Source organism: Burkholderia sp. BCC0322 (genome assembly GCF_902833045.1).
Taxonomy (GTDB): domain Bacteria; phylum Pseudomonadota; class Gammaproteobacteria; order Burkholderiales; family Burkholderiaceae; genus Burkholderia.
The window spans coordinates 112,570-168,801 of record NZ_CADFDU010000011.1 but is presented as its reverse complement, the minus strand read 5'-3'; the positions used below and the strand labels follow the sequence as shown (position 1 = coordinate 168,801).

Below are 56,232 nucleotides of genomic sequence, written 5' to 3'. Positions count from 1 at the left end.
AGGAAGTCGACGTACGCGGAAGGCACGCCCATGTCGACGAGGAAATACGAGTGCGAGAAGCCGAAGATGATCATCAGCTGGTCGCGGCGCAGCAGCACGGTGTCGAGCGAGAGCACGCCCGGGCGCACGTGGCGGATCGGCACCGCGAACGGCAGCACGCGGTCGGCGTTGATGATGCGGCCGACGATGTACGCGCTCTTGTTGCGGAAGAACAGCGACGACAGCACGTGGATCTGGAAATTCGGCGCTTCGTCGAAGTGGCCGAACTCGTCGTGGATCGCCTGCATCACGCATGCGATGTCGCGCGGAAGATCGTCGAACGCCGGCTCGAGCTGGAAGTTCGTGACGATCCGCTCGAGCGTGGTCGCGAGCCCGTCGGTGCCCGGATAGTACGCGCGGTAGGTCGGCTTCGCGGCCGGCTCGTCGTTCTCGAGATACTCGGTCGAGATCGCCGGGCGCACGAAGATGAAATCGTTGCTGAAGTACGAGCGGTGCAGGATCTTGCAGCACACCGAATTGAAGAAGGTCTCCGCGCACTCGGGCTGGCGGTGCGACGTGAGCAGGCCGATGTAGTGCAGCTTGATCTGCTGCCACACTTCGTCGTCGATGTTCTCCGCGTCGTATTCGTCTTCCAGCACCTCGACGCATTCCTTCACGCGATCGTCGTACGACGTGATCCGCTCGCGCGCGAGCCGCTGCAGCCCGTGCCAGTCGCCTTGCTCGTACAGCGTCTTCGCTGCGACGGCCGCTTCGCGGAAGATCCGGTAGTGGCGGTCGAAGTTTTCGAGCATCGTTTGCGCGACGTCGAAACCGATCTGCGAAGACAGCAGTTTGGGGAAGTGATTCATCGCGTGCAGGCTCGTTCGGAAGGGGCTGAAAGCACTCGCCATTTTAGCGCCCAAGCGGGCGGTTCAAGGGCTTTGCGGCGATGCGCGGCCGGCCGGCAGGCGGCGGGTTGTCCGCCGTTGGATGCCGTTCGGTGCATCTTCGCGTAAAGATACGGGTACGGAACCGATTCTGGCACGAACTTTTTTTGACGGGCGGCAAGCCGCCGGGCACGTGTTCCGCGCGACGGCGATAGAATCGACGCACCGCCCGCCGCGGCCTGCCGCCGGCGCGCATTCGCACCGATAACGACGAGACGCCCCACCGATGAACGCACTGGAACACCAACTCGACTATCCCTTCGCCGACACGCTGCCCGCCGCGGGCGACACGTTCGAGGTCGCGCCCGGCGTGCGCTGGCTGCGCATGCCGCTGCCGTTCTCGCTCGATCACATCAACCTCTGGCTGCTGCGTGACGAGATCGACGGGCAGGCCGGCTGGACGATCGTCGATTGCGGGATCTCGTCGGACGCGATCCGCACGCACTGGGAGCAGATCTTCGACACGCATCTCGACGGCCTGCCGGTGCTGCGCGTGCTCGTCACGCATTGCCACCCCGATCACTTCGGTCTCGCGAACTGGCTGTGCGAAGGCGGCGACAAGGGCCGCTGGAACGTGCGGCTGTGGATGACGCTCGGCGAGTACATGTTCGGCTGCCTGATGGCGGCCGGCAACGGCTCGAACGCGGGCGGCGCGGCCGCCGCCGATCACTTCGCGCGCCACGGGCTGACCGATCCGGCCGCGCTCGACAAGCTGCGCAACCGCCGCCACTACTACTCGGATCTCGTGCCGGCCGTGCCGCCGCGCTACCGGCGCCTGCGCGAAGGCGACGCGGTGACGATCGGCGCGCGCACCTGGCGCGTCGTGACCGGCTTCGGCCATTCGCCTGAACATTGCGCGCTGCACAGCGAAGCGGACGGCGTGCTGATCTCCGGCGACATGGTGCTGCCGCGCATCTCGACGAACGTGTCCGTGTTCGACCTCGAACCGGAAGCGAACCCGCTCGCGCTGTACCTGCAGTCGCTCGGCCGCTACGAGACGATGGCGCCCGATACGCTGGTGCTGCCGTCGCACGGCAAGCCGTTCCGCGGCGTGCGCACGCGCATCACGCAGCTGCGCGAACACCACGACGCGCGCCTGGCCGAAGTGCGCGTCGCATGCGCGGAGAAGCCGATGAGCGCGGCCGACATCGTGCCGATCATGTTCCGCCGCCGCGAGCTCGACATCCACCAGATGACGTTCGCGCTGGGCGAGGCGCTCGCGCACCTGAACCTGCTGTGGCTCGCGGGGGAACTCGTGCGCGAGCAGGGCGACGACGGCGTGCTGCGGTTCCGTACCGCCGGCTGACACCGCTGCGGTTTCCTCACGCGACGGGTTCGTAGCGCCACCCGTCGCGATGCCATTGCATCGTGTGCGTCGGGTCGAGCGCCGCGAGAAATGCGGTGTCGTGCGACGCGACCACGATCGCGCCGGGGAAGTCGGCCAGTGCGGCTTCGATCGCACGCACCGATTCGAGATCGAGGTGGTTGGTCGGCTCGTCGAGCAGCAGCAGTTGCGCGGGCGTGCCGCGCCACAACGCGCACGCGAGTGCGGCCTTCAGCCGTTCGCCGCCGCTCAGCTGCCGTGCCGGCTGCGTCGCGCGCACCGCGTCGAGCTGCAACAGCGCGAGACGGCTGCGCAGGTCGCCTTCGGCGAGCGGCGTATCGAGCAGCCCCAGTTGCTCGACGATCGAACGATCGGGGTCGAGCAGCGCGAGCCGCTGGTCGAGATACGCGGCGCCCACGTGCGTCGTGCAGGCGCCTGAACGCGGCGAAAGCTCGCCCGCGAGCATGCGCAGCAACGTCGATTTGCCGCAGCCGTTCGGGCCGGTCAGCGCGATGCGCACCGGGCCGCTTGCCGACCATGTGAGCGCGTCGGCATCGCTGGCGATGCGCCACGGCGGTTGCGCGCGGTCGAGCGTGAACAGCTGGCGGCGCGCGCTGACCTCGGTGCCCGGCAGCGACACGAGCACGGACGCATCGGCGTCGACGCGCGCGGCCGTCTCCTGCACGCGGTCGTCGAGTGTCGTCTTGAATTCATTCTGGTGGCGCCGGACCTGCCCCATGATGTTGCGCGCCGCGCCCTTGCGGCTCTGGCGGGCCCCCGACGACAGGTTGGCCGTCTTCGCCTCGCGCAGCGACGCGGCCGCGTGACGCTGGATCGTGTCGTGCTCCTGTTGGAGCCTGCGCCTGACGCGTCCGCGCTCGGCACGCGCGTTCTCGAGTGCAGACTGCGCGGCATCCTGTTCGGCGTCGCGCTGCGCACGGTAGAGCGCGTAGTTGCCACCATACGAGCGCACGCCTTGCGGCGTCAGCTCGACGATGCGCTGCACGTCGGCGAGCAGCGCACGGTCGTGGCTCACGATGACGAGGCCGCCGCGCCAGCCGTCGAGCGCCGCCCGCAGCCATGCGCGGCCCTGCGCGTCGAGATGGTTGGTCGGTTCGTCGAGCACCAGAAGGCCGGCGCCGGACAGCAGGGCGCCGATCAGTGCGACGCGCGCGAGTTGCCCGCCGCTCAGCGCTTGCGCCGGCGTGTCGGCGCGCACGTCATGCAGGCCGACCGCGTCGAGCGCGGTGCGCAATCGCTCCGCGAGATCCCAGCGATCGCCGATCAGGTCGAAGTCGTGCGGTTCCGCGCGGCCGTCGGCGAGACGCGCGAGCGCGTCGAGCGGTGCATCGAGCGCGGCAACCTGCGCGACGGTTCGCGGGCCGGCGGCGGCGTGCTGCTGCGCGACGTAGACGACTCGCGTGCGCCGGTCGATCGTCCCCGCACTCGGCGCGCAGCGGCCCGCGATCAGTTGCGCGAGCTGGCTCTTGCCGACGCCGTTGCGGCCGACGATGCCGGTCGGCGTGCGGTCGATCGAAAGGTCGAGCGAATCGAACAGCGTGACGCCGTCGTCGAAGCGGAAGGAAACGTGATGAAGCGCGACGAGCGCGCCGGTGGGCGTGGCGGCAGCCATAAGCACCTCCGAAAATGCGTGAAGACCTTCGCGCGCGGCGTGCGTGGCACGGCGGCGAAAACATTTTGGGAAGGCTTAGTTGTTCACTTGGGCTGGCATCCGGTATGAGGAATGAGCGCGCAGTGTAGCAAGCGCGGCGCGCGGGCCGCAAGCGACGGCCCGGCGCACCGTCGCTTGCGCGCTACGCGCGAGGGGCGCGTTACTGCACGGCGACGGTCGTGAAGTTCTGCCGTCCGAACGGACTCACGCGATAGCCGCTCACGTTCGTGCGCGTCAGCGCGGCCGCGGTGGGGTAGCCGAGCGGAATCCACAGCGCCTGGTCGTGGATGATCTTCTGCGCGGCTTCGTACAGCTTCGCGCGCTTGGCCTGGTCGGCGGTCGACTTGCCGTCGGCGATCAGCTTGTCGAGCTGTGCGTCGCAGAAGCGCGCGAAGTTGATGCCCGATTTCACCGCATTGCAGCTGAACAGCGGCGTCAGGTAGTTGTCCGGATCGCCGTTGTCGCCGGCCCAGCCCATGAACAGCATGTCATGCTGGCCGAGCTTCGCCTGCTTGATCAGCTCGCCCCATTCGATCACCTTGACCTCGGCCTTCACGCCGATCTTCGCGAGGTCGGCCTGCAGCAGCTCCGCGCCGACCTTCGGGTTCGGGTTCAGCACGCTGCCGGTCGGGCGCGTCCAGATCGTCGTCGAGAAGCCGTTCGGGAAGCCGGCCTGCGCGAGCAGCTGCTTTGCCTTGGCGGGATCGTACGCGTACGGCGCGACGTCCTTCGCGTAGCTCCACGTGTTCGGCGGATACGGGTTGTTCGCGGCCGTCGCGGTGTTGTCGAACACGACCTTCAGGTAGGTCGCGCGGTCGAACGCGAGGTTCAGCGCTTCGCGCACCTTGTCGTTGTCGAGCGGTTTCTTCTGCGTGTTCAGCGCGACGAACGCGGTCATGAACGCGGGCGTCTGCACGACCTTCAGCGCGCTTTCGCCCTTCGCGGCGAGCACGTCCTGCGGCTTCGGCGACAGCGCGATCTGGCATTCGCCGGCCTTCACCTTCTGCAGGCGCACCGACGGGTCGGGCGTGATCGCATAGATCAGCCGGTCGACCTTCGGCTTCGTGCCCCAGTAGGTCGGGTTCACGTCGTAGCGGATCAGTGCGTCCTTCGTGTAGCTCTTCAGCACGAACGGCCCGGTGCCGACCGGTTTCGCGTTCAGGTCGGCCTGCTTGCCGGCCTTCAGCAACTGGTCCGCGTATTCGGCCGAGTAGATCGACGCGAAGCCCATCGTCAGGATCGGCACGAACGTCGCGTTCGGTTCGTTCAGCACGAACTTCACGGTGCTGTCGTCGACCTTCGTGACCGACTTCACGAGCTTCACGAGGCCCATCGACTGCGCGTGCGGAAAGCCGCTCGCGCCGGCCACCTTGTGCCACGGGTTCGAGTCGTCGAGCATCCGCGAGAACGTGAACACGACGTCGTCCGCGTCGAGCGCGCGGCTCGGCTTGAAGTAGTCGGTGGTCTGGAACGCGACGTTCGGGCGCAGGTGGAACGTGTACGTGAGGCCGTCGGCGCTCGCCTCCCATTTGTCGGCGAGCGCGGGCACGACCTTCTTCGCGGCTTCGTCGTACGACACGAGCGTGTTGAAGATCACGTCGGCCGACGCGTTGGTCGTGACGAGCGAGTTGTACTGCACGACGTCGAAGCCGTCCGGGCTCGATTCCGTGCACACGGTGAGCGGCTTGGCGGCGGCGAGGCCGGGGGCGGCGAGGGCGGCGGCGAGCGTGGCCGCGGCGAACAGCTTGACCTGCATAGGATCTCCCACGTGGCTTGTGTTTTTTGCTGGGTGACGGGATGCGGGCGCGGCCCGGAAGCGGGCAGGGCCGGCGCGGCTGGCGAATAGCATACCGTCAAAGCGCGCGACGCGTGAAAAAAGGCGCCTGAACGCGGCGAATTGAACGAAAAACGGCTGCGTTCGCGACGGAACGGGTGTTCGGGCGGCGGGAGGGGGAGCGCTGGCGCTGGGGGCGCTGGACAGCGGTGCGGCGGGGGAGTGGTCTGCCAATCGAAGCGTCGAAGCGGCCAGGTGTCGACGTCGGTGCGGAAGGCGGAAGGCGGAAGGCGGAAGGCGGAAGGCGGAAGGCGGAAGGCGGAAGGCGGAAGGCGGAAGGCGGAAGGCGGAAGGCGGAGAGGCGGAAGGCGGAGAGGCGGAGAGGCGGAGAGGCAGGGAGGCGGAGAGACGGCCCGCGATGCGTCGCGCGGGCCGGCGCTCGCCGGTGTGTCAGTGCGCCCCAGCCTTCGGCTTGCGCGGCGCCTTCTCGAACAGGCGGTCGTACAGCCAGCGCGGCAGCACGTGCAGCACCTTCGCGACGACGCCCATCTGCCACGGAATCACGCGGAACGCGTGCTGCCGCGCGATCGCCTGGGCCGCCCGTGCGGCGAAGCGGTCGGCGTCCATCAGGAACGGCATCCGGTACGGGTTGTGCGCGGTCATCGGCGTGCGGATGTAGCCGGGCGCGATCGTCACGACGCCGACGCCGGCCGGCCGCAGTTCGACGCGCAGCGCTTCGAGGTACTTGATCGCGGCGGATTTCGACGCGCTGTACGCACCGGAACCGGGCAGGCCGCGCACGCCGGCGACGCTTGCGACCCCGACCAGCGTGCCGTGGCGCGTGGCCGTCATCGGGCCGACGAACGGCTCGAACGTCGCGACCATCCCGTAGTAGTTGATGTCCATCACGTCGCGGAACGTCGCGAGATCGCCCTGGCCCGTGACGGCGCCCTGGCTGATGCCCGCGTTCGCGATCACGACGTCGGGGCAGCCGTGCGTTGCGATGAACGACGCGGCGGCCGTCGCGAGTGCGTCGGCGTCGCGCACGTCGGCGGAATAGACGGAGATGGACAGCTTCGGGAAGCGCCGCGCGAACGCATCGAGGGCATCGGTGCGTCGCGCGACGAGTGCGAGCGTGGCGCCCTGGCGGGCGTATTCCTCGGCCATCGCGAGGCCGAGGCCGCTCGATGCGCCGGTGATGAAGACCTTCAGCGGAGTAGTCATGCCGGCGCGCGGGCGGGGATCAGAGCTTCTTGTCCTGAACCTGCTTCACGAGGAAGTCAAGCACCTGGGCCGTGCCCGGGATGCTGTTCGCATAAGCGGGGCCCGTCTTGTACTTGCCCTGGACGACGACCGTCGGCACGCCGTCGATCGCGTAGTCCTTCAGCAGCTTGGCCGACTGGTTCACTTCGCCCTGCACGCTGAACGAGTTGTACGCGTCCATGAACTTCTTCTTGTCGACGCCTTGCGTGGCCAGGAAGTCGGCCTGCGCCTGCGGCGTCAGCAGGTAGTTCTTCTGCTTGTGGATCGCGTTGAAGATCGCCGGCGTGACCTTCTCTGAGATACCGAGCGCGGACACCGCGTAGAACAGCTTCGAGTGCGGGACGAAATCGTCACGGAATGCGACCGGGACGCGCTTGAAGTCGATGTTGTTGCCTTGCTTCTTCACCCAGGCCTCGATCGTCGGCTCGAATTCGTAGCAGTGCGGGCAGCCGTACCAGAAGAACTCGATCACCTCGACCTTGCCGGCCGGCGCGGACACCGGCTGCGGCGACTTCATCACCTCGAAGTCCTTGCCGGCGACCGGCGCGGCGGGCGAAGCCTGCGCGAGGCCGGCGGCCAGGCCCAGGGACAGAAGGAGCGTGCTAAGCAGTTTTTTCATGTTGTGAACGTCGAATCAGTTGCTCGGGTTACGGGACGTAACGGGTTCTGAGTGGGCTCGGCCGGTTGCTTACTGCTTCGTGAAGCGGATCACCGCCGTGTCGACACCTGCATCGGACAGGCGCTGGCGGGCCGAGTTCATATCCTCGAACTTCGAGAACGGGCCGACCCGCACGCGGAAATACGTCACGCCGCTGACATCGCGCTTCGACACCTTCGACTCGAAGCCCTGGAAACCGAGGCGCGCGCGCTGCTGCTCGGCGTCGCCTTCCGTCTTGTACGCGCCAACCTGCAGGAAGTAGCCGGTATTCGCGTCGTTCGCGGTCGGCGGTTTCGCTGCCGCGGCGGCCGTGGCCGACGAGGTCGGCTTCGGCGTGTTCGCGGCCAGTTGCTGTTGTTGCTGCTTTTGCGCGGCGGCTTGCTGCGCCTGCTTCTGCGCGGCGAAGCGTGCGAGGTCGTCCTCGCCGCCTTGCTGCTGTTGCTGCTGCGCTTGCTGCGTCTTCTTCGGCGGCGGCGTGGTGTCGGCCGGCTTCGGCGCGACGGCGACGCCATTGCTCGACGACGTAGTGTTCGACGCGGTCGTGTTGTTCGCGCTGCCGGTGCTGTTCGAGCCGCTCGACCCGTTGGCCTGCGGCGGCACTTCGACGATCTGCGGTTCGGGCAGCAGGCCGCCCTGGGTCTGGTTCGCGGCCTGGCCGGGCGCGGTGTTCGGCGGCGCGGACTGCGCGGCCTGCGGCACCGGCTGGCCCGGCGTCTTGCCCTGCAGCGCGCGGTTCGGATCGAACTGCTGCGGCTGGCTCGCGCCGTTGTCGGCCGGCGGCGGCGCGACCTTCGACACGAACGGCGACGGCGAACGCGTGATGTAGAGCGCCACCACCACCGCGATCGCGAGGCCGACGATCAGGCCCAGCACGATTCCAAGAAATGTTCCTCCGGCTTGTTTCGATTGTTTCGAAGTGCGGCGTGGTTGTGCCATTGCTTGAGTCACCTGCAAAAAGAATCGTGAAAAGGCCACGGCGGGTAATCCGACGGCGGGCTGTCCGACGGCGGGTAATCCGACGGCGGGCGCTGCCGCGGCCATTCGCTGCCCGGTTCGGGCCGCTTGCTGCCTTACATCTTGGCGGGCGCGGACACGCCGAGCACCGCCAGACCGTTCTCGAGCACCTGCCGGGTCGCGGCGAGGAGCGCGGCGCGTGCATTGCGCGGCGCTTCGTCGTCGACCAGCACGCGCTCCGCATTGTAGAACGAGTGGAATTCGCCAGCGAGGTCGCGCAGGTAGAACGCGACCGCGTGCGGTGCCAGCTCGTTCGCCGCGTGCGTGAGCATGTCCGGGTATTCGGCCAGCTTCTGCATCAGCGACGCCGCTTGCGCGCTCGTCAGCTGTGACAGGTCGGCGCCCGGCAGCTGCGCAACGTCGACGTTGTAGCGCGATTTCAGCTCGTTGAGCACCGAGCAGATCCGCGCATGCGCGTACTGGACGTAATAGACCGGGTTTTCGTCGTTCTGTTTCAGCGCGAGGTCGATGTCGAACACGAACTCGGTATCGGCCTTGCGCGAGATCAGGAAGAAGCGCACCGCGTCACGGCCGCGCGTGATGGTCGCCTCGTCGATCAGGTCGGGCGCCGCTTCCTGGCCCGCCGCCGCGCCACCCGACCATTCGATCAGGTCGCGCACCGTCACGTAGCTGCCCGCGCGCTTCGAGATCTTCACTTCCTGGCCGTCGCGCATCACGGTGACCATCTTGTGCAGCACGTAGTCGGGATAGCCCTTCGGGATCCCGATGTGCAGGCCCTGCAGGCCGGCGCGCACGCGCGCGATCGTGCCGTGGTGGTCCGAACCCTGGATGTTGATCACCTTCGTGAAGCCGCGCTCCCACTTCGTCACGTGGTACGCGACGTCCGGCACGAAGTACGTGTACGTGCCGTCCGACTTGCGCATCACGCGATCCTTGTCGTCGCCTTCGTCGGTCGTGCGCAGCCACAGCGCGCCGTCCTGCTCGTAGGTCATGCCGGCCCTGACCAGCGCGTCGACCGTCTTCTCGACGCGGCCTTCGCTGTACAGCGACGACTCGAGGTAGTACTGGTCGAACCTCACGCCGAACGCCTGCAGGTCCATGTCCTGCTCGCGACGCAGGTACGTGACCGCGAACTTGCGGATCGCGTCGAGATCCTCGACGTCGCCCGTGCCCTTGACCGGCTCGCCGTCCGACGCGGCGACCGTTTCGCCGTTCAGGTAGTCGCGCGCGATGTCGGCGATGTATTCGCCGTTGTACGCGGCTTCCGGCCAGCCCGCGTCGCCCGGCTTCAGGCCGCGCGCGCGCGCCTGCGTCGAGATCGCGAGGTTGCCGATCTGCACGCCCGCGTCGTTGTAGTAGAACTCGCGGTGCACCGCGTAGCCCTGGCTCGCGATCACGTTCGCGAGCACGTCGCCGAGCGCGGCCTGGCGGCCGTGGCCGACGTGCAGCGGGCCGGTCGGGTTCGCCGACACGAATTCGAGCAGCACCTGCTTGCCTTTCTCGCGATCCGACGTGCCGAACGCGCGGCCCTGGTCGAACACGGCGGCGATCACCGCCTGCTTCGCGGCGGCCGACAGGCGCAGGTTGATGAAGCCGGGGCCGGCGATCTCGGCGGCTTCGACGAGGCCTTGCGCGCCCGGCTGGGCGGTGAGCGCGGCGACGATCTGCTCGGCGAGCTGGCGCGGGTTCGTGCCGAGCGGCTTGGCGAGCTGCATCGCGACGTTGCACGCGACGTCGCCGTGCGCGGCGACCTTCGGGCGCTCCAGCGTGATGGTCGGGGCGACGAACGCGGCGTCGGCGCCTTTCAGCGCGTGTGCGACCTGCTTGACGCTATCCGCGAGCAGGGCTTCGAGGGTCTGTTTGTGTGCTGGCAGCATGCTGGTAGAAGGCTTCGTTGGTGGCGGCCGGAAACGCCGGCCCGCCGGCGCGCTTTTTAAGCGCGCGTTTCAGGGATCGCAGAATTTTAACAGGTGCTAATATGCCGCTCAGGCGGCCCGCGTCCGCGAGGCCGGACGCCGGTCTGCCGGCGTTCCCCAACTTCGCCGCGCAGGCACAACAAGATGAAAAGGGTATTGTCATGATTACGTTCAAGAGCAAGGCGGCACAGGATCTCGACGTGCTGAAGGATTTCGCCGTGTATGTGCTGGGCCTCGTCGGCAAGCAACTGGGCGAGCGCGGTGTGATTACGCACGACGAACTGGACCACGCGATCGCGAAGCTGGAAGGCGCAGTCGCGCAGGCGAAGCAGGAGCGCGCCGAGCACGCCGGCCATTTCCACGAGGACGAGGCCGATCACGCGCACCACGAAGTGCCGCCGAGCCTGGCCCAGCGCGTCGCGCCGTTCCTCACGATGCTGCGCGAGGCGAAAGCCGGCGAAGCCGACGTGCACTGGGGCTTCTGAGCTCCCTTGCCCGGCAGTAAGAAAGGTCAAGAAAGGCAAGAAAAAGCCCGCTTCCGAGCGGGCTTTTTCGTTTTGTCTGACCAAACGGGCGGTCGGCCGCCCGTTCGCTTCGATCAGAGCTGCGGCGCGAGCGCGCGGCGCGCGTCGTCGAGCGACAGCGCCATGCGCCGCGCGTAATCCTCGAGCTGATCCTGCCCGATTTTGCCGACCGAGAAATAGCGGCTGTCCGGATGCGCGAGATAGAAGCCCGATACGCTCGCGGCCGGCAGCATTGCCAGCGAGTCGGTCACGCTCATGCCGATCTCGTCCGCGCGCAGCACGTCGAACATGTCGCGCTTCACGAGGTGATCCGGGCAAGCCGGGTAGCCGGGCGCCGGGCGAATGCCCGCGTACTTTTCCGCGATCAGCGCGTCGTTGTCGAGCGTTTCGCCGCTCGCGTAGCCCCACAGCTCGCGTCGTACGCGTGCATGCATTGCCTCGGCGAAGGCTTCCGCGAAGCGGTCGGCGAGCGCCTTCAGCATGATCGCGCTGTAGTCGTCGTGGTCGGCTTCGAACTGCTTTTCCTTCGCGTCGACGCCGAGGCCGGCCGTCACCGCGAACATCCCGATGTAGTCGGCGACGCCCGATTCCTTCGGCGCGATGAAGTCGGCGAGCGAGCGGTTCGGCCGCATCACGCCGTCGACCACCGGGCGCACGCTCTGCTGGCGCAGGTTGCGCCACGTGAGCAGCACTTCCGAGCGCGACTCGTCGCTGTAGATCTCGATGTCATCGTCGTTGACGGTATTCGCCGGCAGCAGCGAGATCACGCCGCTCGCGGTCAGCCAGCGGCCCTGGATCAGGCGCGCGAGCATCGACTTCGCGTCGGAGAACACGCGTCGCGCCGATTCGCCGACGATCTCGTCGTTCAGGATCGCCGGGTACGGGCCCGCGAGATCCCAGGTCTGGAAGAACGGGCCCCAGTCGATGTACTGCGCGAGCTCGTTCAGATCGTAGTTCTTGAACACGCGGCGGCCGATGAACTTCGGCTTGACCGGCTGGTAGCCCGCCCAGTCGATCCCGGTCTTGTTCGCGCGCGCTTCGGCGAGCGTGACCATCGGCTGCGCCTTGCGGTTCGCGTGCTGGTCGCGGATGCGTTCGTAGTCGGACTTCAGCTCGTCGAGGTATTTCGCCGCGCCTTCGTCGGACAGCAGGCTCGAGGCGACCGACACCGAGCGCGACGCGTCCGGCACGTAGACCACCGGGCCTTCGTAGTGCGGCGCGATCTTCACGGCCGTGTGCACGCGCGAGGTCGTCGCGCCGCCGATCAGCAGCGGGATCTTCTTCACGCGGAAGTAGTCGTCGCGCTGCATTTCGGACGCGACGTACGCCATTTCCTCGAGGCTCGGCGTGATGAGGCCCGACAGCCCGATGATGTCCGCGCCCTCGACCTTCGCCTTCGCGAGGATCTCGTTGCACGGGACCATCACGCCCATGTTGACGACTTCGAAGTTGTTGCACTGGAGCACGACCGACACGATGTTCTTGCCGATGTCGTGCACGTCGCCCTTCACGGTCGCGATGACGATCTTGCCCTTCGCGCGCACGTCGCCGCCCGCTTCCGCGAGCAGGCGCTTTTCTTCCTCGATGAACGGGATCAGGTGCGCGACGGCCTGCTTCATCACGCGCGCCGATTTCACGACCTGCGGCAGGAACATCTTGCCCTGGCCGAACAGGTCGCCGACGACGTTCATCCCGTCCATCAGCGGCCCTTCGATCACGTTGATCGGCCGGCCGCCGGCCGCGGCGATCTTCGCGCGCGCTTCTTCGGTATCTTCGACGATGAAGTTCGTGATGCCGTGCACGAGCGCGTGCGCGAGCCGCTTCTCGACCGGCTGGTTGCGCCACTCGAGGTTCTCTTCCTTCTTCGCGGCACCGGTCTTGAACTTGTCGGCGATCTCGAGCAGGCGGTCGGTCGAATCGTCACGGCGGTTCAGGATCACGTCCTCGACGCGCTCGCGCAGCTCCGGGTCGAGGTCGGCGTACACGCCGAGCTGGCCCGCGTTGACGATGCCCATGTCCATCCCCGCCTGGATCGCGTGGTACAGGAACACGGTGTGGATCGCCTCGCGCACCGGGTCGTTGCCGCGGAACGAGAACGACACGTTCGACACGCCGCCGCTCACCTTCGCGTACGGCAGGTTCTGCTTGATCCAGCGGGTCGCTTCGATGAAGTCGACCGCGTAGTTGTTGTGCTCCTCGATACCGGTCGCGACGGCGAAGATGTTCGGGTCGAAGATGATGTCTTCCGGCGGGAAGCCGACTTCGTTCACGAGGAAGTTGTACGAGCGTGTGCAGATCTCGATCTTGCGCGCGTAGGTGTCGGCCTGGCCGGTTTCGTCGAACGCCATCACGACGGCCGCCGCGCCGTAGCGGCGGATCAGGTGCGCGTGGTGGCGGAACGCGTCCTCGCCTTCCTTCAGCGAGATCGAGTTCACGATCGCCTTGCCCTGCACGCACTTCAGGCCCGCCTCGATCACCTCCCACTTCGACGAGTCGATCATGATCGGCACGCGCGCGATGTCCGGCTCCGATGCGATGAGATTCAGGAAGCGCACCATCGCCGCCTTCGAATCGAGCATCGCCTCGTCCATGTTGATGTCGATCACCTGCGCGCCGTTCTCGACCTGCTGGCGCGCGACCGCGAGCGCCTCGTCGAACTGGCCGTTGAGGATCATCCGTGCGAACGCCTTCGAGCCGGTGACGTTGGTGCGTTCACCGACGTTGATGAAGAGCGTTCCGGACGTGACGTTGAACGGCTCGAGGCCGGCGAGGCGCATCATGTGATCGGTCATGGCGGTGCGAATTCGTGTAATGAAGGGCGTGGGGCGGTCGGGTCAGGCGTTGTCGCCGTACTGGCTTGGCCAGCGGCGCGGCTTCACGTCGGCGAGCGCCTTCGCGATCTCGGCGATGTGTTCGGGCGTCGTGCCGCAGCAGCCGCCCGCGAGGTTCACGAGCCCGGCTTGCGCGAATTCCTTCAGGAGCCCCGACGTGACGTCCGGCGTTTCGTCGAAGCCGGTGTCGCTCATCGGGTTCGGCAGGCCCGCGTTCGGGTAGCACGACACGTACGTGTCGCACAGCTTCGCGAGCTCGGCGATGTACGGGCGCATCAGCGCCGCGCCGAGCGCGCAGTTCAGGCCGAATGTGAGCGGCTTCGCATGGCGCAGCGAATTCCAGAACGCCTCGACCGTCTGGCCCGACAGGATCCGGCCCGACGCATCGGTGACGGTGCCCGAGATCATGATCGGCAGGCGCTCGCCGGTGTCCTCGAACAGCTCGTCGAGCGCGAACAGCGCGGCCTTTGCGTTCAGCGTGTCGAAGATCGTCTCGACGAGGAACAGGTCGACGCCGCCGTCGAGCAGCGCCTTCGCCTGCTGGTAGTACGACGCGCGCAGCTCGTCGAACGTGACGTTGCGCGCGCCCGGATCGTTGACGTCCGGCGAGATGCTGGCCGTCTTCGGCGTCGGTCCGATCGCGCCCGCGACGAAGCGCGGCTTGTCCGGCGTCGCGTATTGCTCGGCCGCTTCGCGTGCGAGCTTTGCCGATTCGATGTTCATCTCGACGACGAGATCCTCCATCCCGTAGTCGGATTGCGCGACCGTCGTCGCGCCGAACGTGTTGGTCTCGACGATGTCGGCGCCGGCCGCGAAGTACTGGTCGTGGATCTCGCGGATGATCTGCGGCTGCGTGATCGACAGCAGCTCGTTGTTGCCCTTGATGTCGCGCGGGAAATCCTTGAAGCGCTCGCCGCGGTACGCGGCTTCGTCGAGCTTGTAGCGCTGGATCATCGTGCCCATCGCGCCGTCGAGGATCAGGATGCGCGATTTGAGCAGCGCAGGCAGTGCGGCGCCGCGCGTGTAGGGCGCGGCGAGCGGGACGGAAGCGGCGAGAGGAGTCGCAGACATGGGCGAAAGACCGGCGAAGACGGGAAAACCGTCATTGTAGCCGGTGCGCATGGGCGCCGCCCGGCCTCGCGCCGAGCCGGCCGGGCGGCCAAATGAAAACCCCCGCCGGCGAACCGGACGGGGGCATGATCGGAGTGCTCGCGGGCGCCGCGTCGGTGCGCGGCGAATGGCCCGGCCGCACGAGGCGCCGGGCCGCGGGTCGTCAGTGCAGCACGACGGGCATCATCATCAGGCTGTCGAATTGTCCGAGGAATTCGTCGACTTCGTCGAGCGACGGTTCATCCTCGATCAACTGCTTCACGTGCGCGCGGAATCGTTCGGCAAGTTCGCCGTCGATGAAGATTTCGCGCTGCGCGTTCTTGTCGACGATTTCATATCCGCCGGCGTTCATCAGGTGGTGGCCGGCCTGCGGCGCGAATTCGACGACGCAGTAGTTGGGGCTGTTGTAGATCATTTGCATGGCGGCACTCCTCTTCGCAGTGGCATCTGGCCTTGTTGTCCCCTAGGTGGGGCGAGCCTTGCCGGTTTCAAGGGGCTTGCGCTGCACACCCTGTTCCCGTTGTGTAGGGTGTATCGGTTAGAAGCCGATGTCTATGAAACGTTTCCTATTGTCGACCGGTGGACTGAAATAGTTGTTAAAGAGTGTCATCGGCGATTTCGCGGAAATCTGTAATCGGTCGAAATTGCCGAATTGCGCGCGTCCACGCGCGAGTTCACTGTGTGACAGGCGATGTGACAGGCGAGGGCGCAGCCGGTTGTGCCGGCGGTTGCGCGGCGGCCGGCGGTGCGGGTTGTGCCGGTTCCGCGGCGGGAGCAGCCGGTGCGTCGGGCGTCGGTGCACCGGCGGGCGCATGCATTGCAGCGCCTGCGGGTTCTTCGTCGGATGGCGCGCCCGGCGCCGCGAGCCGGCCATGCCACAACAGCTCGATCTGCGCGCCGTTCGGTTCGGTCTGCACGAGCCGCGCGGGCAGCCAGCCGAGCGACGGCGCGAGCCACATGTCGATGCGGCGCGTGTCGCCGTCGCGCCGCGGCAGGCGCATGAAGTGCCGCGCGCCGATGATACCGGTCTGCGTCTGCACCTGCTCGTCGCCGATCACGGTGATCGGCCAGGTCTCGCCGCTGTTGTTGTCGATCACGAAGAACTGTTGCGTGACGCCCGGCTTGTAGGCAGACGGATTGCCGCGCACGAGCCCCGACAACTGCATCAGCATGCTGAAGCGGTCCTGCACGCCGTCGGGCAGCGGCGCGTTGTTCGGCGTGCGCGTGAACACGACCTGCCGGATCTCGCGGTTGAAGATCGCGATGTCTTCCGGCCGCTTGCCGCGCTTCTCGACGTAGCGGTCGGGCGCGACGCCGAACGCGTCGATGCGGCCTTCGCTGCGGTAGGTGAACGGGCCGACGAACGGCACGGGCATCGACACCGACAGGTCGTAGGTGCGCCCGTCGGTGCGCCAGTGGATCGTGCCGATCATGTTCTGCATGCCGTTGTAGAACGTGTCGTACTGCAGGTCGCCGGACGGCGGCGCGGCGAACTTCACGCCGTTCGTCGCGGGGCCCGGCGTCGCGGCGCTGGCGGCGCCGGCAGCCGACGCGGCATCGGCGCCCGATGCGCCCGGCACGCCACTCGCTGCGGGCGCGGCGGCCGGCGGCTCGCCGTGCTCGGCCGTTTGCGTCGACGTGAGGACCGGCTCAGGCGCGGGTTTCGGTGCGGCGCCCTTCGGGGCAGCCGGTGCGGGCGCGGCCGGATGCTCGACCGGCTTCGGCTTTGGCGCGGGCGGCGCGGGCTGGCGCTCGATCGGTTGCGGTTTCAGCAGCTCGATCTGCACGGGGACTTCGGCGGGCGCGGGCGGCGTGAATGCGTCGCGGTTGCGCATCAGCCAGAACGCGGCGAGCGCGTGCAGCACCAGCACGACGACGAGCGCAATGCCCACGCGCAGCCAGTGGCGGGGCAAAGCGTGACTCGGGCGGGTGTCGGCAGGCTGCATGGGCATCGGAACAGGATCGGAGCGTTCGCGTGACGTCGGGCGCGCCGTGCGCGCCACAGGAATCGGACTGTCGAATGCGCCGCGCGTTCGCGCTGCGTGACGGGGCGGGTGCAGGAGGCGTCAGGCGTCGCGTGCGTCGGGACTATAGCCGAGTTCGTAAGACAGTTTCCGCGCGCAGGCGCGCAGCGCGGTGTCGATCTCGCCGCCCCATGCGATGTCGAACGAGCCTTCCTGGCCGAGCGCGACGATCGCGAGCGCGAGTTCGCCGACCGCATCGAACACGGGCATGCAGAACGCGTGGATCGTCGGCAGCAGCATCCCCTCGACGCGCGCGGCCTCGTGCCTGCGCACATCGGCGAGCACCGCGTCGACCTCGTCGAGCGTGCGCGGGCCGCCGTGGTGCGGCGAGCGGCGGGTATCGGCGAGTTCGCGCTCGAGCATCGCGGCAGTCTTGCTGCGCGGCAGGTACGCGGCGAACAGCAGTCCCGTCGCGGAGCCGAGCAGCGGCATCACGTCGCCGAGCTTCAGCGACGCCTTCGCCGGGTGGCTCGATTCCATCCAGTGGACGATCGTCGGCCCCTGGTTGCCCCACACGGCGATGCCGACCGTCTGGTCGAGCCGGTCGCGGAATTCGGTCAGCGCGATCCGCGCGAGCTTCACGCCGTCGACGCGCGCGAGCCGCGCGAGCCCCATCTGCAGCGCGAAGCCGCCGAGCTCGTAGCGGCCCGAGACGGGATCCTGCGACACCACGCCGAGCCGCGCGAAGCTGACCAAGTAGCGGTGTGCCTTCGCAGGACTCATGCCCGCGCGCTGAGCGAGGTCGCGCAGCATCATCGCGCGCGGCTCGCTCGTCAGCACGTCGAGCAGGCGGAAGCCGACCTCGATCGACTGGATGCCGGAACGGACCTTCTCGCCGTGCTCGCCGGAAGCGGCGTCGTCGGTGTCGGAGTCGGCGAGATCGTCGTCGGGAAGCGGGCTGGCGGGCATGGGCGGCAGGTGCGCGAAAATGCGGCAGGAGTCGGGCTGGAAAATCGGGCCGAAAAACCGGGACGAAAACGGCGCGCGCAATCGCGGCGCGCCGCAGGGATTCACCATCGTAAAATAGATTCCCTCCATCGTCACTACAACGGCTGAGTCCCCCTTATGAAACTTGCTTCGCTGAAGGACGGCACGCGCGACGGCCAGCTGATCGTCGTGTCGCGCGACCTGCACACCGCGGCGATCGCCGATGCGATCGCGCCGACGCTGCAGCGCGTTCTCGACGACTGGGCGTTCTACGCGCCGCAGCTGCGCGACCTGTACGACGCGCTGAACCACGGCCGCGCGCGCAATGCGTTCGCGTTCGATCCGGCCAACTGCATGGCGCCGCTGCCGCGCGCGTTCCAGTGGGCCGACGGCTCCGCCTATGTGAACCATGTCGAGCTCGTGCGCCGCGCGCGCGGCGCGGAGATGCCGCCCGAATTCTGGACCGACCCGCTGATGTACCAGGGCGGCAGCGACGATTTTCTGGGGCCGCGCGACGACGTCGTGTGCCCGTCCGAGGAATGGGGTATCGATTTCGAGGCGGAAGTCGCGGTGATCACCGGCGACGTGCGGATGAGCGCGACGCCCGACGAAGCGCTGAAGGCCGTGCGGCTCGTCACGCTCGTGAACGACGTGTCGCTGCGCAACCTGATTCCGGCCGAGCTCGCGAAGGGCTTCGGCTTCTTCCAGAGCAAGCCGGCCACCGCATTTGCACCGGTCGCCGTGACGCCCGACGAGCTCGGCGACGAATGGCGCGAAGGCCGCGTGCACCGGCCGATGATCGTCCACTGGAACGGCAAGAAGGTCGGTCAGCCCGATGCGGGCACCGACATGGTGTTCCACTTCGGCCAGCTGATCGCGCACGCGGCGAAGACGCGCAACCTGCGCGCCGGCTCGATCGTCGGCTCGGGCACGGTGTCGAACAAGGACGCGAAGCGCGGCTACTGCTGCATCGCCGAGAAACGCTGCCTCGAGACGATCGAGCACGGCGCGCCGCAGACCGGGTTCATGCGCTACGGCGATACCGTGCGCATCGAGATGTTCGACACGGCCGGCAAGTCGATCTTCGGCGCGATCGAGCAGTCGGTCGCCCCGCCCGACGGCGCGGCGTAAGTCACGCGGAGCACGCAGCTCCGCCGTCGCGAAACCCGGGCCCGGCCCGCGCGCCGGGTTTCGCCTGATGTTTGCCCGCGCGGGCTTGGCTACACTCGATTCAGGGGCTCGAGAGCCTCGAGCAAGGAGCTGGCATGGCCAATCTCGCCGCTTACAGCGGTTACGAAGCACTGAAGGTGACGCGCCGCGACCATGGCGTGCTCGACATCGTGATGAGCGGCGAGGGCGCGAACCGCAGCGGCCTCGCGACCGCGAACGCACGCATGCATCGCGAGCTCGCCGACATCTGGCGCGACGTCGACCGTGATCCCGACACGCGCGTCGCGGTGATCCGCGGCGAAGGCAAGGGCTTCTCGGCAGGCGGCGATCTCGCGCTCGTCGAGGACATGGCGAACGACTTCGACGTGCGCGCCCGCGTGTGGCGCGAGGCGCGCGACCTCGTCTACAACGTGATCAACTGCAGCAAGCCGATCGTGTCGGCGATGCACGGCCCGGCCGTCGGCGCCGGGCTCGTTGCGGGGCTGCTCGCGGACATCTCGATTGCCGCGAAGGATGCGCGCATCATCGACGGCCACACGCGGCTCGGCGTCGCGGCGGGCGACCACGCGGCGATCGTGTGGCCGCTGCTGTGCGGGATGGCGAAGGCGAAGTACTACCTGATGCTGTGCGAGCCCGTGAGTGGCGCGGAGGCCGAGCGGATCGGGCTGGTCTCGCTCGCGGTCGAGCCGGCCGACCTGCTGCCGAAGGCGTACGAAGTGGCCGAGCGGCTCGCGCACGGTTCGCAGTCGGCGATCCGCTGGACCAAGTACGCGTTGAACAACTGGCTGCGCACGGCCGGGCCGACCTTCGATACGTCGCTTGCGCTCGAATTCATGGGTTTTGCGGGGCCCGACGTGCAGGAAGGCATCCGCTCGCTGCGCGAGCGGCGGCCGCCCGAGTTCCCCGGCGACGCGCCGTTCTGACGCGCGCCGGCGCTATGATCGACCCAGGCGCGGCTCGCGCGATACACGGCGGCCGCCTTGCTCTCACCCAGTCAACCAGGATGCCCGTATGACGACCGATGCCCCCGGCTCCAACCCTTTCGCCGGCTTTGCCGGCTTCAAGCCCGCCGACATGATGGACCGCATGTGGGACATGATGCGGATGTCGCCGTTCGGCGGGATGACGTCGTTTCCGGGCGCCACGCACGGGCTGCCGCCGTCGCTGTCGAGCATGTCCGACATGATGGCGCCGCTCACGAGCGTCGAGGAGCTCGACAAGCGGATCACCGATCTGCGCGCGGTCGAGCAGTGGCTGAAGCTCAATCTCGGGATGCTGCAGTCCGCGATCCAGGCGCTCGAGGTGCAGCGCGCGACGCTCGCGACGCTGCGTGCGTTCGGCGCATTTGCGCAGAGCTCGATGTCGGCGGCCGAGGAAGCGGCCGTGGCGGCCGCGCATGCGGCGAAACAGGCATCGGGCGACGCACCGCCGGCCGCGGATGCCGACGCGTCGGATGCGGCGGCGGGCGACGCCGCGCAGCAGGCCTTCGACCCATCGGGCTGGTGGAACCTGCTGCAGTCGCAGTTCAACCAGCTCGCGAGCCTCGCGATGGCGCAGCCGGGCGTGCAGCCCGCCGCGCCGGGCGAGGCGCCGGCGGACGCGGCTGCGCCGCCGGAACCGGCCGCGCAGCCGGCGCCGGCCGCCGCCGCGCCGCGCAAGCCTGCCGCGAAGCGCACGAAGTCGACCGGTGCGAGCGGTGCGGCCGGTTCGGCCGCGGCGCGCGCGGCGGCCGCTTCGTCGCCCGAAACCCGTCCGCCGAAGCGCTCGACGTGACGCGGCGCAGGTAGCAGGCAGGTCGACCATGCGGCTCGCGCTCGTTCTGATGGGAGGCGGCGCACGTGCCGCCTATCAGGTCGGCGTGCTGAAGGCGCTGGCCGAGATCGCGCGCGAAGCCGATCCGCAGCGGCAGACGCTGCCGTTCGCGGTCGTGTGCGGCTCGTCGGCCGGCGCGATCAACGCGACGTCGATCGCGAGCCACGCCGACGACTTTTCCCATGGCGTGCGGCGCCTGCTCGAATTCTGGGAGCCGTTGCGCGCCGATTACGTGTATCGCACCGACTGGCTCGGCATCGCGGCCGCCGGCGCGCGCTGGCTCGCGACGATGACCTTCGGCTGGGCGGCCCGCCGTTCGCCGCGCGGGTTGCTCGACAACGCGCCGCTCGCGCACCTGCTGCAGCGCGAGCTGAGTTTCCACCGGATCGAGCAGATGCTCGAAGCGCGCCTGCTGCACGCGCTCGCGGTGACGGCGCTCAGCTATTCGAGCGGGCGCCACCTCACGTTCTACCAGGCGGCCGAACCGATCCAGGCGTGGCGCCGCGCGCAACGCACCGCGCGGCTCGTCGACCTGTCGGCGTCGCACCTGCTCGCGTCGTCGGCGATTCCTTTCGTGTTCCCGGCCGTGCCGCTCGTGCTCGACGGGCAGATCGAATACTTCGGCGACGGGTCGATCCGGCAGATCGCGCCGCTGTCGCCGGCCATCCATTTCGGCGCGGACCGGATCGTCGTGGTCGGTGCGGCCGACCCGCGGCCCGAGATTCCGGCCGCGAACGGCGCCGGGCTGGTACGCGGCTACCCGACGCTCGCGCAGATCGGCCAGCAGGTGCTCGCGAGCGTGTTCCTCGACTCGATCGGCTCGGACATCGAGCGCATCGAGCACATCAACCGGATGATCGAGCACCTGCCGCACCAGGTCGAGGTGGGCAGCGGCTGGCGGCACGTCGATGTGCTCGCGATCGCGCCGTCCGAGCGCATCGAGCTGATCGCCGCGAAGCACCTGAAGCAGATGCCGGCGACGATGCGCGGGCTGCTGGGCGCGATCGGCGGTAGCCAGCCGGCCGGCGCGTCGTTCGCGAGCTACCTGCTGTTCGAGGAGGCGTTCACGCGCGAACTGATCGAGCTCGGCTACCGTGACGGGCGCGCGCAGCGCGACACGTTGGCCGGCTGGATCGCGCGGGCGGACGGCGGCAGCGTGCCGGCCGCCGGCATACCGCCGGAAGACGGCCTCGCGACCGGCGAAATACGGGTCTGATGCGCCGAAATGGTGCATGGTTGCGTTTTCGCGACGGCCGGCCGCGACCGATCGCCGCACCGCGAATGGCGGAGCGCGACCGGCCAGGCGTCTCGGAACCGTCATGGACGCGTGCTATCATGGCCGCCGCCGTATACACCATATCGAACAGCCCGCCGATCCGGCATCCGCACGGGGAACCCTTCGGGGCACCCGCCTGGGGCAGGGGACGGGCGCGTCACGAGCCGGCCAGCGCCGGCCCCCACTCAGGCAAGTGCGCAGCCGGTTCCGTTCGCACGGAGCGTGGCTGCGGCATGCCGCAACGGCGGCGCGGCCGCCCGGCTGCCGGACGAGCAATCGGCGTCCGGCCGGTCGGTTTCACGCGTAAAATTACAGTCTTGGCTGCAAAAAGCGCGCTCGGCGCGCCGCTGCGGCAACAGTCACGTTTAGAGAAGTCGCATTGCGCAGAACAGGGGTGGGACCATCATGAACACCATGCTTTATCCGGAACTTTACCGATCGCTCGAAGCTGTCCGCTGGGACATGGAGAAGGACATTCCGTGGGATAAGTTCGACGCTTCGCTGCTCACCGACGAGCAGGCGAAGACGATCAAGATGAACGCGATCACCGAATGGTCGGCGCTGCCCGCGACGGAAATGTTCCTGCGCGACAACCAGCACGACAGCGACTTTTCCGCGTTCATGAGCGTGTGGTTCTTCGAGGAGCAGAAGCATTCGCTCGTGCTGATGGAATACCTGCGCCGTTTCCGGCCGGAGATGGTGCCGACCGAAGAGGAACTGCACGCGGTGCGCTTCGAATTCGATCCGGCGCCGCCGCTCGAAACGCTGATGCTGCACTTCTGCGGCGAGATCCGCCTGAACCACTGGTACCGCTGCGCGGCCGACTGGCATACCGAGCCGGTCATCAAGCACATCTACGAAACGATCTCGCGCGATGAAGCGCGCCATGGCGGCGCGTACCTGCGCTACATGAAGAAGGCGCTGAACAACTGCGGCGACGTTGCGCGTGCCGCGTTCGCGAAGATCGGCGTGCTGATGGCGTCGGCGCGCCGCACCGAGAAGCCGCTGCACCCGACCAACCTGCACGTGAACCAGGCGCTGTTCCCGCGCGACACCGTGCAGTCGCGCCTGCCCGATCCGGAATGGCTCGAGCGCTGGCTCGACGAGCAGATCCGGTTCGACGGCGAGTGGGAAAAGAAGGTCGTCGAGCGCATCCTGCACAACCTGTCGATCCTGTTCGAGCGCACGTTCGCGACCGCGCAGGAGCTGAACCGCTATCGCAAGGAAGTGACCAGCCGCCTGCAGGCCGAAAGCGGCCCGTCGTCGGCCGCGCAGCCGGCCTGAGCCCGGTTGGCGCCGCGGCAGCCGGCGTGAAGCGCGCCGGCCGCGTTGCGCGATGTCGTATCCGTTGCATGAAGCCCGCCCGGTCAATCCGGCGGGCTTTTTATCTGGCGCCGCCGCGCGCCGTCGTTCATTCCGTCCAGCCTCCATCATGTCCGCCACCTTCGAACGCAAGCTGATCACCCGTGATGCCCTCGTCGCCCTGCGTGCGTCGCTGCCGTCACCCGTCGTGTTCACCAACGGCGTATTCGACATCCTGCATCGCGGCCACGTCACGTATCTTGCCGACGCCAAAGCGCTCGGCGCATGCCTGATCGTCGGTGTGAACAGCGACGCGTCGGTACGCATGCTCGGCAAGGGCGACGACCGGCCGATCAATCGCGAGGAAGATCGCGCGGCGCTGCTCGCGGCGCTGGAAAGCGTCGACTGGGTCGTGACGTTCGAGGAAAAGACGCCGGTGTCGCTGATCGAGGCCGTCCGGCCGGACATTCTCGTGAAGGGGGGCGACTACGACATGGATGCGTTGCCGGAATCGGCGCTGGTGCGCGGCTGGGGCGGCCGCGCGCTGGCGATTCCGTTCGAGCACGATCGCTCGACCACCGCGTTGCTGAAGAAGGTGCGCGCGCAGCAGTCCTGAGCGCAGTCCGGCGCCGTCAGGGCGCGGACGCCGCGAGCGGCTCGGCCGTGACGGCTGGCGGCGTGATCGGGCCGCCGATGACGGGCTGGTCGGTTGCCTGCGCGAGCGGCGTCACGCGCAGCGCATCGGGCCGCACCTGCCGCGCGAGCACGCCCGGTTCGCGCGGGCCGGCCGCCGGCAGCGGCCCGAACACGCCGCGCGCCGCCACGAACGCAAGCATGTTGGCGAGAAAGAGAACAGCGATCAGCCAGCGCAGCATCGTCGACACTCCTCGTCGTCATTGACGTGGTTCACGTCATTCAATCGGGCCGGCTGCATCGCCGGCGATTTCATGCCTTCCGGTGACCGTGCGTGCGGGCTGCCGTCGTGGCGCCGCCCGTGCTTCACCGTCATCCTGACGCAGGCCCGGATGGGCTTGCGTTGCCGTGCGCCGGCGCGACGCCGGCGCCTTTCCGTTACGCCTGCGCCGCCGGCGCGGCCGCCGCGTCCGCGGCGATCAGCGCGAGCCCGGACAGGATCAGTGCATCGTGCCGGGTATGCGGGACCGTCAGCGCACGCGCGACGTCGTCCGCCGCGCCGCCTGCCAGCACGAGCCGCACGGGCGCCTGCCAGGCATCCGCGAGATCGCGCCACGCGCGTTCGATCAGCCCGGCCTGCGCGTACAGGCAGCCGGCCGACAGCGAGCGCGGCGTATCGACCTGGAACGGCTCCGCGTGCGCACCTGCAAGCAGGCCGCTTGCGATATCGGTGGTCAGCGTCGGCAACTGCGCGGTGTGCGTGCCGAGCGCGCGCATCATCAGTGCCCACCCCGGCGCGATCAGACCGCCCGTGAAGCGGCCGTCCGCGCGCAGTGCCTCGAGCGTCGTCGCGGTGCCGAACGTCGCGATCAGCAGATGCTCGCCGGGAAAGGCCGCGTGCGCGCCGATCAGGCCGGCCCAGCGGTCGCTGCCGAGCTGGTCGGGCGTCGTATAGCCGTTCGTCACGCCGCATTGCGCGGGGCGCGAGCGTATCGTCGTGCGCGGCAGGCCCGGCCAGCGGGCGTCGAGCAGCGCGTCGATCCGGGCGGCCACGTCGGTGCCCGCGACGTTCGAGATCCATGCGCCGCGCGGACGCGGCAGGCTCGACCAGTCGGGATCGGCGCCGCCGTCGCGTGCGTGGCCGAACGCGCCGGTCTGGACAAGCGTGCGCTGCGCATCGGCGAGCGCCCACTTGATCCGGCTGTTGCCGGCGTCGATCAGCAGGTGCGGCTCGCTCATTGCGCCTCGCGCAGCGACACGTCGCCGGCCGCGATCGCCTGCACGCCGTTCGGCGTGTCGAGCAGCAACTGGCCGGTCGCATCGATACCCGTTGCGATGCCGCGCGCGCGTTCGACGCCCTGTTCGAGCAGGACGACTTCGCGGCCGGCGTACGCGTGCAATGCGTGCCAGCGCGGCAGGAACGGCGCGAGCCCGTCGGTGCCGAACTGCGCGAGCGCGGGCGTGAGCGCGTTCAGCGACGCGGCGAGCGTATCGGTGAGGTTGGCCGATGCGCACGCGACCGACAGCGCGGCCGGCGGCAGCCCGATCGCGAGGGTCGCTTCGCGCGCGCGCAGCGCGTCGACCTGCGCGGCGACGGCCTCCGCGCCGCGCACGTTGATGCCGAAGCCGATCACGACGGCGGTCGCGTCGGCGGTGGTCCAGACGGTTTCGATCAGGATCCCGGCGAGCTTGCCGACGATGCGCGGCGCGCCGTCGTCGGTGGTCGTCAGCAGCAGGTCGTTCGGCCATTTGAGCGCGACGCGCGAGCGGGTATCGAGCGGCAGCGCGGCCAGCCCTTCGGCGAGCGCGACGCCGATCGCGATACTGAGGCCGCCGAGCGCGTCGACAGGGCGCGGCACGATGCAGCCGACCGAGCAGAGCAGCGCATTGCCGGGCTGCGCGAACCACGGGCGGCCCTGCCGGCCGCGGCCGGCCGTCTGTTCGAACGCGACGCGCACGAGCGGCGCGGGCAACGCGTTCGCGCTGCGCGGCAGCGCCTTGAGCCGCGTCGCGACGTCGGCGTTGGTCGAGCCGGTGGCGGCGACGATGTCGAGCGGCCACGCACGCGGCGCGGCGTCCAGGTGCGCCTCGAGCCGGTTGCGTGCGATGTGCGCGTCGCCGGAATCGGGCGTGTCGGAGGAGGTGGGGGCGTTCATGTCGCGTATTGTAGCGACAGGGGGCGGGGGTGCGTCGGGAAGCCGGCGAAGCGTTTGTCGGGGCGCTTGCTTGGATCGTCGCGACGCATTGGCCCGAATTTCGTTGCCGCCAAGAGAAGATGTCGCGTGTTCAAGCGGAAGTGCATCGTCAAGCCAAATGAAGTCCGGCCTCGTTCTTGTCGGGTGACGGGAAAAATATAGTCGACTCATATAAATTGATTAGGATTTCGAATTCGTCTGATTGATTCCCTTGTGCTGATTGGGCATTTTGGATGCCAACCATTGACGACGGGGAATCCAGATGAGCAACGGGCAAGAGTCACCGGCATCTTCTTTTGCGGTCATTTGTCGGTTTGCTGCGGAAAGCGGCCGGCGTATCCGGGTTGGCGATAAGACAGTCATCGAATCGGGAGCGGTTCGTCTTTATGCGGATACGAAGCGTTCGGGCGCGACGTTTCGAGGCGAGTCGGCATGATTCGTTATTTCCTCGCCAAAGGCGACCGGGGCGGTAACGCCGTGATCACGGAAGGGCTGGAGTTCGTCACGTGTTCCAATCCGCCCCCGCGCGTACAGATCGCCACGCTCTACATGAAAACCTACTGCACGGCTTGCAAGCGGGAAGGGTTCATCGCGCCGGAAGGGCCGCGTTTGCCTGGTACGGGGCCCAATGGGCAGCAGTGGGCATTGAGTGGCGATATCAATGCATGTGGTTGCCATCCGCCTCCTGTTTTCTACGCCGAACGCGGTATGCGTATGGTTATCGGCAACGAGTATCTGGCTGCGCAGAAGGGGCAAGGCAGTGGCAATTTTCAATCGACGGCCGATGATGCAGGATACGACGAGCAGTATGTGTTGAGAAGTGAACGGACCGGAAGTCCCTTGGCACGTGTGCCATATCGAATACATACCAGTTCAGGGAAGCTCTTTAGCGGCGTGACTGATAGTGCGGGATGCACGCAACGCATTGCCACAAACCGTGCAGAGAACTTGAGAATCGAAATAGTCGAGAATAACGATGCCTCATAACGACTACGAGTACGTGACTGTTGATGATACAGCCGTGACGAACACCAAACGAAACTCGCGAGTGGATCTGTTTTTGACGGTCGACGGGCCGCCGATTTGCGAAAATATGACTGATGCTGAGTTTCGAAAGAAGGTCTTGGTTTTACGTGACGACGCGGTAAAAATAGTCGCGCAGCGACTTCATGAATTGAGCGCCTGGAAAGCGCACGCACGGGCACGAGTCAGAGAGTGGTTCGGGAGTGACGACGAGTCCACTCGAGCCGTGCTGAGCGAAGGATTGGCGGCCTTGATGATCGTTATGCAAGGGCTGACGGCAAGAAATTTCGTCCGTTCCGATCCCGAATTAGATAGGGCTTTGGGGTGTACACCGAACACCAAAAATCTAGCTGGTGAAGTCGCGCACGTTTGTGGCCCGGATACCGCAACGCATACGATATCTATCACGCCCAAGTTTTGTGAATTGCCGGACACAAGTGCTGGTACGTTTGCCTCGATGCAACTCACCATTGTTCACGAGTGTGTGCATTTTATGGACACGTTCGGCGCGCTCGATTACAAGAACACCTATGGACAATTTCTCAGCAGACGCCTGGCAAAAGAAGAGCCGGCAATGGCGATCAAGAATGCGGACAATCTTGCTTGGTATATCTTGTGCGTTGATTAGTCTTTCGGCGTTGTGTGCTTCGAGTTCGACGTTTGCCTGTAGTTTTGCTTTGCAATATGAGAGCAAGCTTGAGCGCGATGTTGTGTCCATTTCAAATGCCGACCGGATCGCGCTCGCCAGTTTGTTGATTACCGTTCGAAGTAGCGTCGCAAACAATGGCCCTGTCGTAATCTACGGCTATTCGGACGAGCGTGAACGCAACGCGATTGTAGTCGCTCTCAGTCGAGCAAATGCTGTTAAGGCGTATCTGCTCGAACTCGGTGTTTCAAAGGACAGAATTCATGTCGAATCGAAAATCTGGCGACGGAATTCAGCTGTTCCTCCCGGTAAGCGCAATCAGATAGAGGTCGAATTTATTCCTGCGTGCTCGCCGGGCGGCTGCGAGAATCCATGCGGTATCTCGTTGCCGGTACAGGAACAATGATGGCGAAACGCGCGCACGTAACCCCCCTCGTGGAGCGCCTACTTCTTTGTGAAAGGGGCGGCGGAAATGGCGGCGGTGCCGACGGCGGCTAGAAGCCAAGACAGGCGATCGGACATGGATGCAGATCTCTCAGGCTTTATTGTGAGGTTGCATGTCAAGGCATCGCCGATCGACCGAAAGGTGGTTTGGCGCTCGGCGCGCTCGCTCGTGCCCCGCGATCGATTCCGCCTTGGGCGATCGATGCGCGGGGCGTCGGGCCGCCCTCGTCCCGACGGCTCGCGCCAGCACGCGAGCGAGCCGAATAACCATCACATCACGGCGCGACAACCGGATGCTTCAGCGCGTGCGCGGTCTCGATCCACTGCGCGTGGAATTCGTCCGCGTCGGGCTTGAGCCCGAGTTCGCCGTTGCGATAGGCCATCGCGAGCGTCTGTACGGCTTCCGGCAGCTCGTGCTCGGCGGCGCGGCGATACAGCGCCAGCGCGCGCGCCTCGTCGCGCGGCACGCCGCTGCCTTCGCGGTACGCGTTCGCGAGCATGAAGTCCGCGGCCGGAATGTCCGCGCGCGACGCGATCTCGAACCAGTGCGCGGCCTGCATCGGATCGGCGGCGATGCCATAGCCGCTGCGATAGATCAGCCCGAGGTAATACGCGGCGGCCGGGTCGCCCTGCGCGGCCGCTTCGCCGAGCAGCATACGGGCGCGTGCATAGTCCTTCGGCATATCGCTGCTGCCGAGCAGCAACGCCTTGCCGAGCGCGAGCTGCGCACGCCGCGCGGCCGGCGCGTCGGCCTGGCTGTCCGCCGTCGCGGCCGTTTCCAGCCAGCCGCGCCCCTCGTCGCGCAGCCCCGGTTCGCGGGCATCGACGAGCGCGATGCCGAGCGCCGCCTGCGCGGCGCCCGAGCCGCGGCGCGCGAGCGTGCGCAATTGCGCGAGCGCATGCGGCTCGGTGGCCTGCGTGACCATCGCCTGCCACTCGTCGAGCTGCGCGGCGCTCGGCGCGGGGCCGGCGCCGCGCAGGCCGGTCGTCGCGACGACGGCCGCGACGGTCATGGCCGCCGCCGCGAGCAGCGCGGCCGGCGGGAGTTTCGCGCGCAGCAGGCGCCGCGCGGCGGCGGCGAGGCCGGTTTCGGCCGGCCGCATCGTCCGGATCGGTTGCATCGCGTGTCTCATTGCGTGAGGTCGATTTCGTAGGTGGCGAGGTTCTTGCCCGAGCCGTCGTCGGCCACGACCTGCGTGATGCCGGTCAGGCCGGCCGCCGCCGCGTCGCCGAGACGGTTCGGCGCGGACGCGAACTGCACGTGCGCGACCGAGCTCGCGAGCTTCGTGAAACGCCAGCTGCGCTGTGCGCCGTCGGCCGCGCGCGTGATCGCGCCGCGCTTCTTGATGAATGCGATCAGCACGTCGCGGTTCGCATCGGGCGACGCGAAGATCGTCTTGCTGCCGTCGAGGCCCGGGAAGTTGCCGCCGCCGCTCGCGCGGTAGTTGTTGGTCGCGACGATGAACTGCGCGTTCGGGTCGATCGGCGCGCCCTTGTACGTCAGGTTCCTGATCCGGCTGCCGACCGGCTGCGTGACGTCGATCTCATACGCGAGATCGGCCGACGTGAACATGTCGAAGTTGTAGCCGGGGAACGTGCTGACGAGCGGCTGCACGGTCGCCTTGGTCGGGTCGATCCGGTTGAAGCGCTTCGCGGCCGTTTCGAGCCAGTTCTTCACGTCGGCGCCGCTTACCTTCACCGCGTACACGGTGTTCGGGTACAGGTACAGGTCGGCCGCGTTGTTGATCGCGAGCGCGCCCGGCGCGACGTCGGTGTAGTCGGTGCCGCCGCCGAAGCCGCTCTTGAACGGCGCGCTGACCGACAGCACCGGCAGCGACGCGTATTGCGGCAGGTTCGCCTGCACGTAGGTCTTCACGTAGTCGGCCTGCGCCTCGTTGACGATCTGGATCGCACCCGGGTCGCCTACGTCGGCGAAGTACGAGTTCATCCGGTAGTCGGTCGAGCCGATCGGCGTCTTCACGTAGTCGATCGTCGCCTGATGCTCGGCGGCAATCGCGGCGGACACGGACGGATCGGCCGCGACGTAGCTCTTGTCGGCGTTCTGGATCGGTCGCGCCTCGACGGTCGTCTGCGACTTGTCGACGCTCCACGTCTTGCCGTCGAACTTCAGGCCAAGCTTGATCACGCCAAGGTGCTTGCCCCAGTAGTTGGCCATCACGGTCGGCACGCCGTTGACGGTGCCCTTGACCTTGTCGACGCCAGGCAGGTTGAACTGCGACACGGTGCTGTTCGCGTCCGGGAACACCTGGTGCGAGTGGCCGATCAGCATCGCGTCGATGCCGGTCACCTTCGACAGCCACCAGCTGCCGTTCTCCATCGTCGGCGAATACGCGGAATTATCGAGGCCGCCGTGCGAGATCGCGACGACGAGATCGGCGCCCTTCGCGCGCATCTCCGGAATGTACTTTTCGGCGGCTTCCTTCAGGCCGGTCGTGTAGACCTTGCCGTCGAGCCAGCGCTTGTCCCAGTTCATGATCGCGGGCGGCGTGAAGCCGATGATGCCGATCTTCACGGGCGCGCTGACCGTCTTGCCGTCCGGCGTCGTCGCCGTCACGGTGCGGGTCAGGATCGTGTACGGCGTGAACAGCGGCGCGTTGGTCTTCGCGCTGATCACGTTCGCGAGCACCTGCGGGAAGTTCGGGCCCGCGCACTTCCTCTGCTGGGCCGGCGCCGGCAGGCCGTCGACCTCGAACGTGTTGCCGGTCACCTGCGACAGGTACGGCAGCCCGTAGTTGAATTCGTGGTTGCCGATCCCGCCGCCGTCGAATTTCGCGGCGTTCATCACCTTGTAGATCGCGAGCGTCTGGTCGCAGCCGATCGGCTTCACGAGCGCCTGGTAGTCCGACAGCGCGGTGCCCTGGATCGTGTCGCCGTTGTCGAGCAGCAGCGTGTTCGGATACTGCGCGCGCGCTTGCGCGATCAGCGTCGACACGCGCTCGAAGCCGAGCGAATTGTCGGCGGCGAGCTTGAAATAGTCATACGACAGCACGTTGGTGTGCAGGTCGGTCGTCTCCAGCAGCGCGAGCGTGGCCGTCGTGCCGACGGGCGCCTGGGCCGCCGGCGGCGTCACCGGCGGCGAGGTGACGTCGTCGCCGCCGCACGCGGCGAGGGTGAAGGCGAGGCTGGCGAGCGCGGCGATGGCCGGCATGCGGCGGCGGGAAAGCGGGGGGAGACGCATCGGTTGTCCTGTTCGGTGTTCTGTTTTATGGAGTGCGAGGTACGCAACGAATGGCGGCGCGGGGCGCCGACGGCCTGATGTGCGGCGCGTGAGAGTATCGAAAGGAAACGTGACGGAAGAATGAAAGGTGATGAAGCCGGCAGCGGGCAGGGGGCGGCGGCTTCCATACGCACCCGGGGCCGGCGTCCCGGGCCGGACGCCCCGGCCAGGCGTTCCCACGGAAATCCTCACGTCGCGTCGCCGGGCGGTTCGCTACAATGGCCGCTGTCACCATTTTGCAAACAACCTGCCCTTGGACTTCGAGACTCCTCCCGGCCTGTCGGTCGACGCCGGCGGCCAGGGCCAGACGGTGCGCCTGACCGGCCAGTGGACCGCGCTCGCGCTTGCGCGCAATCGCGGCGTGGTCGCGCGCCGCGTCGCGAGCATCGCGTCCGGGCGCGTGAGCGAATGGGATCTGTCCGGCATCGAGCGGCTCGACCACGTCGGCGGCCAGGCGCTGTGGCGCGTGTGGGGGCGCAAGCTGCCGGCCGGCGTCGCGCTGAGCGACAACCAGCGCACGATCTTCGAGCGCATCGAGCGGCTCGACAGCCAGCGCGAGGCGCCCGAGCGCGTCATGCGCGTCGATCCCGTCACGCGGCTCGGCCAGGCAATCTTCACGTTCGGCGAACACCTGCAGGGCGGCATCGCGATGTTCGGCCTCGTGATCCTCGACGCGCTGTCGGTGCTGCGCCGCCCGCGGACGATGCCGTGGAAGGAAACGTCGGCGAACATCTACAGCGCGGGCACGCAGGCGCTGCCGATCACGGCGCTCGTCGCGTTCCTGATCGGCATCGTGCTCAGCTACCTGTCCGCGCAGCAGTTGCAGATGTTCGGCGCGAACCGCTACATCGTGAACATTCTCGGGCTGTCGGTGATCCGCGAGCTCGGCCCCGTGCTGTCGGCGATCCTCGTCGCGGGCCGCTCGGGCTCGGCGATCACCGCGCAGATCGGCGTGATGCGCGTGACCGAGGAGCTCGACGCGATGCGCGTGATGGGCATCCCGCACGGGCTGCGGCTGGTGCTGCCGCGCGTGCTCGCGCTCGGCGTCGCGATGCCGCTGCTCGTGATGTGGACCAACATCATCGCGCTGACGGGCGGCGCGCTCGCCGCGAAGCTCGTGCTCGGCATCGACGTCAACTATTTCGTGCGCTCGCTGCCGGGCGTCGTGCCGATCGCGAACCTGTACATCGGGGTCGGCAAGGGCGTCGTGTTCGGCATGCTGATCGCGCTGGTCGCCTGCCATTTCGGCTTCCGGATCAAGGCGAACTCGCAGAGCCTCGGCGAAGGCACGACCACGTCGGTCGTGTCGTCGATCACGGTCGTGATCCTCGCCGACGCGGTGTTCGCGATCCTGTTCCAGAACGTGGGGCTCGGATGAACGTGTCGAACGAAACGGATGCCCACGCCGCGGCCATCGGTGCCGGGTCGATCGGCACGCCGCCGGCCGCGGCGGCGGATACCCCCGACCTCGTGATCGAGGTGCGCAACCTGACCAAGCGCTACGGGCGCAACATCATTCACCAGAAGCTCGACTTCGACGTGCGGCGCGGCGAGATCGTGTCGATCGTCGGCGGCTCGGGCTCCGGCAAGACCACGCTCGTGCGGCAGATCCTCGGCCTCGAGCGGCCGACGTCGGGCACGATCAAGGTGTTCGGCGAAGATACGTCGACGATCGACGACGCGAGCGCGCGGATGATGCGCACGCGCTCCGGGATGCTGTTCCAGCAGGGCGCGCTGTTCTCGTCGATGACGGTGTTCGACAACGTCGCGCAGCCGCTGCGCGAGCTCGGCCGCGTGCCGTCGGACTTGCTGCACGACATCGTGATGCTGAAGCTCGAGATGGTCGGGCTGCCGTGCAAGCACGCGTCGAAGATGCCGGCCGCGCTGTCGGGCGGGATGGTGAAGCGGGTCGGCATCGCGCGCGCGATCGCGCTCGAGCCCGAGCTGCTGTTCCTCGACGAGCCGACGGCCGGCCTCGATCCGCAGGCGTCGGACGAATTCGTCGAGCTGATCGCGACGCTGCACCGCACGCTCGGGCTGACTGTCGTGATGGTGACGCACGATCTCGACACGATGGTCGCGCTGTCGACGCGCGTCGCGGTGCTGGCCGACCGCAAGGTGCTCGTCGCCGCGCCGGTCGAGGAGGTCGCGAACGTCGACCATCCGTTCATCCACGAATATTTCCTGGGGCTGCGCGGGCGCCGCGCATTGCAGGCGCTGCCGCCCGAGCGGCGCGCGAAGCTGCCGAAGGCGGCCCTCGAACCGGCGCTGTCGAGCGTCGAGCTGTAGGCACGAAGGAATCCGCGAATGGAAAACAAATCACATGCGTTCTGGGCCGGCCTGTTCACGATCGCGCTGACGCTCGCGATCGCGGGCACCGTGTTCTGGTTCAACGTCGACCGTACCGTGCGCGTGCCGTACGACCTGCTCGCGCGCACCAACGTGACGGGGCTGTTTCCGGACGCGGCCGTGCGCTTTCGCGGCCTCGACGTCGGCAAGGTGCAGTCGATCGGCTTCGATCGCGCGCACCCGGGGCAGATCCGGATCCGCATCCTCGTCGACCACGACGCGCCGATCACGCAGTCGACCTACGGCAGCCTCGGCTTCCAGGGCGTGACGGGCATCGCGTTCGTGCAGCTCGAGGACACGGGCCGCGATCTGGCGCCGTTGCCGTCGTCGACGAAGGCGATCGCGCAGATCCCGATGCGCCCGAGCCTGTTCGACCAGATCCAGGAGCGCGGCGATGTGCTGCTGCGGCAGCTCGAACTGGCCGCGAAGAGCGCGAACGCGCTGATGTCGCCCGAGATGCGCGAGCAGTTGCGCGCGACCGCTGAAAGCCTGCAGCACGCGGCCGATGGCGCTACCACGCTGACGAAGCAGCTCGGCCCGGCGGTGACCGCGCTGCCGGAAACGATGCACGAGGTGAACCGCGCGATGGCGTCGGCGAACACGCTGCTGCAGCCGAACGGGCCGCTCGTGTCGAACCTGAACAAGGCCGGCACGGCCGCGGAGCAGATCGGCGTCGCGCTGAACGGTCTCAACGCGCGCGTGCAGTACGACACGCTGCCGCGTTTCAATGCGCTGGCCGGCAGTGTCGGCGACGCTTCGCGGCAATTGAAGGACGTGGCCGGTGAACTTGGCCGCAACCCGCGCAGTCTGTTGTTCGGTTCGCCCGGCGCGGCGCCGGGGCCCGGCGAGCCGGGCTTCGTCTGGCCGGGTGCGACGGCCGGGCAGTGATACCCATCGAAACCGGAAACATCATGCAGGAACACGCCATGCCACGAATCCTTGAGCGCGCGCTGCGTCCCGCCGCGGCCGCGCTTGCCGTGCTGACGCTCTCGCTCGCGGCCGGCTGCGCCGGCAACAGCGCGGTGCTGTCGAATGTCCGCTACGACCTCGGGCCGGCCGCGTCGGTCGTGACCGCAGGCCCGGGCCCCGCGCTGAAGGTGCTCGACGTTGCCGCGCCCGACGCGCTCGACTCCGACAAATTCGCCTACCGCCTCGCGTACGTGGACGCGCAGCACGTTGCCGTCTATCGCGACAGCCGCTGGACCGCGCCGCCCGCGCAATTGCTCACGCAGCGGCTGCGCGGCGCGCTGTCGTCGCGTGGCACGGTGCTCGAAGGATCCGACGGCGTGCGCGCGCCGACGCTGAAGGTCGACCTGGACGAATTCGAACAGGTGTTCGACGGCCAGTCGCAGAGCCACGGCGCCGTCACCGCGCGCGCGACGCTGATGCTGGACGGCAAGGTGCTCGGCCAGCGCACGTTCGTTGCACGCGCGCCGTCGAGCACGCCGGACGCGGCGGGCGGTGCCCGCGCGCTCGCGACGGCGAGCGACCAGCTCGTGTCGCAGATCGCCGCGTGGGTCGGCATGCAGGCGTACGCGGGCACGCCGTGACGCGTGCCGCGCAGCCGCGATGAGCGCGACCGGTACGCCTCGCGCATCGCCGTTCGCGCGACAGGCCTTTGCCGCTTACACGGCACTCATCGTCTACGCGTCGCTGTATCCGTTCGAAGGCTGGGTGTCGCTCGGCATCGGGCCGTTCGACTACCTGTTCGCGCCGATGCAGCGCTATGTGACCGCATTCGACGTGGTCACGAACGTGCTCGGCTACATGCCGTTCGGCGCGCTCGCCGTGCTCGCGCTGCACCCGCGCCGGCGCGGCGTGGCCGCGACGCTGATCGCGGCCGGGCTCGGCGTGCTGTTGTCCGGCTCGATGGAAGCGCTGCAAACCTACCTGCCGACGCGCGTCGCGTCGAATCTCGATCTCGCGGCCAACGCGCTCGGCGCGCTGCTGGGCGCGGCGCTCGTCGCGCCGGCCACCGGTGCGCTGCTCGATCGCGGCGCGCTGCGCCGGTTGCGCTTCGCGTGGTTCGAGGACGACGGCGCGACACCGCTGCTGCTCGCCGGGCTGTGGCCGTTCGCGATCCTGTTTCCGTCGCCGTTCCTGTTCGGCATCGGCGACTGGCCGGCCGCGCTGTGGGAGCGGGCCGACGCGTCGATGCAGGACGCGCTGCTTGCGTGGTTGCCGGCCGCGTGGCGCGTGGGCGAATGGCCGGAGCGCGTCGACGGCTGGCTGTCCGACTCCGGGTGGGAGGCCGCGCTCGGCGGGTTGATGCTGTTCGCCGCGCTGACGATCGCGTCGCTCGCGATGCGGCCGCGCGCGCCGCGCATCCGGCTCCTGATCGCGCTCGTCGCCGCGACGCTCGTGCTGAAGGCGGCCGCGACGTTCATGCAGTCGGCCACCGGCCTCGTCGTCGTGTGGGCGACGCCCGGCGCGCGGCTCGGGATCGAGCTCGGTTTCGCGGCCGCGCTCGTCGCGCTGCACGTGCCGGCGACCTGGCGCGCGACGCTTGCGGCGCTCGCGCTGCTGGCCGGCGTGGCGCTCGTGAACCTGCTGCCGGTCAACCCGTTCTTCGACTTCACGCTGTCGGGCTGGCGGCAGGGGCGCTACCTGCACTTCAACAGCCTCGCGCGCTGGCTCGCGTGGATCTGGCCCTACGCGGCGCTGATCTGGCTCGGCCAGCGCGTCGAGCATGCGTGGCTACCGGCCGCATTGCGCCGGTGACGCGGAGGCTGCGGCTGCTGCGGCTGCAATAACGCGGCCGCAGCGGTATCGCGGGCAGCGCCGTGCGCCGCTCGCTATAATCGTCCGCATCCTCCGCTGCCCCGCGCAGCGGCAACCGCCCCTCTTTCCGCACGGCCTCGCGCCGGGCCGCTCGTCACCATCATGGATTCCTACTACCAGCACCACGTCTTCTTCTGCCTGAACCAGCGCGAACCGGGCGCCGAACGCCCGAGCTGCGCGCAATGCGACGCGCAGACCATGCAGGAATACGCGAAAAAGCGCGTGAAGGAGCTCGGCCTCGCGGGGCCCGGCAAGGTTCGCATCAACAAGGCCGGCTGCCTCGACCGCTGCGAGGAAGGGCCCGTGATGGTCGTGTATCCGGAAGGCACGTGGTACACCTACGTCGATCAGGCCGACATCGACGAGATCGTCGAATCGCACCTGCGCGACGGCAAGGTCGTCGACCGCCTGAAGATCTGAGCGGGCCGGTCGAATGAACGTTCATACGCAGAAGTCGCTGATCGTGGGGCCGGTCGGGCAGATCGAAATCGCGGTCGACCTCCCCGACGCGGTGCGCGAAGGCGGCGCCGCGCCGCGCGGCATCGCGCTGGTCGCGCATCCGCATCCGCTGTTCGGCGGCACGATGGACAACAAGGTCGCGCAGACGCTCGCGCGCACGCTCGTGCAGCTGAACTACGTCGTGTTCCGGTCGAACTTCCGCGGCGTCGGCGCGACCGAAGGCGTGCACGACAACGGCACCGGCGAGGCCGACGACCTGCTCGCGGTGCTCGCGCACATGCGCGCGCAGCCTGCGTATGCCGACCTGCCGCTCGTGCTCGCGGGCTTCTCGTTCGGCACGTTCGTGCTGTCGCACGTCGCGAAGCGGCTGCGCGACGCGGGCGAGACGATCGAGCGGATGGTGTTCGTCGGCACGGCCGCGAGCCGCTGGCAGGTGGCCGACGTGCCGGAGAACACGCTCGTGATCCACGGCGAAACCGACGACACGGTGCCGATCGCGTCCGTGTACGACTGGGCGCGGCCGCAGGAACTGCCGGTCGTCGTGATCCCCGGCGCCGAGCATTTCCTGCATCGCAAGCTGCATGTGCTGAAGCGCATCATCGTCGACGCCTGGCGCTAGTCGGTGCGCGGATGCCGGCGTAACGCCGGTAGCCCGCGTCGCCTCTCGCACGGAATCTCCGGCACGCGCCGGACGCGCGTTCCCCCCGCGCGACATCGCGCCGCAGCGTGCGGCGCAACCCGACTTCCACCTCGCCTGCGCGAGCCTTTCGCACAGCTTCGTGTGCGATGACGTGCGGCTTGCCGTCACCCTGAGCCCGATGCCGATGTGCGGCCGTTGGGCGCCAGGTTCGCGAAAACGCCCCGCGCGGCCACGTATAATGGCCGCATTCCGCTTCGCCCGCGGCCCGGCTGGGCCCATGCGGCGCTCGTTTCGCCGCCTGTCCGCCCGCTCGCGACGGCCGCGAACCGAACGCGTCCGCACGAGTCCAACCGGCGCGTTTCGCGTCGCCCGACGATCTCGGGCGAGTGCCCGAAACGCCCGCCGCCTTGCCGTTCAACCCTGCGCGTTTCGCACCGCACTTTCTGCCATCAGCCTGAATCGATCATGCGTCTGTCTCCCCAAGGCCTCAAGTCCCTCGCTTCTTCCATCGCCTTCGGCACCGCCGCGCGCAACGTCGCGCTCGGCGTGATGCTGCCTGTCGCGCTCGCGTCGACGATCGTCGTCGCCGAGGCGAAGCCGGCCGCCAAGGCCCGGGCCGCGCATGCAGCGCCGGCCGCCACCGAGCAGTTCACCGGCGCGCCTGCGACCTACATGCCGGGCGCGGTGCCGCCGCCGGGCGTGAATGCGCGCTCGTGGGTGCTCGTCGATGCGACCAGCAACACGGTGCTCGCGTCGGGCAATGCCGATGAACGCGTCGAGCCCGCATCGCTCACGAAGCTGATGACGGCGTACCTCGTGTTCGAGGCGCTCGACAAGAAGAAGATCTCGATGGAGCAGATCGTCACGCCGAGCGAAGCCGTGCGCCGCGTCGGCCGCGACGAGTCGCGCATGTTCATCGAGGCGAACAAGCCGGTGTCCGTGCACGATCTCGTGTACGGGATGATCATCCAGTCGGGCAACGACGCCGCGATCGCGCTGGCCGAACTCGTCGGCGGCAGCGAAGGGCAGTTCGTCACGCTGATGAACGCCGAGGCGCAGCGCCTCGGCATGAAGGGCACGCACTTCGCCGACGTGAACGGCATGCCCGACCCGAACCACTACACGACGGCCGGCGACCTCGCGAAGCTGTCCGCCCACCTGATCCGCGATTTTCCGCAGTACTACAGCATCTTCTCGGAGAAGGAATTCAAGTACAACAACATCCGCCAGGGCAACCGCAACCGGCTGCTGTGGCTCGACCCGACGGTCGACGGCCTGAAGACGGGCCATACGCAAGCGGCCGGCTACTGCCTGATCGCGTCGGCGAAGCGCGCGATTCCGGGTGTGGACGGTCAGCGCCGCCTGGTGTCGGTGATGATGGGCGAGCAGAAGGAAGGCGAGCGCACGCAGGACAGCATGAAGATGCTGAACTACGGCTACAGCGCGTTCGATTCGGTGCGCCTGTTCAAGGGCGGCCAGGCGATCTCGACGCCGCGCATCTACAAGGGCAAGGACAACACCGTGCAGGTCGGCGTGCAGGGCGACCAGTGGGCGACCGTGCCGCGCGGCCTCGGCGACAAGGTCAAGACGGAAGTCGACGTCAACGCGCCGCTGATCGCGCCGCTCGCGCAAGGCCAGCAGGTCGGCACCGTGAAGATCGTCGCCGACGGCAAGACGCTGTCGGAATTCCCGGTCGTCGCGCTGCAGGCGGTGCCGGAAGCGGGTATCTTCGGGCGTATCTGGGACTCGATCCTGCTGATGTTCAGCAAGAAGAAGTAAGCACGACGGGCCTTTGTTTTCACGACTTCATCCCCATCTGTCATCGTTATGAGCCAAGCCGAATTCGAACCGATCGTCTACCTCAGCGTGTCGTCGCAGGAGGAAATGGTGCCGCTGTCGGAAGCCCGCGTACCGGTGCTCGACCGCGGGTTCATCTTCGGCGACGGCGTGTATGAAGTCGTTCCCGTCTATGCGCACGACGGCGCGCACGTGCCGTTCCGGATCGAGCAGCATCTGGCGCGGCTCGAGCGCAGCCTGAAGAAGATCGGCATCGCGAGCCCGCACGATGCGGCGGGCTGGCGCGCGCTGATCGAGCGGGTGGTCGCGGCGAACGCCGAAGGCCTCGGCGACGGCAACGCGCTCGTCTACCTGCAGGTGACGCGCGGCGTCGCGAAGCGCGGCCACGCGTTCCCGGCGAACGCGGTGCCGACGGTGTTCATGATGACGAGCCCGCTGCGCCTGCCGTCCGCCGAAGAACGCGCGCAGGGCGTGCGCTGCGTGACGGCCGAGGATCGCCGCTGGCTGCATTGCGACATCAAGTCGATCTCGCTGCTCGGCAACGTGCTGATGGCGCAGCATGCGGCCGAACGCGATGCGTTCGAGACGCTGCAACTGCGCGACGGCAACCTGACGGAAGGCTCGTCGTCGAACGTGTGGATCGTGAAGAACGGCGAACTGCTCGCACCGCCGCGCAGCAACAAGATCCTCGAAGGGATCCGCTACGCGCTGATCGAGGAGCTGGCGGATGAATGCAAGATCCCGTTCGTTGCACGCGAGATCAGCGAAGTGGAGTTGCGCGCGGCCGACGAAATCATGATCACGTCGGCCACGAAGGAAGTGCTGCCCGTCACGTCGCTCGACGATCTGCCCGTGCAGGGCGGCAAGCCTGGCCCCGTGTTCGCGGCGTTGTATGACGCGTACCAGCGCGCGAAGGCGCGCGAGTTTGAACAGTTTGACCTAACCCGGAGAAAATGATGAGCGAACCGACCAAAACCATCGAGGTGACCGGCGCGATCGATACCCGGAAGGAGTCGCTGCTGGAGTTCCCGTGCGATTTCCCGATCAAGATCATGGGCAAGGCGCACCCCGAGTTCAAGGACACGATCTTCAAGGTCGTGGCCGTTCACGACAACGAGATCGATGTCGAGAAGATCGAGGAGCGTGCGTCGAGCGGCGGCAATTACACGGGCCTCACGATCACCGTGCGGGCGACGAGCCAGGAACAGCTCGACAACATCTACCGCGCACTGACCGGCCATCCGATGGTCAAGGTTGTGCTCTAAGCGCCCTCCATCCTCCTTCCTGCGCGCACTCGGCGGGACGCTTTCCCGCCGCGCGCCGCGCGTCCAGCTCGTCGCACAGCCGCTTGTATTCGGCGACTTCCTCGAACAGCCAGTTCCGGAACGCCTGCACGCGCGGCGTGTTCAGCAGCGGCGGCGGACACACGAAGAAATAGTGCCACGGGCTCGGCCCGTCGATGTCGAACAGGCGCACGATGCGTCCGTCGAGCAGGTCGTGCACCGCGAGCGAGCGGCGCACCAGCGCGATGCCCTGGCCGTCGATCGCGGCCAGCAGCAGGTTCGACGAATCCTGGTACAGAATCCCCCGCTTCGGCTCGGTCAGCGTCTTGAGCCCGGCCGCGTCGAACCACGGGCGCCACAGCTCGTCGTCCGAGCGCAGCAGGGTGTAGTGCGCGAGATCGGCGGGCGTTTGCGGCAGCTTGCCGCCGTTCAGCGTCGGCGCGCACGCCGGAAAGAACACCTCGTCGAACAGCGGCTCGACATGCAGCCCCGGATAGTTGCCCTGGCCGAAGCGGATCGCGAGATCGACGTCGTCGCGCGCGAAATCGGTGAGCGAGTTGGTCGACTGCAGTTCGACGTCGATTTCCGGATGCCGCTCGATGAACGTGCCGATGCGCGGCGTGATGAAGCGCGCGGCGAACGACGACAGCATCGACACCACGAGCCGCCGGTCGCGGTCGCTCGCGCGCACGTCGCGGGTCGCATCGGCGATCACCATCAGCGCGGTGCGGATCTGCTGTGCGTAGCGCATGCCGGCGTCGGTCAGGCACAGCCGCTTGCCGTTGCGCGTGAACAGCTGCACGCCGAGCTCCTCCTCGAGCGCGCGCACCTGGTGGCTGACCGCGCCGTGCGTGACGAACAGCTCGTCGGCGGCGCGCGAGAAATTCTCGTGACGGGCGGCGGCTTCGAACGCGCGAATCGCGTTCAGCGCAGGTAGCTGGCGGAGGTCCATTTGCTAATTTTCCTCACATCGACGTGAAAATTGGTCGTTTTGTCGGACGCCTTGAAGTGACTACGATTGTAGCCATCGAAGCATTTATTGGCGGAGTCGATCATGCAAGAAATTTCTTCAAGCATCACGTTCGAAATCCCCGCGGGCGAAACCGTGCCGATGAAGGTGCAACGCAGCACGCGGCTGGTGGTGCAGCGCGGGCCGGTGTGGGCGACGCGCAGCAACGACGTCAACGACTACTTCCTGGTCGACGGTGAAACGCTGAAGCTGCGCCGCGGCGAGCGGCTGTGGCTCAGCGCGGAAGGCCGGGAGGGCACGTGCGTGGCATTCTCGGTGTCGCGGCCGCCGCGGGAAGTCGCGCTCGGCGGGCTGGCACGGTTGCGCGAACGCGTGACCGCGCTGCTCCATGACGGATGGCGCACCGTCTGACCATCATTTCCTCCGACGGATACCGGCGATCCGTCCCTTCTCCCAGGCCGGCGAGACCCACGGGTTTTCGGTAAACTACCGCCCATGTCCGTTTCGCCGGTTTCCATCGTGTCCACGCCTGTTGCCGTTTCCGCATCGCCCGCCGGGTCACCGGATCAGCCGGCCCAGTCGGTCACCGTGCGCTGGCGGGGCGTCGAGACCTACGAGGCGAGTTTCGACGCAATGCGCGCGTTCACCGACACGCGCACGGCCGACACCGGCGACGAGATCTGGCTGGTCGAGCACCCGCCCGTCTACACGCTCGGCCAGGCCGGCGACCCGGCCCACCTGCTGGTAGCCGACAGCGGCGTGCCGCTCGTGAAGGTCGACCGCGGCGGGCAAATCACCTACCACGGCCCCGGCCAGATCGTCGCCTACCTGCTGCTGGACCTGCGCCGGCGCAAGCTGATGGTGCGCACGCTGGTGACGAAGATCGAGGAGGCCGTGATCGAAACCCTCGCGGCGTATAATCTCGCTTCGGTCCGCAAGGCGGGCGCGCCCGGGATCTACGTGGCATCCGGCGTGCACGAGGGCGCGAAAATCGCGGCCCTCGGCCTGAAGATCCGTAACGGCTGCAGCTATCACGGGCTGAGCCTGAACGTGAAGATGGATCTGCGCCCGTTTCTTGCGATCAACCCGTGCGGCTATGCCGGACTGGAAACCGTCGACATGGCGAGCCTCGAGGTTGCCGCCGACTGGAACGACGTCGCCCATACGCTGGTGCGCCGTCTGATCGCCAACCTCGACGGCGCATCCGCGGCCGCCGACAAGCCGCACGCACTGGAACAATCGAATGACTGACGTTACCGCTTCTCCCGCACCGGCCGATTCGGCCGCGACCGCTGCCTACGATCCGACCGCCAAGCAGAAGGCGCAGGCGAAGACGGCGCGCATCCCGATCAAGGTCATTCCGATCGAGAAGCTGAAGAAGCCCGAGTGGATCCGCGTGAAGGCGGCCACCGGCAGTTCGCGTTTCAACGAGATCAAGACGATCCTGCGCGAGCACAACCTGCATACGGTGTGCGAGGAAGCGAGCTGCCCGAACATCGGCGAATGCTTCGGCAAGGGTACGGCAACGTTCATGATCATGGGCGACAAGTGCACGCGCCGCTGCCCGTTCTGCGACGTCGGCCATGGCCGCCCCGATCCGCTCGACGCGGATGAACCGAAGAACCTCGCGCGCACGATCGCCGCGCTGAAGCTCAAGTACGTGGTGATCACGAGCGTCGACCGCGACGACCTGCGCGACGGTGGCGCCGGCCACTTCGTCGAGTGCATTCGCGAAGTGCGCGAGCAGTCGCCGGAAACGCGCATCGAGATCCTGACGCCGGATTTCCGCGGCCGTCTCGACCGCGCGATCTCGATCCTGAACGCCGCGCCGCCGGACGTGATGAACCACAACCTCGAAACGGTGCCGCGCCTGTACAAGGAAGCGCGCCCGGGTTCGGACTACGCGCACTCGCTGAAGCTCCTGAAGGACTTCAAGGCGCTGCATCCGGACGTCGCGACGAAGTCGGGCCTGATGGTCGGCCTCGGCGAAACGGAAGAGGAAATCCTGCAGGTGATGCGCGACCTGCGCGCGCACGACGTCGACATGCTGACGATCGGCCAGTACCTGCAGCCGTCCGAGCACCACCTGCCGGTGCGTGCGTACGTGCATCCGGATACGTTCAAGATGTACGAGGAAGAGGCGTATAAGATGGGCTTCACGCACGCGGCCGTCGGCGCGATGGTGCGGTCGAGCTATCACGCGGATCTGCAGGCGCACGGGGCCGGGGTGGTCTGAGCGCCGTTGCTTTCGTTGTCTTCCGGCGAACCCGAACAAAGCCCGCAGCGATGCGGGCTTTTTTTGCTGGTGCGGCCGCCATTCCTGCGGTCGCACGGCAATCGTCACCCGACCGGACGCGCAATCCGGTCGAGCATGAAAAGCAAAGCTGAAACGGCATCGATAGCTTCGCAGGATAAGTTCGCTCCCGCCGCGCGCAAAGCTCCTATAGTCGGCTCTCCCGCAGCAACGCCCGCATTCCGAAGGAGAGCCGCATGTCCCGTTTCAGCTTCATCCGCCGCGCCGTCGTCGCACTGACCGCCTTTGCCGCGCTCGGCGCGGCGCACGCCGAATCGCGCGAAGTCGTGATCGCGTACCAGGACATGGTCGTGCCGTGGCGCTACGCGCAGGCGAGCGGTGAAGTCGAAAAGGCGACCGGCTACAAGGTGACGTTCCGCAAGCTCGACAGCGGCGCCGACGTGATCCGCGCGCTCGCGTCGGGCTCCGTGCAGCTCGGCGAAGCCGGCTCGAGCCCGATCGCGGCCGGCCTGTCGCAGGGGCTCGACATCTCGCTGTTCTGGGTGCTCGACAACATCAACGACGCCGAGGCGCTCGTCGCGCGCAACGGTTCCGGCGTCACGAGTATCGCGGCGCTGAAGGGCAGGAAGATCGGCGTGCCGTTCGTGTCGACGTCGCATTTCCACACGCTCGTCGCGCTGCAGGCCGCGGGCGTCAACCCGAACGACGTGAAGATCGTCAACCTGCGCCCGCCCGAAGTCGCGGCGGCGTGGGCGCGCGGCGACATCGACGCGACCTACATCTGGGATCCGGTGCTCGCGAAGGTCAAGCAGTCGGGCACCGTGCTGACCACGTCGGGGCAAGTGGCGAAAGAAAGCGGCAAGGCGACCTTCGACGGCTTCGTCGTGAGCCGCAAGTTCGCGCGCGAGAACCCCGAGTTCGTCACGCGTTTCGTGAAGGTGCTGGCCGCCGCCGATGCCGACTATCGCGCGCATGCGGCGGCGTGGAAGGTCGGCTCGCCGCAGGTCGCGGCGGTCGCGAAGGTATCGGGCGCGAACGCGCAGGACGTGCCGGCCAGCCTCGCGCTCTATGCATTCCCGACGGCGGCCGAGCAGGCGTCGCCGACGTGGCTCGGCGGCGGTGCGCAATCGGGCGCCGCGAAGTCGCTCGCGGCCACCGCCACGTTCCTCAAATCGCAAGGCACGATCCAGACGGTGCTCGCCGACTACTCGGCCGGCGTCGATCCGCAGTTCGTGCAGAAGGCAGCGCGCTGAGCGCGGCGAACATCGCGGAGTCCCGAGCATGAGTACGCTGGAAGTCCGTCAGGTTTCGGTGGCCTATCCGGGCGAGCGCGGCAGGCCGACGACGCAGGCGCTCGCACGCGTCGACCTGCGCATCGAGGCCGGCGAATTCGTCGTCGCGCTCGGCGCGTCCGGGTGCGGGAAGACGACGCTGCTGAACTGCATGGCCGGCTTCGTCGCGCCGACCACCGGCGACGTGCGCGTCGACGGCGTGCCGGTCACGGGGCCCGGCGCCGATCGCGGCGTCGTGTTCCAGAAATACGCGCTGCTGCCGTGGCTTAACGTGCTCGACAACGTCGCGCTCGGGCTGCGCTTCGCGCGCGTGTCGAAAGCCGAACGCGAAGCGCGGGCGCGGGAAATGCTCGCGCTCGTCGGGCTCGACGGTCATGCGCATGCGCGGGTGTACGAGCTGTCCGGCGGGATGCAGCAGCGGGTCGGCATCGCGCGCGCGCTCGCAAGCGACCCGCGCGTGCTGCTGATGGACGAGCCGATGGGCGCGCTCGACGCGCTGACGCGCGGCACGATGCAGGCGCTCGTGCTCGACGTGTGGGCGCGCACCGGCAAGACGGTGTTCTTCATCACGCACGACGTCGAGGAGGCGCTGTTCCTCGCGACGCGTCTCGTCGTGATGACGCCCGGCCCCGGCCGGATCGCGGAAACCTTCGAACTGCCGTTCGCGCGCCGCTACGTCGAATCGCGCGATGCGCGGGCGGTGAAGTCTTCACCGGATTTCATCGCGTGGCGCGAGCGGCTGATCGCGTATCTGCATCGCGACGAAGCGGCCGAGGTGGCCGCGTGATGCATGAACTCGCGCGACAGGGCGCGTCGGTCGGACGCGGTCGGATCAGCACTTTGCACAGGCAGGACAGCATGAGCACGCAGGATTCGTGGACGGCCGACGCGACGGCCGCAGGTGTCGAGCAGGGCGATCGCATGCGGACTCGGGCGGCGGAACGTCGTGTACCGTCGTCGCGGCGCTACCGGTTGCCGGGGGAAGGGAAGACGGCCGGGTTGAGCGTGGCGACGATCGCGGCGCTGGCCGTGCTGTGGTGGGTCGCCACGCATCGCCAGTGGTTGCCGCCGCTGTTCCTACCCGCACCGGAAGCCGTGTGGACGGCATTCGTAGATGCATGGCATGGCCGCATCCAGGGCGGGTTGCCGCTGTCCGAACATCTGCTGTGGAGCGCCGCGCGCGTGTTCGGCGCGTTCCTGCTCGCGACCGCGGTCGGCGTGCCGGCCGGCATCCTGATGGGCGTGAGCCGCGTCGCGCGCGGCGTGCTCGATCCGCTGCTGGAGTTCTACCGGCCGCTGCCGCCGCTCGCGTACCTGCCGCTCGTCGTGATCTGGTTCGGCATCGACGAAACGGCGAAGCTCGTCGTGATCTTCCTCGCGTGCTTCGCGCCGATCGCGATGGCCGCACGTGCCGGCGTGCGTGCGGCGACGGTCGAGCAGATCAACGCCGCGTATTCGCTCGGCGGCAGCTTCGCGCAGATCGTGCGGCATGTGGTGCTGCCGGCCGCGCTGCCGGAAATTCTCACCGGGCTGCGGATCGCGATCGGCTTCGGCTGGACGACGCTCGTTGCGGCCGAGATGGTCGCCGCGACGGCCGGGCTCGGGCAGATGGTGTTGAACGCGTCGAGCTTCCTGCGCACGGATATCGTCGTGATGGGGATCCTGATCATCGGCGCGATCGCATGGCTGTTCGATCTCGCGATGCGATGGGTCGAGCGGCGGGTGGTGCCGTGGAAGGGGAGAGGATAGGGCGGCACGGCGCGCGCGTGGTGTATGCCGGGTGTATGGCGCGACGCGTGACGGTGATGAGCGTTACAGGGTCGCGAAAGGAAGGGGCCGGGTTTCGTATCGATCGAAACCCGGCCCGTTCTGGATGATGCTGTCGGCAATGCCGCGACGGCTTACCAGCGATAGCCGGCGCCGGCACCGACTGCCACGGTGCCTCGTGTATTGGTCGACCCGGACGCCTTGATGACCCAGCGACCGTTGCGGGTAGCAGTCGACAAACCGAACGCGACGGCCGATTGACCGCTGTACGTGCCGCCGGCAATCGATACCATGCTTTCGCCCGCCAGCGACGCCTGCGGCAGGTTCGCGATCGCGACGGCGGATGCGATGCCGCCGCTTGCGTCGCGCCGGTAGTGATCGATGTCGGATCGAACGCTGCCGATCTGGTCGTTCAACTGCTGCACGTTCACGGCATCGGTCGGCGCGGTGCCGGCCTTGACGTTGGTGATCTGTCGTTCGTGGCCGGGCGAGCCAACGGAGACCGAGTCGTCGCGATCGGCGACGGAGTTCGCGCCGAGCGCGACCGAATTATTGCCCGATGCCGTCGCATTGTTCCCGAGCGCGACGCCGCCATTGCCGGATGCGTTCGAGTTCTGGCCGAGCGCCATCGAATCCGATCCGGTCGCTCCGGAGCCGTCGCCGAGCTGTGCCAGCTGATTGCCGTGCTCGCCCGTCGACGGGTTGGCGCCGGTGCCGTTCTGCTCGACATTCGTCAGGCGGGAATTCAGTGAATCGACGCTGCTCTGGAGCTTCTGCTCCATCGCAAAGAGTTGCCCGCCGTTGACGGCCTGCATGCTGCCCGCCGCGATTGCGCCTCCCTTGACGTTGTCGAGCAAGGTGCCGCCCACACCGCCGAGCGTCGCGCTGTCGAGCGTCAGGTCGTCGTACACGATCGCGCCGAGCGGCTTGCCGTTCGGGTCGATCAGGCCGGCCGCCTTGAGCTGCGCGACCGTCACGGCGTCGGTGTCGCCAGTGCCGTTCGACAGGCCGGTCAGCGTGCGCGTGCCGTTCGCGCCGGCGACGCTGACCGACGTGCCGCCTTTGTCGGCGCCGATCGAGATCGCGAGACTCGCCGGGTCCTGCCGGACGAGGCCTGTCGTGCCGTTGTCGAGCTGCGCACCGAGATCGTCGACGTCGGTGCGGATCGACTTGACGTCGGTTTCGACCGTTGAGACGCGGCCGTCGATCGTCGTGACGCGGCCGTCGAGATTCGTCAGCGCATTGCCGATGTTGTTGAACGATTTCCCGTCGATCGTGTAGTTCGGGCCGCGAACGGTACCGTCCGCGCTGACAGCGGCATCGCCGCCGAGTGCGTCGACGACAGGCTTGAGCTGCGACAGGTTGGTTGCGTCGGTGTCGCGCGTGCCGGCCCGGAGGTTGACGAGCTGGCGCTCGCTGCCTGTGTTGCCGATCGACACGGTGTTCGTGCGGTCGGCGACGCTGCCCTGGCCGAGTGCGACCGCACCGTGCGCGGTGACCTTCGTGTCGGCGCCGAGCGCGAGGCCGCGGTTCGCATTGACGTTCGACGACACGCCGAACGCGCTCGAGCGATCGCCGTGGACGTTCGCGCTTTCGCCGACGGCGACGGTAGCTCGCCCGTCGGCAACGACATTCGAGCCGATCGCGATCGCCGAGTTGTCGGCGCCGGTCTCCCCGTTTGCCGTCGCGCCGGGACCGATGGCGATGGAGCCGGCGCCCGCCGCGACCGGCTGGCCGCCGATTCCGTCTATGATTATCAGCTTGTCGAGCACGAGATCGCCGGCAGCATGGCTGTAGCCGGGCACCAACGCGCTTACCGAGAGCGCAAGCGCCGACATGCGGATGGCAGTCATGGGTTGCCGCTTTGTCGAATCGTGCGGGCGTGCGTTGCCGAAGGAGATGGCAAGTAGGCGTATCATGAATCGTAGTCCTGAATGATGGATTGTGTGCATTCGGACGGTCAATGCCGATTTGCTTCTCTTGGCAACGGGACGTTGCAACGTTGTCCGCGAACGGCACGCCGGGGTCGAATGGCCGAGACGTGAGTCAGCGACTATACGTAGCGGCAGATGCGTCGTCGATCAGACAATTACGAAATTGAAGTTAGCGATATGAGACAGGAAATCGCGTATCGATCGGGATGTCGCAGTTGGACAAGACGCGTGAACAGGAGGCGGCCAACGTCTGTCGGACGAGTCTGAATTTCGTCGTGGCGGAACGGGCGAACGGTATCGCGGCGGCGCGTCGCGCCGCCACGCAGGGAACCGCTCAATCCCCCATCGCGATCCCTTCGCGCCGCGGATCCGCGCCGCCGAACCACACCGTCTGCCCCTGCACGTTCAGCCGCTGGATCCCCTGCAGCCCCGAGTTCATCTCGACGACCTGCACGACGTGCCCGCGGCCCTTCAGCCCGTCGGCGAGCGCGTCCGACACGCGGCCGCGCTCGAGCTGCGTCGGCCCGTTCATCGACCCGAAGTTCGGCAGCGCGATCGCCTGCTGCATCGTCATCCCCCAGTCGAGCACGCCGACCAGCGTCTTCGCGACGTGATTGATGATCGCGGGGCCGCCCGCCGAGCCGACGACCATCGTCACCTGCTTCGTCTTCTTGTCGAACACGAGCTCCGGCGACATCGCCGAGCGCGGCCGCTTGCCGGGCTGCACGCGGTTCGCGACCGGCCGGCCATTGTCGTTCGACACGAACGAGAAATCGGTGAGCTGGTTGTTCAGCATGAAGCCGCGCACCATCAGCCGCGAACCGAACGCGTCCTCGATGCTGGTCGTCATCGACAGCGCCTGGCCGTCGCGGTCGACGATCGCGATGTCGGACGTGGACGGCAACTCGGGGCTGCGGTCGTCGGCCATCGCGAGCGTCGCGCCCTGCGGCGTGCCGGCCTGCGCGACGCCCATGCTGCTGTCGCCGATCAGGTGCGCGCGCTGCGCGAGATAGGTCTTGTCGGTGAGGCTCGCCCAGCTGCCGCCCGGCAGTGGCACGAAATCGGGATCGGCGACATAGCGCGCGCGGTCCGCATACGCGAGGCGCCCGGCTTCGCTGAACAGGTGCGCGGCGAACGGGGTCGGCTCGTAGCCGACGTCGTTGCGCACCGGCTTCTGCGCGCCGATCTGCTGCCAGTCGGGCATCGCCTCGAGGATGCCGAGCATCTGCGCGATCGCGAGGCCGCCCGACGACGGCGGCGGCATCCCGCACACGACCGAGCGCCGGTAGTCGGTGCACAGCGGCGCGCGCACCTTCGCCTTGTAGCGCGCGAGATCCTGCAGCGACAGCAGCCCCGGGTTGGTCGGGTGCCTGCGCACCTTCGTGACGATGTCGCGCGCGATCGCGCCGCTGTAGAACGCGTTCGCGCCGCGCTCGGCGACCTGGCGCAGCAAGGTTGCGAGCGCGGGGTTCTTCAGCACCGTGCCGGCTGCCTTCGGCGTGCCGTCCGGGTTGTAGAAGTACGCGCGCGCGGCCGGGTCGTTCTTCAGGTACTTGTCGTTGGCGATCAGCGTCGCCAGCCGCGGGCTGATCGTGAAGCCGTGCACGGCGAGCCGGATCGCCGGCTGGAACAGTCGTCGCCACGGCAGCTTGCCGTGCGCGCGGTGCGCGGCGTCGAGCATGCGCAGCACGCCCGGCGTGCCGACCGAGCGCCCGCCGACGACACCTTCGTAGAAGCTCATCGGCTGGCCGGTCGGCCCGTAGAACAGGCGATCGGTCGCGGCGGCCGGCGCGGTTTCGCGGCCGTCGAAGGCCTGCGTCGCCTTGCCGTCGAAGTACAGCATGAACGCGCCGCCGCCGATCCCCGACGATTGCGGCTCGACGAGCGCGAGCACCATCTGCGTCGCGATCGCCGCGTCGATCGCGGTGCCGCCGGCCTTCAGCATGTCGTAGCCGGCCTGCGTCGCGAGCGGGTTCGCGGCCGCGATCATGAAGTGCTGCGAGGTCCAGCCCGGCTTGTCGGTCCAGCCGGACGACAGCTCGGGCGCATGAAAGCCGGGCAGCGGCACGGCGGCGCCCGATGCGGCGGCGACGGGCACCACCGCGCCCGACGACGGCGTGGACGGGGACGTGCAGCCGGTGTTGAACGCGACGAGCGCGACGGCGGCGAGCAGCGTCCAGGAGCGCGAATGCGGACGAATCCGGTCGAACATTGAACCCTCGGCGGCAGTGAATTCGAAGGAGGCGACGGTGCGGGCACAACGCGGCTGCCCGCTCCCGGGCGCGCTATTGTCGCTGCGCGGCCGGCGGCTTGTCACCCGACAGGAAACCCTGACGCATCGCGCCGGGCCCGCCCCGGCCGGTCTTTCCGGCCTGTTCGAGGATGAACTCTATGAACGTCGACGTCGCACGCGTGTGGTGCCGGTTCGGCATGTAGAGCATGTACATATGCGTGCCGAAGATGCTGAGCCGGTACGCGTCGAGCGACGTGACGACCGTGCCGCGCCGGATGTCGTCCTGCACCACGTAGTCGGGCACGATGCCGACGCCGATCCCGCCGAGGATCGCCTGCCGCAGGAACAGGAAGTTCTCCGATATCAGCGTGGGTTCGAGCAGCACCTCGTGGCGCTCGTCGCCGAGATACGCGGCGATCCTGAGCTGCCGGCCCATCACCGTCGCGGTGACGACGGGGGCGGCCGACAACGCGCCGAGGCTTGACGGCATCCCGTGCGCGGCCGCGAATGCGGCCGACGCGCACGCGACGTAGCGCACCGCGCCCATGTCGCGCGCGACGAGGTTCTGCGGCGGCTCGGGCATCACGCGCACCGCGATGTCGATCTCGTCGCGCATCAGGTCTTCCACGCGATTCTCGAACACGACGTCGAGCACGATGCCCGGATGCAGCCGCTTGAACGCGAGCAGCCAGTCGGACATCACCATCTGCCCATAGCCGCTCGGCACCGACAGCCGCACGCGGCCCTGCAGGTCCTGGCCGAGCGTCGTCACCGATTCCTGCGCGGCGAGCAGCTCGTTGCGGATGCGCCGGCCGTGCTCGTACAGCTTCAGCCCGATCTCGGTCGGCTCGATGCGCCGCGTCGTGCGCCGCACGAGCTGCTGGCCGATCGAGCGCTCGAGCTGGTTCAGCCGGTAGCTGACGTTCGCGCGGCTCATCTTGAGCCGCTGCGCGGCCTTGCTGAGATTGCCGGCGTCGAGGATCTCGACGAGCAGCGTCAGCGCGTTCAGGTCCATGCGTGTGCTCCTGATCCGTCCCGTTTAACGGTTGGAAAGCATTCAATGTCAAGTCAGACTTGACAGCTTGTAAAGGCGTGCGGGAATTGTCAATGAATCTAGATCAATCGAGAATCGGGTCATGCCCGGCGTCAGGCCGGATCTTGTCCCGCTTCGTGCGGGACCGGGGCTGGTGCCCCGGCGCCGCTCGCGTGGCCGCGAGCCACGAACCGGCGTCGACGCACCGGCCGCCGCGTCAAGGAGACACGATGAACTCACCCGCTTCCCCCATCAGCCCTGCCGGCATCGTCACGCGCGAGCGGCGCGACAAGGTGCTCGTCGTCACGATCGACCACCCGCCCGTCAACGCGTTGTCGGCCGACGTGCGGCGCGGCCTCGCCGACGCGCTCGACGCCGCGCGGGCCGACGACGCGATCCGCGCGGTGCTGATCGTCGGCGCCGGCCGCAACTTCATCGCGGGCGCCGACATCCGCGAGTTCGGCAAGCCGCCGGTGCCGCCGTCGCTGCCCGATGTATGCGAGCGGATCGAGTCCGGCGCGAAGCCGGTCGTGGTCGCGCTGCACGGCGCGACGCTCGGCGGCGGCCTCGAGGTCGCGCTCGCCGCGCATTACCGGCTCGCGGTGCCCGGCGCGAAGCTCGGGCTGCCCGAAGTCACGCTCGGCCTGCTGCCCGGCGCGGGCGGCACGCAGCGCGCGCCGCGCCTGATCGGCGCGAAGGCCGCGCTCGACCTGATGCTGACGGGCCGTCATGCAAGCGCCGAAGAAGCGCTCGCGCTGGGCCTGGTCGACCGTCTCGCGCACAGCGACGACACGCTCGCCGAAGGCCTCGCCTACGCGCAGGAACTCGTGTCGCTCGGCGCGCCGGTGCGCCGCACGCGCGATGCGCAGGGGCTCGCCGACCGCGCGTCCGCGCAGGCCGCGATCGATGCGGCGCGCGCGGAGCTGCCGAAGAAATCGCGCGGCCTGTTCTCGCCCGCGAAGATCGTCGACGCGGTCGAGGCCGCGCTCACGCAGTCGTTCGACGCGGGGATGAAGCTCGAGCGCACCCTGTTCCTGCAATGCATCGACAGCCCGCAGCGCGCGGGCCTCGTGCATGCGTTCTTCGCGGAGCGTGAAGCGGCGAAGGCGCCCGAAGCGCGGCGCGCGAGCGCGCGGCCGGTCGAGCGGATCGGCGTGGTCGGCGGCGGCACGATGGGCGCGGGCATCGCGGTCGCGGCGCTCGATGCCGGGCTGCCGGTGACGATGATCGAACGCGACGAAGCATCGCTCGCGCGTGGCCGCGCGCACGTCGAGAAGGTGTACGACGGCCTCGTCGCGAAAGGCCGGATGACGCCGGCCGCGCACGCCGCGCGGCTCGCGCGCTTCAAGGGCAGCACGTCGTACGATGCGCTCGCGCAGGCCGACGTCGTGATCGAGGCCGTGTTCGAGGACATGGCCGTGAAGCAGGCCGTGTTCGCCGAACTCGCGCGGGTGTGCAAGCCGGGCGCGGTGCTCGCCACCAACACGTCGTATCTCGACATCGACGCGCTGGCCGCGAGCATCGACCGGCCGGCCGACGTGATCGGCCTGCATTTCTTCTCGCCGGCCAACGTGATGAAACTGCTCGAGATCGTCGTGCCGGCACGCGTGAGCGCGGATGTCGTCGCGACCGCGTTCGCGCTCGCGAAGCAGTTGAAGAAGACGCCGGTGCGCGCGGGCGTGTGCGACGGCTTCATCGGCAACCGGATCCTCGCCGTCTATCGCACGGCGGCCGACTACCTGATGGAAGACGGCGCGTCGCCGTACCAGATCGATCGCGCGGTGCGCGAATTCGGCTTCCCGATGGGGCCGTTCCAGGTCGTCGACCTCGCGGGCGGCGACATCGGCTGGGCGACCCGCAAGCGCCGCGCGGCGACGCGCGACCCGCGGGCGCGCTACGTGGAGATTTCCGACCGGCTGTGCGAGCGCGGCTGGTTCGGCCAGAAGACGGCACGCGGCTACTACCTGTATCCGGACGGTGCGCGCGTCGGCACGCCGGACCCGGAAGTCGAGACGATCGTCGCGCAAGAGCGCGCGAAGAAGGGCGTCACGCCGCGCCGGTTCACCGACGCCGAGATCCTGCGCCGCTACCTCGCCGCGATGATCAACGAAGGCGCGAACGTCGTGCACGAGAAGATCGCGCTGCGCCCGCTCGATGTCGATGCGGTGTTCCTGTACGGCTACGGCTTCCCGCGCTATCGCGGCGGCCCGATGCATTACGCGGACACGATCGGCCTCGCGAATGTGCTCGCCGATATCCGCGCGTTCGCGAAGGAGGATCCGCTGTTCTGGAAGCCGTCGCCGCTGCTCGTCGATCTCGTCGCGCGCGGCGCGGATTTCGCGAGCCTGAACCGCATCGACTGAACGCCCACCGCATTTGCCACGGACCGAAGATGGACCTCAATTTCACTCCCGAAGAGGAAGCCTTCCGCACGGAAGTGCAGCGCTTCCTGCAAGCCGAACTGCCCGCGCGCATCGCGCGCAAGGTGAAGGGCGGCCTGCATCTCACGCGCGACGACATGCGCGAATGGCATGCCATCCTCAACGCGCGCGGCTGGCTCGCGAGCCACTGGCCGCGCGAATACGGCGGCCCCGGCTGGAGCGTCGCGCAGAAGTTCCTGTTCGACAACGAATGCGCGCTCGCGGGTGCGCCGCGCATCGTGCCGTTCGGCGTGAACATGCTCGGCCCCGTGCTGATCAAGTACGGCAACGAAGCGCAGAAGCGCCACTGGCTGCCGCGCATCCTCGACGGCACCGACTGGTGGTGCCAGGGCTACTCGGAGCCGGGCGCCGGGTCCGACCTCGCGGCGGTGAAGACGAGCGCGGTGCGCGGCGTCGACGCGCAGGGTGAGCACTACGTCGTGAACGGCCAGAAGACGTGGACCACGCTCGGCCACTACGCGAACATGATCTTCTGCCTCGTGCGCACCGCGACCGACGTGCGCAAGCAGGAAGGCATCAGCTTCCTGCTGATCGACATGAACACGCCGGGCGTCGAGGTTCGCCCGATCATCACGCTCGACGGCGAGCACGAGGTGAACGAGGTGTTCTTCACCGACGTGCGCGTGCCGGCGGCCAACCTCGTCGGCGAAGAGAACCGCGGCTGGACCTACGCGAAATACCTGCTCACGTACGAGCGCACCAACATCGCCGGCATCGGCTTCTCGACGGCCGCGCTCGACCGGTTGCGCGCGGTCGCCGCGAAGGTCACGAAGAACGGCCGGCCGCTCGCGGACGATCCGTTCTTCGCGGCGCGCGTCGCCCGTGTCGAGATCGAGCTCGAGAACATGCGCACGACCAACCTGCGCGTGCTGGCCGCGGTCGCGGGCGGCGGCGCGCCGGGCGCGGAAAGCTCGATGCTGAAGATCCGCGGCACGCAGATCCGCCAGGAGATCACCGCGCTGATGCGGCGCGCGATGGGGCCGTATGCGCAGCCGTTCGTCGAGGAAGCACTGGATGCCGATTACGACGGCGAGCCGGTCGGCCCGGACGAAGCCGCGAGCGCCGCGCAGCAGTATTTCAACAACCGGAAGCTGTCGATCTTCGGCGGCTCGAACGAGATCCAGAAGAACATCATCGCGAAGATGATGCTCGGGCTGTAACGAGGGACGCGACGATGGATTTCCAGCACACAGAAGACCGCCGGATGCTGGCGGATACGTTGAACCGCTTCATCGCCGAACAGTACGCGTTCCCGGTGCGCGATCGCATCGCGCAGTCGGCCGAAGGTTTCGATCGCGCGATGTGGCAGCGCTTTGCCGAACTCGGCACCGTCGGC

The 56,232-nt window shown here is 67.9% G+C and carries 51 protein-coding genes (2 of these 51 cut by a window edge); 30 read left to right on the top strand and 21 right to left on the bottom strand.

Going from position 1 to position 56,232, the window contains the following annotated elements:
* Positions 1-848 carry the start of a bifunctional isocitrate dehydrogenase kinase/phosphatase gene (gene aceK / locus HWX39_RS26730; RefSeq protein ID WP_175970752.1) on the bottom strand. The gene continues 970 nt to the left of window position 1, outside the view, so 848 of the gene's 1,818 nt are visible here — the first part of the coding sequence; the start codon lies at positions 846-848; its stop codon lies off the left edge, out of view.
* A gap of 304 nt (positions 849-1,152) precedes the next feature.
* On the opposite strand from aceK, the gene HWX39_RS26725 reads away from it, so the two are divergent.
* Positions 1,153-2,232, top strand: a complete 1,080-nt coding sequence (locus tag HWX39_RS26725) for an MBL fold metallo-hydrolase (protein WP_175970751.1) — start codon at positions 1,153-1,155, stop codon at positions 2,230-2,232.
* Between the two features lie 16 nt (positions 2,233-2,248).
* On the opposite strand, the gene HWX39_RS26720 is transcribed toward HWX39_RS26725, so the two are convergent.
* The 6 genes from HWX39_RS26720 to argS form a co-directional block, all read right to left on the bottom strand.
* The gene (locus HWX39_RS26720; RefSeq protein ID WP_175970750.1) at positions 2,249-3,883 is read right to left on the bottom strand and encodes an ABC-F family ATP-binding cassette domain-containing protein; all 1,635 of its coding nucleotides are present in this window, start codon (positions 3,881-3,883) and stop codon (positions 2,249-2,251) included.
* Between the two features lie 199 nt (positions 3,884-4,082).
* Positions 4,083-5,678, bottom strand: a complete 1,596-nt coding sequence (locus HWX39_RS26715) for an ABC transporter substrate-binding protein (RefSeq protein WP_175970749.1) — start codon at positions 5,676-5,678, stop codon at positions 4,083-4,085.
* A gap of 468 nt (positions 5,679-6,146) precedes the next feature.
* Positions 6,147-6,920, bottom strand: a complete 774-nt coding sequence (locus tag HWX39_RS26710; protein ID WP_089431742.1) for an SDR family oxidoreductase — start codon at positions 6,918-6,920, stop codon at positions 6,147-6,149.
* A 19-nt stretch (positions 6,921-6,939) separates the two neighbouring features.
* On the bottom strand, positions 6,940-7,578 hold the full coding sequence (locus tag HWX39_RS26705) for a thiol:disulfide interchange protein DsbA/DsbL (RefSeq protein WP_175970748.1): 639 nt from the start codon (positions 7,576-7,578) through the stop codon (positions 6,940-6,942).
* Between the two features lie 69 nt (positions 7,579-7,647).
* Positions 7,648-8,553: an SPOR domain-containing protein gene (locus HWX39_RS26700; protein ID WP_175970747.1), complete on the bottom strand. Its 906-nt coding sequence runs from the start codon at positions 8,551-8,553 to the stop codon at positions 7,648-7,650.
* A 134-nt stretch (positions 8,554-8,687) separates the two neighbouring features.
* Positions 8,688-10,469, bottom strand: a complete 1,782-nt coding sequence (argS, locus tag HWX39_RS26695) for an arginine--tRNA ligase (protein WP_175970746.1) — start codon at positions 10,467-10,469, stop codon at positions 8,688-8,690.
* 200 nt (positions 10,470-10,669) lie between these two features.
* Between argS and HWX39_RS26690 the strand changes: the two genes are divergently transcribed.
* The gene (locus HWX39_RS26690) at positions 10,670-10,993 is read left to right on the top strand and encodes a DUF1840 domain-containing protein (protein ID WP_011353361.1); all 324 of its coding nucleotides are present in this window, start codon (positions 10,670-10,672) and stop codon (positions 10,991-10,993) included.
* 113 nt (positions 10,994-11,106) lie between these two features.
* Here the strand turns inward: HWX39_RS26690 and metH are convergent, their stop codons facing one another.
* The 5 genes from metH to HWX39_RS26665 form a co-directional block, all read right to left on the bottom strand.
* On the bottom strand, positions 11,107-13,824 hold the full coding sequence (gene metH / locus HWX39_RS26685; RefSeq protein WP_175970745.1) for a methionine synthase: 2,718 nt from the start codon (positions 13,822-13,824) through the stop codon (positions 11,107-11,109).
* 42 nt (positions 13,825-13,866) lie between these two features.
* Entirely contained in the window at positions 13,867-14,934 is a 1,068-nt protein-coding gene (locus HWX39_RS26680) for a homocysteine S-methyltransferase family protein (protein WP_175970744.1), read from the bottom strand.
* A 202-nt stretch (positions 14,935-15,136) separates the two neighbouring features.
* Positions 15,137-15,394, bottom strand: coding sequence for a DUF3567 domain-containing protein (locus HWX39_RS26675; RefSeq protein ID WP_006477667.1), 258 nt, complete (start codon positions 15,392-15,394; stop codon positions 15,137-15,139).
* Positions 15,395-15,647: 253 nt separating this feature from the next.
* Positions 15,648-16,925, bottom strand: a complete 1,278-nt coding sequence (locus tag HWX39_RS26670; protein ID WP_175970743.1) for a DUF3108 domain-containing protein — start codon at positions 16,923-16,925, stop codon at positions 15,648-15,650.
* A gap of 114 nt (positions 16,926-17,039) precedes the next feature.
* Positions 17,040-17,906: an IclR family transcriptional regulator gene (locus HWX39_RS26665; RefSeq protein WP_175970742.1), complete on the bottom strand. Its 867-nt coding sequence runs from the start codon at positions 17,904-17,906 to the stop codon at positions 17,040-17,042.
* Positions 17,907-18,062: 156 nt separating this feature from the next.
* Between HWX39_RS26665 and HWX39_RS26660 the strand changes: the two genes are divergently transcribed.
* The 6 genes from HWX39_RS26660 (at position 18,063) to rfaE2 (ending at position 24,100) form a co-directional block, all read left to right on the top strand.
* Positions 18,063-19,055: a fumarylacetoacetate hydrolase family protein gene (locus HWX39_RS26660; protein ID WP_175970741.1), complete on the top strand. Its 993-nt coding sequence runs from the start codon at positions 18,063-18,065 to the stop codon at positions 19,053-19,055.
* 134 nt (positions 19,056-19,189) lie between these two features.
* Positions 19,190-20,017 carry an enoyl-CoA hydratase/isomerase family protein gene (locus HWX39_RS26655; protein WP_175970740.1) on the top strand — a complete coding sequence of 276 codons (828 nt, stop codon included), beginning with the start codon at positions 19,190-19,192 and terminating at the stop codon, positions 20,015-20,017.
* Between the two features lie 88 nt (positions 20,018-20,105).
* Entirely contained in the window at positions 20,106-20,867 is a 762-nt protein-coding gene (locus tag HWX39_RS26650) for a PhaM family polyhydroxyalkanoate granule multifunctional regulatory protein (RefSeq protein ID WP_175970739.1), read from the top strand.
* A gap of 28 nt (positions 20,868-20,895) precedes the next feature.
* Positions 20,896-22,122 (top strand): patatin-like phospholipase family protein, encoded by a 1,227-nt coding sequence (locus tag HWX39_RS26645; RefSeq protein WP_175970738.1) that lies wholly within the window; start codon positions 20,896-20,898, stop codon positions 22,120-22,122.
* Between the two features lie 465 nt (positions 22,123-22,587).
* Positions 22,588-23,466: a ferritin-like domain-containing protein gene (locus tag HWX39_RS26640; RefSeq protein WP_175970737.1), complete on the top strand. Its 879-nt coding sequence runs from the start codon at positions 22,588-22,590 to the stop codon at positions 23,464-23,466.
* Positions 23,467-23,614: 148 nt separating this feature from the next.
* The gene (gene rfaE2, locus HWX39_RS26635; RefSeq protein WP_069248974.1) at positions 23,615-24,100 is read left to right on the top strand and encodes a D-glycero-beta-D-manno-heptose 1-phosphate adenylyltransferase; all 486 of its coding nucleotides are present in this window, start codon (positions 23,615-23,617) and stop codon (positions 24,098-24,100) included.
* Positions 24,101-24,116: 16 nt separating this feature from the next.
* Here the strand turns inward: rfaE2 and HWX39_RS26630 are convergent, their stop codons facing one another.
* The 3 genes from HWX39_RS26630 to HWX39_RS26620 form a co-directional block, all read right to left on the bottom strand.
* Positions 24,117-24,359: a hypothetical protein gene (locus HWX39_RS26630; protein ID WP_175951411.1), complete on the bottom strand. Its 243-nt coding sequence runs from the start codon at positions 24,357-24,359 to the stop codon at positions 24,117-24,119.
* Positions 24,360-24,555: 196 nt separating this feature from the next.
* Positions 24,556-25,356, bottom strand: a complete 801-nt coding sequence (locus HWX39_RS26625; protein ID WP_175970736.1) for a type III pantothenate kinase — start codon at positions 25,354-25,356, stop codon at positions 24,556-24,558.
* Entirely contained in the window at positions 25,353-26,273 is a 921-nt protein-coding gene (locus HWX39_RS26620) for a biotin--[acetyl-CoA-carboxylase] ligase (RefSeq protein ID WP_175970735.1), read from the bottom strand. The genes HWX39_RS26625 and HWX39_RS26620 overlap by 4 nt, the downstream gene beginning before the upstream one ends.
* A gap of 471 nt (positions 26,274-26,744) precedes the next feature.
* On the opposite strand from HWX39_RS26620, the gene HWX39_RS26615 reads away from it, so the two are divergent.
* From HWX39_RS26615 to HWX39_RS26605, 3 genes are read left to right on the top strand one after another with little or no spacing between them, the layout of a single operon-like run.
* Positions 26,745-27,299, top strand: coding sequence for a hypothetical protein (locus tag HWX39_RS26615; protein ID WP_175970734.1), 555 nt, complete (start codon positions 26,745-26,747; stop codon positions 27,297-27,299).
* Positions 27,289-27,963: a M35 family metallo-endopeptidase gene (locus HWX39_RS26610; protein ID WP_175970733.1), complete on the top strand. Its 675-nt coding sequence runs from the start codon at positions 27,289-27,291 to the stop codon at positions 27,961-27,963. Before HWX39_RS26615 ends, HWX39_RS26610 begins: the two co-directional genes overlap by 11 nt.
* Positions 27,923-28,387, top strand: a complete 465-nt coding sequence (locus tag HWX39_RS26605) for an OmpA family protein (RefSeq protein WP_175970732.1) — start codon at positions 27,923-27,925, stop codon at positions 28,385-28,387. Before HWX39_RS26610 ends, HWX39_RS26605 begins: the two co-directional genes overlap by 41 nt.
* Before the next feature lie 313 nt (positions 28,388-28,700).
* Here HWX39_RS26605 and HWX39_RS26600 read toward each other — a convergent pair whose 3' ends face one another.
* Positions 28,701-29,546 carry a tetratricopeptide repeat protein gene (locus tag HWX39_RS26600; RefSeq protein WP_175970731.1) on the bottom strand — a complete coding sequence of 282 codons (846 nt, stop codon included), beginning with the start codon at positions 29,544-29,546 and terminating at the stop codon, positions 28,701-28,703.
* A gap of 8 nt (positions 29,547-29,554) precedes the next feature.
* Complete coding sequence (locus HWX39_RS26595; protein WP_175970730.1) at positions 29,555-31,624, bottom strand: bifunctional 2',3'-cyclic-nucleotide 2'-phosphodiesterase/3'-nucleotidase; 2,070 nt, start codon at positions 31,622-31,624, stop codon at positions 29,555-29,557.
* Between the two features lie 223 nt (positions 31,625-31,847).
* Between HWX39_RS26595 and HWX39_RS26590 the strand changes: the two genes are divergently transcribed.
* The 10 genes from HWX39_RS26590 (at position 31,848) to HWX39_RS26545 (ending at position 40,954) form a co-directional block, all read left to right on the top strand.
* Entirely contained in the window at positions 31,848-33,041 is a 1,194-nt protein-coding gene (locus HWX39_RS26590; protein ID WP_244135107.1) for an ABC transporter permease, read from the top strand.
* On the top strand, positions 33,038-33,952 hold the full coding sequence (locus tag HWX39_RS26585; RefSeq protein ID WP_175970728.1) for an ABC transporter ATP-binding protein: 915 nt from the start codon (positions 33,038-33,040) through the stop codon (positions 33,950-33,952). Before HWX39_RS26590 ends, HWX39_RS26585 begins: the two co-directional genes overlap by 4 nt.
* An 18-nt stretch (positions 33,953-33,970) precedes the next feature.
* Positions 33,971-34,900 (top strand): MlaD family protein, encoded by a 930-nt coding sequence (locus tag HWX39_RS26580; RefSeq protein ID WP_175016397.1) that lies wholly within the window; start codon positions 33,971-33,973, stop codon positions 34,898-34,900.
* 38 nt (positions 34,901-34,938) lie between these two features.
* Positions 34,939-35,562, top strand: coding sequence for a PqiC family protein (locus HWX39_RS26575; RefSeq protein ID WP_175970727.1), 624 nt, complete (start codon positions 34,939-34,941; stop codon positions 35,560-35,562).
* Positions 35,563-35,581: 19 nt separating this feature from the next.
* Positions 35,582-36,733, top strand: coding sequence for a VanZ family protein (locus tag HWX39_RS26570; protein WP_175970726.1), 1,152 nt, complete (start codon positions 35,582-35,584; stop codon positions 36,731-36,733).
* A gap of 162 nt (positions 36,734-36,895) precedes the next feature.
* Entirely contained in the window at positions 36,896-37,213 is a 318-nt protein-coding gene (locus HWX39_RS26565) for a ferredoxin (protein ID WP_011694422.1), read from the top strand.
* Positions 37,214-37,226: 13 nt separating this feature from the next.
* The gene (locus HWX39_RS26560; protein WP_175970725.1) at positions 37,227-37,871 is read left to right on the top strand and encodes an alpha/beta hydrolase; all 645 of its coding nucleotides are present in this window, start codon (positions 37,227-37,229) and stop codon (positions 37,869-37,871) included.
* A gap of 486 nt (positions 37,872-38,357) precedes the next feature.
* Positions 38,358-39,671, top strand: coding sequence for a D-alanyl-D-alanine carboxypeptidase family protein (locus HWX39_RS26555; protein ID WP_175970724.1), 1,314 nt, complete (start codon positions 38,358-38,360; stop codon positions 39,669-39,671).
* Positions 39,672-39,719: 48 nt separating this feature from the next.
* Positions 39,720-40,646, top strand: coding sequence for a D-amino acid aminotransferase (locus HWX39_RS26550; RefSeq protein ID WP_175951423.1), 927 nt, complete (start codon positions 39,720-39,722; stop codon positions 40,644-40,646).
* On the top strand, positions 40,646-40,954 hold the full coding sequence (locus HWX39_RS26545) for a YbeD family protein (RefSeq protein ID WP_011353335.1): 309 nt from the start codon (positions 40,646-40,648) through the stop codon (positions 40,952-40,954). Before HWX39_RS26550 ends, HWX39_RS26545 begins: the two co-directional genes overlap by 1 nt.
* On the opposite strand, the gene HWX39_RS26540 is transcribed toward HWX39_RS26545, so the two are convergent.
* A complete protein-coding gene (locus HWX39_RS26540; protein ID WP_175970723.1) occupies positions 40,938-41,924 on the bottom strand; it encodes a transcriptional regulator GcvA in 987 nt (328 codons plus the stop codon). The two genes, HWX39_RS26545 and HWX39_RS26540, sit on opposite strands and share 17 nt — an antisense overlap.
* A gap of 102 nt (positions 41,925-42,026) precedes the next feature.
* On the opposite strand from HWX39_RS26540, the gene HWX39_RS26535 reads away from it, so the two are divergent.
* The 6 genes from HWX39_RS26535 to HWX39_RS26510 all read left to right on the top strand — a co-directional run bounded on the left by HWX39_RS26535 (position 42,027) and on the right by HWX39_RS26510 (position 47,237).
* A complete protein-coding gene (locus tag HWX39_RS26535; protein WP_174974766.1) occupies positions 42,027-42,353 on the top strand; it encodes a DUF2917 domain-containing protein in 327 nt (108 codons plus the stop codon).
* 84 nt (positions 42,354-42,437) lie between these two features.
* A complete protein-coding gene (gene lipB / locus HWX39_RS26530; RefSeq protein ID WP_175970722.1) occupies positions 42,438-43,193 on the top strand; it encodes a lipoyl(octanoyl) transferase LipB in 756 nt (251 codons plus the stop codon).
* Positions 43,186-44,178 (top strand): lipoyl synthase, encoded by a 993-nt coding sequence (gene lipA, locus HWX39_RS26525; RefSeq protein WP_006753858.1) that lies wholly within the window; start codon positions 43,186-43,188, stop codon positions 44,176-44,178. The genes lipB and lipA overlap by 8 nt, the downstream gene beginning before the upstream one ends.
* Positions 44,179-44,432: 254 nt before the next feature.
* Positions 44,433-45,449 carry a taurine ABC transporter substrate-binding protein gene (tauA, locus tag HWX39_RS26520; protein ID WP_175970721.1) on the top strand — a complete coding sequence of 339 codons (1,017 nt, stop codon included), beginning with the start codon at positions 44,433-44,435 and terminating at the stop codon, positions 45,447-45,449.
* A 28-nt stretch (positions 45,450-45,477) separates the two neighbouring features.
* The gene (locus HWX39_RS26515; RefSeq protein ID WP_175970720.1) at positions 45,478-46,275 is read left to right on the top strand and encodes an ABC transporter ATP-binding protein; all 798 of its coding nucleotides are present in this window, start codon (positions 45,478-45,480) and stop codon (positions 46,273-46,275) included.
* Positions 46,275-47,237 (top strand): ABC transporter permease subunit, encoded by a 963-nt coding sequence (locus tag HWX39_RS26510; RefSeq protein ID WP_175970818.1) that lies wholly within the window; start codon positions 46,275-46,277, stop codon positions 47,235-47,237. The genes HWX39_RS26515 and HWX39_RS26510 overlap by 1 nt, the downstream gene beginning before the upstream one ends.
* Before the next feature lie 152 nt (positions 47,238-47,389).
* Here HWX39_RS26510 and HWX39_RS26505 read toward each other — a convergent pair whose 3' ends face one another.
* From HWX39_RS26505 to HWX39_RS26495, 3 genes are all read right to left on the bottom strand, one after another.
* Complete coding sequence (locus HWX39_RS26505; protein WP_244135104.1) at positions 47,390-49,108, bottom strand: YadA family autotransporter adhesin; 1,719 nt, start codon at positions 49,106-49,108, stop codon at positions 47,390-47,392.
* Between the two features lie 415 nt (positions 49,109-49,523).
* Complete coding sequence (gene ggt / locus HWX39_RS26500; protein WP_175970718.1) at positions 49,524-51,401, bottom strand: gamma-glutamyltransferase; 1,878 nt, start codon at positions 51,399-51,401, stop codon at positions 49,524-49,526.
* Positions 51,402-51,474: 73 nt separating this feature from the next.
* On the bottom strand, positions 51,475-52,437 hold the full coding sequence (locus tag HWX39_RS26495) for a LysR family transcriptional regulator (protein ID WP_175970717.1): 963 nt from the start codon (positions 52,435-52,437) through the stop codon (positions 51,475-51,477).
* 248 nt (positions 52,438-52,685) lie between these two features.
* Between HWX39_RS26495 and HWX39_RS26490 the strand changes: the two genes are divergently transcribed.
* The 3 genes in view from HWX39_RS26490 to HWX39_RS26480 are tightly spaced (at most 29 nt apart) and all read left to right on the top strand, a layout consistent with a single transcriptional unit that may run on beyond the window.
* A complete protein-coding gene (locus HWX39_RS26490) occupies positions 52,686-54,818 on the top strand; it encodes a 3-hydroxyacyl-CoA dehydrogenase NAD-binding domain-containing protein (RefSeq protein WP_175970716.1) in 2,133 nt (710 codons plus the stop codon).
* Positions 54,819-54,847: 29 nt separating this feature from the next.
* Positions 54,848-56,056 (top strand): acyl-CoA dehydrogenase family protein, encoded by a 1,209-nt coding sequence (locus HWX39_RS26485; RefSeq protein ID WP_175970715.1) that lies wholly within the window; start codon positions 54,848-54,850, stop codon positions 56,054-56,056.
* 14 nt (positions 56,057-56,070) lie between these two features.
* On the top strand, positions 56,071-56,232 hold the 5' end (the start) of the coding sequence (locus tag HWX39_RS26480; protein ID WP_175970714.1) for an acyl-CoA dehydrogenase family protein. The gene runs 975 nt beyond the window's last position; only the first 162 of its 1,137 coding nucleotides appear in the window; the start codon lies at positions 56,071-56,073; its stop codon lies off the right edge, out of view.

Bases quoted from the DNA above. Each gene is read 5' to 3' on its own strand.
- HWX39_RS26725 (WP_175970751.1), top strand. From the start codon at position 1,153: ATGAACGCACTGGAACACCAACTCGACTATCCCTTCGCCGACACGCTG.
- lipA (WP_006753858.1), top strand. From the start codon at position 43,186: ATGACTGACGTTACCGCTTCTCCCGCACCGGCCGATTCGGCCGCGACC.
- ggt (WP_175970718.1), bottom strand. From the start codon at position 51,401: ATGTTCGACCGGATTCGTCCGCATTCGCGCTCCTGGACGCTGCTCGCC.
- HWX39_RS26675 (WP_006477667.1), bottom strand. From the start codon at position 15,394: ATGCAAATGATCTACAACAGCCCCAACTACTGCGTCGTCGAATTCGCG.
- HWX39_RS26535 (WP_174974766.1), top strand. From the start codon at position 42,027: ATGCAAGAAATTTCTTCAAGCATCACGTTCGAAATCCCCGCGGGCGAA.
- HWX39_RS26670 (WP_175970743.1), bottom strand. From the start codon at position 16,925: ATGCCCATGCAGCCTGCCGACACCCGCCCGAGTCACGCTTTGCCCCGC.
- HWX39_RS26710 (WP_089431742.1), bottom strand. From the start codon at position 6,920: ATGACTACTCCGCTGAAGGTCTTCATCACCGGCGCATCGAGCGGCCTC.
- HWX39_RS26645 (WP_175970738.1), top strand. From the start codon at position 20,896: ATGCGGCTCGCGCTCGTTCTGATGGGAGGCGGCGCACGTGCCGCCTAT.
- HWX39_RS26510 (WP_175970818.1), top strand. From the start codon at position 46,275: ATGCATGAACTCGCGCGACAGGGCGCGTCGGTCGGACGCGGTCGGATC.
- HWX39_RS26545 (WP_011353335.1), top strand. From the start codon at position 40,646: ATGAGCGAACCGACCAAAACCATCGAGGTGACCGGCGCGATCGATACC.
- HWX39_RS26715 (WP_175970749.1), bottom strand. From the start codon at position 5,678: ATGCAGGTCAAGCTGTTCGCCGCGGCCACGCTCGCCGCCGCCCTCGCC.
- HWX39_RS26555 (WP_175970724.1), top strand. From the start codon at position 38,358: ATGCGTCTGTCTCCCCAAGGCCTCAAGTCCCTCGCTTCTTCCATCGCC.
- HWX39_RS26705 (WP_175970748.1), bottom strand. From the start codon at position 7,578: ATGAAAAAACTGCTTAGCACGCTCCTTCTGTCCCTGGGCCTGGCCGCC.
- HWX39_RS26485 (WP_175970715.1), top strand. From the start codon at position 54,848: ATGGACCTCAATTTCACTCCCGAAGAGGAAGCCTTCCGCACGGAAGTG.
- HWX39_RS26690 (WP_011353361.1), top strand. From the start codon at position 10,670: ATGATTACGTTCAAGAGCAAGGCGGCACAGGATCTCGACGTGCTGAAG.
- lipB (WP_175970722.1), top strand. From the start codon at position 42,438: ATGTCCGTTTCGCCGGTTTCCATCGTGTCCACGCCTGTTGCCGTTTCC.
- HWX39_RS26665 (WP_175970742.1), bottom strand. From the start codon at position 17,906: ATGCCCGCCAGCCCGCTTCCCGACGACGATCTCGCCGACTCCGACACC.
- HWX39_RS26565 (WP_011694422.1), top strand. From the start codon at position 36,896: ATGGATTCCTACTACCAGCACCACGTCTTCTTCTGCCTGAACCAGCGC.
- HWX39_RS26620 (WP_175970735.1), bottom strand. From the start codon at position 26,273: ATGAACGCCCCCACCTCCTCCGACACGCCCGATTCCGGCGACGCGCAC.
- HWX39_RS26630 (WP_175951411.1), bottom strand. From the start codon at position 24,359: ATGCTGCGCTGGCTGATCGCTGTTCTCTTTCTCGCCAACATGCTTGCG.
- rfaE2 (WP_069248974.1), top strand. From the start codon at position 23,615: ATGTCCGCCACCTTCGAACGCAAGCTGATCACCCGTGATGCCCTCGTC.
- HWX39_RS26505 (WP_244135104.1), bottom strand. From the start codon at position 49,108: ATGACTGCCATCCGCATGTCGGCGCTTGCGCTCTCGGTAAGCGCGTTG.
- HWX39_RS26600 (WP_175970731.1), bottom strand. From the start codon at position 29,546: ATGCAACCGATCCGGACGATGCGGCCGGCCGAAACCGGCCTCGCCGCC.
- HWX39_RS26655 (WP_175970740.1), top strand. From the start codon at position 19,190: ATGGCCAATCTCGCCGCTTACAGCGGTTACGAAGCACTGAAGGTGACG.
- HWX39_RS26580 (WP_175016397.1), top strand. From the start codon at position 33,971: ATGGAAAACAAATCACATGCGTTCTGGGCCGGCCTGTTCACGATCGCG.
- metH (WP_175970745.1), bottom strand. From the start codon at position 13,824: ATGACCGATCACATGATGCGCCTCGCCGGCCTCGAGCCGTTCAACGTC.
- HWX39_RS26640 (WP_175970737.1), top strand. From the start codon at position 22,588: ATGAACACCATGCTTTATCCGGAACTTTACCGATCGCTCGAAGCTGTC.
- HWX39_RS26585 (WP_175970728.1), top strand. From the start codon at position 33,038: ATGAACGTGTCGAACGAAACGGATGCCCACGCCGCGGCCATCGGTGCC.
- tauA (WP_175970721.1), top strand. From the start codon at position 44,433: ATGTCCCGTTTCAGCTTCATCCGCCGCGCCGTCGTCGCACTGACCGCC.
- HWX39_RS26515 (WP_175970720.1), top strand. From the start codon at position 45,478: ATGAGTACGCTGGAAGTCCGTCAGGTTTCGGTGGCCTATCCGGGCGAG.
- HWX39_RS26490 (WP_175970716.1), top strand. From the start codon at position 52,686: ATGAACTCACCCGCTTCCCCCATCAGCCCTGCCGGCATCGTCACGCGC.
- argS (WP_175970746.1), bottom strand. From the start codon at position 10,469: ATGCTGCCAGCACACAAACAGACCCTCGAAGCCCTGCTCGCGGATAGC.
- HWX39_RS26575 (WP_175970727.1), top strand. From the start codon at position 34,939: ATGCCACGAATCCTTGAGCGCGCGCTGCGTCCCGCCGCGGCCGCGCTT.
- HWX39_RS26605 (WP_175970732.1), top strand. From the start codon at position 27,923: ATGCGGACAATCTTGCTTGGTATATCTTGTGCGTTGATTAGTCTTTCG.
- HWX39_RS26720 (WP_175970750.1), bottom strand. From the start codon at position 3,883: ATGGCTGCCGCCACGCCCACCGGCGCGCTCGTCGCGCTTCATCACGTT.
- HWX39_RS26495 (WP_175970717.1), bottom strand. From the start codon at position 52,437: ATGGACCTGAACGCGCTGACGCTGCTCGTCGAGATCCTCGACGCCGGC.
- HWX39_RS26540 (WP_175970723.1), bottom strand. From the start codon at position 41,924: ATGGACCTCCGCCAGCTACCTGCGCTGAACGCGATTCGCGCGTTCGAA.
- HWX39_RS26650 (WP_175970739.1), top strand. From the start codon at position 20,106: ATGACGACCGATGCCCCCGGCTCCAACCCTTTCGCCGGCTTTGCCGGC.
- HWX39_RS26660 (WP_175970741.1), top strand. From the start codon at position 18,063: ATGAAACTTGCTTCGCTGAAGGACGGCACGCGCGACGGCCAGCTGATC.
- HWX39_RS26610 (WP_175970733.1), top strand. From the start codon at position 27,289: ATGCCTCATAACGACTACGAGTACGTGACTGTTGATGATACAGCCGTG.
- HWX39_RS26625 (WP_175970736.1), bottom strand. From the start codon at position 25,356: ATGAGCGAGCCGCACCTGCTGATCGACGCCGGCAACAGCCGGATCAAG.
- HWX39_RS26550 (WP_175951423.1), top strand. From the start codon at position 39,720: ATGAGCCAAGCCGAATTCGAACCGATCGTCTACCTCAGCGTGTCGTCG.
- HWX39_RS26700 (WP_175970747.1), bottom strand. From the start codon at position 8,553: ATGGCACAACCACGCCGCACTTCGAAACAATCGAAACAAGCCGGAGGA.
- HWX39_RS26595 (WP_175970730.1), bottom strand. From the start codon at position 31,624: ATGCGTCTCCCCCCGCTTTCCCGCCGCCGCATGCCGGCCATCGCCGCG.
- HWX39_RS26560 (WP_175970725.1), top strand. From the start codon at position 37,227: ATGAACGTTCATACGCAGAAGTCGCTGATCGTGGGGCCGGTCGGGCAG.
- HWX39_RS26615 (WP_175970734.1), top strand. From the start codon at position 26,745: ATGATTCGTTATTTCCTCGCCAAAGGCGACCGGGGCGGTAACGCCGTG.
- HWX39_RS26570 (WP_175970726.1), top strand. From the start codon at position 35,582: ATGAGCGCGACCGGTACGCCTCGCGCATCGCCGTTCGCGCGACAGGCC.
- HWX39_RS26680 (WP_175970744.1), bottom strand. From the start codon at position 14,934: ATGTCTGCGACTCCTCTCGCCGCTTCCGTCCCGCTCGCCGCGCCCTAC.